The organism is Microbacterium lacusdiani, assembly GCF_054779895.1.
This window is the reverse complement of record NZ_BAAGXJ010000012.1, coordinates 1-55553: the sequence shown is the minus strand read 5'-3', so window position 1 is coordinate 55553 and position 55553 is coordinate 1. Positions and strand designations below refer to the sequence as shown.

Genomic DNA, 55553 nt, shown 5'->3' with positions numbered 1-55553 from the left:
GTGGACTCCGAGGAGGCCGCGTGGAACACCGGCCGCGAGGAGGAGGGTGGCAACCTCGCCAACAAGACCCCCTACAAGGGCGGCTACTTCCCGGTCTCGCCGGTCGACAAGCAGGCGGACATCCGCGATGACATCGTGCTGAAGCTGATCGAGGTCGGCCTCGAGGTCGAGCGCTCGCACCACGAGGTGGGCACCGCCGGCCAGGCCGAGATCAACTACAAGTTCGACACGATGGTCCACGCCGCGGACGACATCCTGAAGTTCAAGTACATCGTCAAGAACACGGCCGAGCAGTGGGGCAAGACCGCCACGTTCATGCCGAAGCCGCTCTTCGGCGACAACGGCTCGGGCATGCACACCCACCAGTCGCTCTGGTCGGACGGCAAGCCGCTGTTCTACGACGAGAAGGGCTACGCGCAGCTCTCGGACATCGCCCGCTGGTACATCGGCGGCATTTTGAAGCACGCCCCCGCCGTCCTCGCGTTCACGAACCCCACGCTGAACTCGTACCACCGCCTGGTCAAGGGCTTCGAGGCGCCGGTCAACCTGGTCTACTCGGCGGGCAACCGCTCGGCGGCCATCCGCATCCCGATCACGGGCTCGAACCCGAAGGCCAAGCGCATCGAGTTCCGTGCGCCGGACTCGTCGGGCAACCCGTACCTCGCGTTCGCGGCGCAGCTGATGGCCGGCATCGACGGCATCAAGAACCGCATCGAGCCGCACGAGCCGGTCGACAAGGACCTGTACGAGCTGCCGGCCGAGGAGGCGAAGAGCATCCCCCAGGTGCCGAACTCGCTTCTCGACTCGCTCGAGGCCCTCAGCAACGACCGCGAGTTCCTCACCGCGGGCGGCGTCTTCACCGACGAGCTGATCGACACGTGGATCGAGTACAAGTACGAGAACGAGATCCTGCCGATGCAGCAGCGTCCGCACCCGTTCGAGTTCGAGCTGTACTACAGCGTCTGATCCGAGCCGCACGAGGCCCCGTCACCTTCCGAGGTGGCGGGGCCTCCGTCGTCGCGCGAGACTGCAACGCCGCGCCGACACAGCGGGTGACCGCAGCGTTCTCAGCGCGGCGATGCGGTCTCAGCGCGGCGATGCGGTCTCAGCGCGGCGATGCGGTCTCAGCGCGGCGATGCGGTCTCGGCGCGGCGTTGCGGTATCAGCCGTAGAAGAGGCGGTCGAAGACGCGGCGCGCGCGGCGCGCGGTGCCGAGCCAGTCCTGCTCCACCTGCGTGGCGCTGTGCGGCGGGTACTCCAGGATGCGGCCGATGCCGTCGAGCAGGCGGCGGTCCGTGGGCAGGACGTCGCTGGTCTGACCCGACAGCAGCGTGTTGGCCGAGCGCAGGCGCGCCGCGAGGAGCCACGCGGCGCGCAGGCGGGAGGCGTCCTCCTCCCCCACGAGGTCGGCCTCGACGGCGGCCTGGAGGGCGTCCAGGGTCGACGTGGTGCGCAGCCCCGGCACCGCGTGGGCGTGCTGCAGCTGCAGGAGCTGGACGAGCCACTCGACGTCGCTCAGGCCGCCGGGGCCGAGCTTGAGATGCCGGGTCGGGTCGACGCGGTGCGGCAGCCGCTCGGTCTCCACGCGCGCCTTGATCCGCTTGATCTCGCGCAGGGCCTGCTGCTCGACGCGCTCGGGGTAGCGCACGTCGTCGGCGAGCTCCGTGAACGCGGCGATCAGCTTCACCGACCCCGCCACGCCCCGCGCGCGCAGCAGCGCCTGCGCCTCCCACGAGAGGGACCAGCGCCGGTAGTACTCGGCGTAGGCGTCGAGCGACCGGACGATCGGGCCCTTGCGCCCCTCGGGGCGCAGGTCGGCGTCGAGGTCGAGCGGCAGGCGGAAGTCCTCCGAGACGCGGCGCACCTCGGCGACGATCTTGAGCGCGAGGGCCTCGGCGCGGTGCGGCTCGACTCCCTCCGGGCGGTACACGTACAGCACGTCGGCGTCGGATCCGAAGCCGAGCTCGGCGCCGCCGAACCGGCCCATGCCGATGATCGCGAAGTCCAGGCTCGCCTCCTCGTCCGGCACGATCTCGCGCCGGACGGCCCGCAGCGTGGCCTGCAGCGTCACCTCGGTGATCGTGGTGAGCGCGTGGCTGAGCTGGTCGATCGTCGTCACGCCGAGCACGGCGCCCATCGCGGTGCGCAGCATCTCGCGGCGGCGGAGCGCCCGCACGGAGCGCATGGCGTCCTCGATCGTCGCGTGGCGGGTCTGGATGGCGCGCGCCTCCTCCTCGAGGGAGGCGCCCGGCCGCGGCAGCAGCTGATCGTCGCTGTCGAGCCACGCGACCGACTCGGGGATCCACTCCATGAGCTCGCCGACGTAACGCGAGGTCGACAGCAGGCGCGTCAGGCGCTCGGCGGCGCCGGACGAGTCGCGCAGCATCCGGAGGAACCACGGCGTGTCCCCCAGTCGCTCGCTGATCCGGCGGAACGCCACCAGCCCGTAGTCCGGATCCGCGCCGTCCGCGAACATCCGGAGCATCACCGGCATCAGATGCTTCTGGATGGTCGCCTTGCGGCTCAGGCCGCTCGTCACCGCGCCGATGTGGCGCAGCGCGACGGCGGGCTCACGGAAGCCGATCGCCGCGAGGCGGTCGCGGGCCTGCTCCGTGGTCAGGCTGCCCTCGTCCTCCGGAAGGCGCGCCACGGCCCCCAGCAGGGGCCGGTAGAACAGGCGCACGTGCACCTCGCGCACCTCGCGCTTGACGTCCTCCCACACCGTCTGGATGCCGTCGGCCGAGTCGGCGAGACCGGTGGCCCGCGCGAGCGCACGCAGGCCCTCCTCCGTGCGCGGCATCAGGTGCGTGCGCGTGAGCCCGGCGAGCTGCAGGCGGTGCTCCAGGAGGCGCAGCGTGCGGTAGTCGCGCGCGAACACGGCGGCCTCGGCGCGCCCGATGTAGCCGCCGGCCTCGAGCGCGTCGATCGCGGGGAGCGTGCCGCGGTGGCGCACCGACTCGTCCGTGCGGCCGTGCACGAGCTGCAACAGCTGCACGGCGAACTCGATGTCGCGGATGCCGCCCGGGCCGAGCTTGACCTGCAGCGGCACGTCGGCTGGCGGGATGTGCTCCATGACGCGCTCGCGCATCCGCTGGACGCTGTCGACGAAGTCCTCCCGGCCGGCGCTCGCCCACACCTTCGGCTGGGTGGCGGCGACGTACGCCTCACCCAGCTCGTGATCGCCCGCGAGCGGGCGCGCCTTGAGGAGCGCCTGGAACTCCCAGCTCTTGGCCCACCGGTCGTAATACGCGATGTGCGACTCCAGCGTGCGCACGAGCGCGCCCTGCTTGCCCTCGGGGCGCAGGTTCGGGTCCACCTCCCACAGCGGCGGCTCGGCCTCGATGCCGTCGATCCCCCGCATGGTCTGGATGGCCAGGCGCGTCGCGATGTCGATCGCGCGCCCCTCGGTGAGCTCGGAGCCGTCCGCGGGCTCGCCCACGAAGATGACGTCGACGTCGCTGACGTAGTTCAGCTCGCGCGCGCCCGACTTGCCCATGCCGATGATCGCGAGGCGCGTGCGCGCGACGTCCTCCCGCGGGTACCCGGCGCCGAAGCCGCCCGCGGCGGCCGAGACCTTGGTGCGGGCGATCGCGAGCGAAGCCTCCAGCGCCGCGCCCGCGGCATCCGCCAGCGCCGCCGTCACGGCGTCGACGACGCTCACGGGCTCCGGATGCATGAGGTCATACGCCGCGATGCCCGCCAGCTGCGCGCGGTACGCGACGCGCAGGCTCACCCAGGCTGCGTCGTCGCCCGACGCGGCGAAGCCGTCGTCGTCGGCCCCGACCGCGTCGAGCAGCGCGGAGCGCAGCGCCTCGCGGGAGGGCAGCTGCACCCCCGCCGACGGCAGCTCGGCCAGGCGATCGGGCCGGCGCAGGTAGAAGTCCGCGAAGCCCCGTGAGGCGCCGAGGAGCCGCCACGCGACCTCGCGTCCCCGCGGGTGCGCGAGCACGTCGCGCACGCTCTCCGCCCGCCGGCGGGCGATCCGCACCAGCCCCGCGAGTGCCTCATCCGGATCGGCCGCGCGCGCAGCGTCCGTCAGCAGAGCGTCGCGTTCGAGCCCGACGAGCCCGCCCAGCTCGGCGAGCTGCGTCTCGGCCTCGTCGAGGTGCGCGAAGCCGAGGCGCGCGAGATCCGTGAGGAACGACGTGCGGTCGCGGCTGCTCATGCGCGCCGATTCAGATGATGTCGAGGCTGTGACTCAGCTCGAACTGCGTGACCTGCGCGCGGTACTGCTCGAACTCGCGGCGCTTGTTGCTGAGCACGTAGCTGAAGACCTGCTCGCCGAGCGTCTCGGCGACCAGCTCGCTCTCCTCCATGTGCTCGATCGCGTCGTCGAGGCTGGCCGGCAGCGGCTGGTAGCCGAGCGCACGGCGCTCCCCCGGCGTGAGGGCCCACACGTTTTCCTCGGCCTCGGCGGGCAGCTCGTAGCCCTCCTCGATTCCCTTCAGGCCCGCCGCCAGCATGAGGGCGTAGGCCAGGTACGGGTTGGCGGCGGAGTCGACGCCGCGGTGCTCGATGCGCGCCGACTGGCTCTTGCCCGGCTTGTACAGCGGCACGCGCACGAGCGCCGAGCGGTTGTTGTGACCCCAGGTCACGTAGCTCGGCGCCTCGTCGCCGCCCCACAGGCGCTTGTACGAGTTGACGAACTGGTTGGTGACGGCGGCGATCTCGTTCGCGTGGCGCAGCAGGCCCGCGATGAAGCGACGTCCGGTCTGCGAGAGCTGGTACTGCGCGCCCTCCTCGTAGAAGGCGTTGACGTCGCCCTCGAACAGCGACATGTGCGTGTGCATGCCGCTGCCCGGCTGGCCGGCGAGGGGCTTGGGCATGAACGTGGCGTGCACGCCCTGCTCGATCGCCACCTCCTTGACCACGGTGCGGAAGGTCATGATGTTGTCCGCCATGGTCAGGCCGTCGGCGTAGCGCAGATCGATCTCGTTCTGGCCAGGGCCGCCCTCGTGGTGGCTGTACTCCACCGAGATGCCGAGGTCCTCGAGCATCCGCACCGAGCGGCGGCGGAAGTCGTGCGCCGTGCCGCCGGGGACGTTGTCGAAGTAGCCCGCGTGGTCGACCGGCTCCAGGCCGTCGGGGCCGGGCGTGGACGACTTGAACAGGTAGAACTCGATCTCGGGGTGCGTGTAGAACGTGAAGCCCGCGTCCGCGGCCTTGGCGAGCGTGCGCTTGAGCACGTTGCGCGGATCCGCGACCGCCGGCTGCCCATCGGGGGTGGTGAGGTCGCAGAACATGCGGGCGGTCGGATCGACCTCGCCGCGCCACGGCAGCGTCTGGAAAGTCGTGGGATCCGGGTGGGCGAGCAGGTCGGACTCGTACGTGCGGGTCAGTCCCTCGATCGCGGAGCCGTCGAAGCCGATGCCCTCGCTGAAGGCGCCCTCGACCTCGGCCGGCGCGATCGCGACCGACTTCAGCGTGCCGACCACGTCCGTGAACCACAGACGCACGAACTTGACGCCGCGCTCCTCGATCGTGCGCAGCACGAAGTCCCTCTGCTTGTCCATCGTGTCCCCTCTGGAGGCGATATAGACGGGCGTTCCCGCTCGCCCAGCCTAGTGGCCAGAAGGGACCCGGCCCCGCTCGACACGGCCCCGCCGGGGGTCAGGGCGTGCCCGCGCCCCAGCCGCGCTCGCGCTCCTCGTCCTCGGCCCAGGCCTTGGACCGCGTCTGCAGCAGCTGCGGGGCGTTGCGCGCCTCCTCCGCGGTGTCGAACGGGCCCACGCGATCGATCGCGGGCGACTCGGGCCCGTGCTCGACCTCGCCGGTGCGCATGTTGTACCAGTACTTGCTCTCGATCTCGTCGGGCGTCTCCGAGGTGCTCATGCCCCTGATCCTAGGCACGCGCCCCTCCGCGCCGCAGGGGCTTGCGCTCGAGCGCCCGTGCCGTTCCGGATCAGCGGAACATGGCGCGGACGCGGGCGGCGGCGTCGGCGCGGCGCGCGCGGCGGGCCGCGGGGCGGCGGGGCGTGCGGCGGCTCGAGCCGCCACGGCCGCGAAGGGCGTGCAGCACGCCGACGAGCGCGAGGCCGAGGAGGCCTCCCCAGAACAGGAGGGCCTGCACCCACGGCCCGACGACGACGCCCGGCGTGAGGCCCTCGCGGAGCTCGACGTCGCCGATCAGGATGCCCGACTGGTCGACGGCCAGCGACGACATCGTCGTTCCGTCGGGCGCGATGATCTGGCTCGTGCCGACCGTCGAGAGGTTGACCACCGACCGTCCGGTCTCGATCGCGCGCATCCGGGCGAACGCCAGCTGCTGCAGGTTCTCGTCGGTGCCGCGGAAGTCGGCGTTGTTGGTCTGGAAGACGTACAGCTGGGCGCCCCGGTGCGCGCCCTCGCGGATGATGTCGTCGTAGATCACGTCGAAGCAGATCGCGAGGCCGATGATCGCCTCGCCCACGTCGATCGTCGGCGCGTCCGTGCCGGGCGTGTACTCGCGCCCGATCAGCCCGATGAGATCGGGGACGAGGCCCTCGTAGAACGCGCGGTCCGGCACGTACTCGCCGAACGGCACCGGATGCCGCTTGGAGTGCGTCTGCAGCCCGCCCGCGACGTCCGCGCCGTCGGCGGTCCACAGCATGGAGGTGTTGTAGATGAGGTCGTCGCGCGCCGAGGCCGCGTTCATCAGGATCGGCGCGTCGAAGGCGCGCGCCGCGGCGGACAGCGCGAGCGCCGTGGTCTGGTCCTGCAGCGGGTCGTATTCGACGCCGCCCTCGGGCCACACGACCACGTCGACCTGCTCCCCGCGCAGCGGCTGGGACGCGTCGAGCTGCGCCTGCAGCACCGAGTACGGCTCGCGGTGGTCGAAGTACGCGGTGGGACCGTCCCCCTGCACGGCGCCGACGGTCAGCGTCCCCGCGCCCGCCGTCTGCCATTGCGGCACCACCAGCAGGACGAGCGCCACGGCCGCGGCCGGGGCGAGCGACGACGGCCGCCACGCGCGCGTGCGCACGATCTCGATCACCGCGGCGCTGAACATCACGATGAGGAACGTCAGCCCGCTCACGCCGATCCACGACGTCACCTGCGCGAGCGGGCTCTCGGACTGGCTCATGCCGATCCGGCCCCAGGCGAACCCGCCGTACGGCCAGGACCCGGTCGCGAGCTCGCGCGCGGTCCACAGCGCCGCGACGAGCGCCGGGAGCCCGACCAGCCGGGCCCACCGGCCCGTCGGGAACCAACGGTAGGCGAGCGCCATCGGGACGGCGCCGAGGCCCGTGAAGATGGTCTGCAGGCCCGCGAGCGCCACCCAGGGCAGCCAGGCCAGCGGCTGGTCGGCCAGGAACCGCGCCGTCCAGTCGATGTGCGGGAACCAGAACGCGGCGCCGAACGCGAGGCCGGCGAGCAGCGCACCGCCCGCGCGACGCCCGATCAGGGACGCGAGAGACAGCGCCACCGCCACCGGGGCGAGCGCCCAGATCCCGAGCGAGGGGAAGGACGCGTCGAGCGCGAGGCCGCCCGCGATCGCGACCAGGACGGCCGCCCAGAGCGGCAGCGCCGCGCGCCCGTCAGGTCGAGGGCGCCCCCGCTTCGACCGGCTCATACGGAGCTGTACGCCACGATGCCGCGGCGCACCGCGTCGAGCGCGCGACGGGCGGTGCGGGCGAGCTCGCCCTCCGCGACGAGGGACAGCTGGTCGAGCAGATCGATGGTCTGCTTGGCCCAGCGCACGAAGTCGCCCGCGGCCATGTCCGCCTCCACGAGCACGCTGTCGAGCAGCGCGCCGCGCGCCCACATGTGCATCGCGGCGGCCAGCCCGGCCGAGACGGGCTCGGAGCCGGGCAGCCGGTGATCCTGCTCCAGGTCGTCGAGGCGGGCCCACAGGTCCTCGGTCTCGCTGAGCGCCAGGCGGAAGGCCCCGCGCGGGAGCGACCGCGGGTCGGCGCCGCCGTCGTTGCCGCGCGGCTCGTACACCAGGCAGCAGGCGAGCGCCGCGAGTGAGGCCGCGTCGAGGTTCTTCCATATGCCGGTGCGGAGCGACTCGGCGACCAGCAGGTCGCGCTCGCCGTAGATCCGGCGCATCCGGCGGCCGGCCTCGGTGAGCGTCGCCTCGTCGCCGTCCAGGCGCACGTAGTCGAGCGCGGTGAGCACCTCGATGATGCGGTCGAACACGCGGGCGACCGTGCCCGTGCGGTTCTCGATCTGGCGCCGCGTCTTGTCGGTCTGGCGGCGCAGCTTCCAGTACCGCTCCGCCCAGCGGGCGTGCTGCTCGCGGTCCGGGCAGCGGTGGCAGGGGTGGCGCTGCATGCGCCGGCGCAGCCCGCCGATCTCGCGCTGGCGCTGCTCGCGCGTGCCGCGCGAGGCGCCCGCGTCCTTGCGGTTCAGCTTCTCGAGGTCGCTGAGGTCGCGCCGGATGGCCGAGTACTCGGTGAAGTCACCGTGCTCGCAGGTCATCGCCTTGGCGTACCCGGCGAGCGACTCCTCGGCGTCCTTCACCTGGCGGGCGAGGCCCACCACCGCCCGGTCGGCCTGGAACTGCGCGAACGACGATTCCAGGATCTGCCGCGCGCGGGCCCGACCGAACTGGTCGATCAGGTTCACGGCCATGTTGTACGTCGGCCGGAAGCTCGAGTTCAGCGGGTAGGTGCGGCGCGAGGCGAGCGCGGCTACGGCCTGCGGGTCCATGCCCTCGGTCCACTGCACGACCGCGTGCCCCTCGACGTCGATGCCGCGCCGGCCCGCGCGCCCCGTGAGCTGCGTGTACTCCCCCGACGTGATCGCGACGCGCGCCTCGCCGTTGAACTTCTCGAGCTTCTCGAGCACGACCGTGCGGGCGGGCATGTTGATGCCCAGCGCGAGCGTCTCGGTCGCGAACACGACCTTCACCAGCTTGCGCTGGAACAGCTCCTCGACGACCTCCTTGAACGCGGGAAGGAGCCCGGCGTGGTGCGCCGCGACGCCGCGCTCGAGGTTCTCGACCCACTCCCAGTAGCCGAGCGCCGCGAGATCCTCGTCCGGGAGCGCCCCGGTGCGCGACGCGACGACGGCACGGATCTCCGCGCGCTCCTCGGCGGTCGTGAGGCGCAGGCCCGACCGGCGCACCTGCTGCACCGCGCCCTCGCACCCGGCACGGCTGAAGATGAAGAAGATCGCCGGCAGCAGGTTCGATCGCTCCAGGAGGTGCACGACCTCCGGCCGGTCGATCCGCTCGAGCCGCCGCGGCGGGCCGGGTCGCTTGAAGCCGGGCTTGGGACGCCTTCCGCCCCCGCCCTTGCGCCGGCCGTCGAAGTAGGCGCTGTTGGCGGCGAAGGCCTGACCACCGCGGATCCGCATCAGCTCCTGGTTGACCTGCGCGGTCGCCACGCCGGCGCGGTCGTCGAACAGCGGCAGGAGGTCGCCGCGCACCAGCACGTGCTGCTCCAGCGGCACGGGCCGGGTCTCCGACACGATCACCTCGGTGTCGCCCCGCACCGTGTCGAGCCAGTCGCCGAACTCCTCGGCGTTCGAGACCGTGGCGCTCAGCGACACCAGGCGCACGTCGGCGGGCAGGTGGATGATGACCTCCTCCCACACCGCCCCGCGGAACCGGTCGGCAAGGTAGTGGACCTCGTCCATCACGACGTACCGCAGGCCGCGCAGCGCCGGGGAGTCCGCGTACAGCATGTTGCGCAGGACCTCGGTCGTCATCACCAGCACGCGCGCGCCGCCGTTGATGTTGGTGTCGCCCGTGAGGAGGCCGACCTCGTCCTCCCCGTAGACGTCCTGCAGCTCGCGGAACTTCTGGTTCGACAGCGCCTTGATGGGCGTCGTGTAGAACGCCTTCTGGTTCGGCGTCTGCATCGCGAGGTGGACCGCGAACTCGCCCACGATGGTCTTGCCCGCGCCGGTGGGCGCCGCGACGAGCACGCTGCGGCCGTCCTCGAGCGCGTGGCACCCGGCGATCTGGAAGTCGTCGAGCGTGAACCGCTGCGCGTCGGCGAACGCCCGGGTCTGCGGGTGGGCGCGGTCCGCGCGCGCCGCCGCGTAGCGCTCGGCCGGGCTCGGCTCGGTCATGACTCCTCCGCGAGCAGCGCCTTCTCGCGCCTGCTCTTGCGGCGGTCGAAGAGCAGCGAGACGCCCGCCGCGGCGAAGTAGAGCACGATCAGCGCGGCCGCGAGCAGCAGCATCGAGGCCACGTCGGCCGCCGGGGTCGCGAGCGCAGCGAAGGCCGTCGCGACGACGATCGCGACGCGCCAGCCCTTGAGGATCTCGCGCGCCGTCAGCACACCCGCGAGGTTCAGCGCGACCAGGAACACGGGCGACACGAACGCGATGCCGATGACCGTCACGGTCTTGAACGCGAAGTCGTAGTACGCGGCGGCCTCGTAGAACTGCGAGGCGAACTGCTGGTCGGGCACGAACGACGACATGAGCAGCAGGATGTGCGGCATGATCAGCACGCCTACATAGCAGCCCGCGAAGAACAGCGGGATCGCGGTGGCCATGAAGCCGATCGTGTACCGCACCTCGCGCCGGGTCAGGCCCGGCATCACGTACGCCCAGATCTGCCACAGCCAGATCGGCGCCGAGAACAGCAGGCCGATCGCGAACGCGATCCTCATCCGCATGTCGAACGCGCTGGACACGCCCGTGTACGTCAGGCGCGTGAAGTCGTCGCCGAGCCGCTCGGCGACCTCCTCTATGGGCCCGAGCAGGAACGCGATGATCGGGTCGGTCACGAAGAACGCGACGACCATGCCGACCACGAGCGCGGCCGCGGCGATCATCAGGCGACGGCGCAGCTCGACCAGGTGCTCCGCGAGCGACATCCGCCGGTCGCGGTACGGCTGGTCGTCCCGCGACGCCGCGGGGTCGATGGCCGTCACCGTCAGGACTTGGGCGGAGTGCCCGGGTCCTCCGCGCCCGGCAGGCGGTCGGTCGGCTCGCCGTTGACGGTGTACCCGCCGGCGGGCCGGTCGGTCGCGGCGCCCGTGGCCTGAGGAGTCTCGTCCTCGGCCTTCATCTGCTTCATCTCGCCCTTGAACACGCGGGCCGACTGGCCGATGCTCTTCGCGAGCGCGGGGAGGCGGGCGGCACCGAACAGAAGCAGGATCACGGCGAGCAGGATGAGCAGGTGCCAGCCGTTGAGGTTGCCAAGCATGGGGGATCTCCGTCGTTCGGCGGTACGGGAATGCGGGTTCAGTCTAACCGCGCCCGCCGGGGGGCGATCTCAGCCGCGCCGCGTCAGTCGGTCTCGCCGTACAGCGCGAGCGCCTCGGCCGCCCACTCGGCGGCGGCCCGTCGGGCCGAGGCGGGCTCCAGCACCTCGACGCGGCCGGCGCGGCGCGCGGCGAGCCGCTTCAGGCTGCGCGCGTCCGAGACCCGCAACCGGGCGGTCGTGACCCCGTCGGCCTCGGTCGTCTCGGCGCCCGCCAGGTAGTCGCCCACCAGCGGCGCGAGCGACGACGCGAAGCGCACCACGGCGACCTGGTCGTTCTCGCCCGGCTCGAACAGCCCCGGCACCGGCTCGTGCGCGTGCTCGATCGGGATGTCCGTGAGCGTCGGATCGCGCACGCGCTCCAGCAGGAAGTTCCGCATGGCGCGGCGCAGGTGGCACCACCCCTGCAGGTACCACTGGCCGTCGGTCACGATCACCTTGACCGGGTCCACCGTGCGCGTCGTCGGCTCGGCGTCGGGACGACGGTACGTGAAGGACAGCGCGACCTGCTCGCGCAGCGCCTGCGACACGAGCGTGCGGACCTCGTCGACGGGCTCGGGCGCGACGATCACCTCGGCGGGCGTCGACGACGCGCCCCGCGCGAGCTTCGCCAGCAGGCCGGACAGGACCTCGCCCGGCGCGACGCCGGGCAGCGAGCTGGCGAGCCGGAGACCGGCGAGCAGCGCGGCGGCCTCGCGGGCCGTCAGCCGCGGGGCGCGCTCGAGCCCGACGGTCTGGGTGATCTCGATGACGTCGTGCTCGTCGAGCAGGTCCCAGTTGATGTCGAACATCTCGTTCGGCATCTGCAGGTAGTCGCCCTCGCCCGGCATGCCGATGACCGTGAGCTTCTCGACCATCGAGCGCATCTCGTCGGGGGTCACGTCGAACTCGCGCGCCGCCTCGGCGAGCGAGACCTCGCCGCGCTCGATCAGGTACGGCACGAGCGTCAGGAACAGCCGGACCTTGTCCGGCGTGAGCAGGCGGGTCATGCGGCCTCCCCCGGCTCGGGCGTGCGGTGGGCGTCGCGCGCGGCGCGCAGCCGCTCGATCACGGCGGTCCGCAGCGACTCGGGCTCCACCACGCGCACCTCGGGGCCGTACGAGGCGAGTTCGTCGGCGAAGATGTGCGCGTCGACGTACGGCACGCGGATGCCCTGCTCGGCGGGCTCGCTCCGGCGCGTGAGCCGCAGCGCGGCCTCGGTTCCCGGCGTGATCTCGAGCAGCGCGCGGTTGCGGGCGGCCACGTCGCGAAGTCCCTGCATGGCGCGTTCTCCCGCGCCCTCGCGCAGGGCCGGATCGAAGCCCTCGCCCGTCATCGCCACGTCGCCCACGATGCGCGACAGGAGGAACATCCGCTCGCCGTCCGCGTCGACGTCGTGCGCCGACACGTGCCAGCGGCCCTCATAGTCGACGAGCGCGAGGGGCCGGACGGTGCGGCGGCGCGGCTTCTCCTCCCCCGGCTTGAGGTAGTCGAAGGAGACGACGCGGCAGGCCTCGATCGCGTCCTGCAGCGGACCGAACGACGGCTCGCGCACGGTCATCCGGGGCGCGAAGCCGATGATCGGCTCGTCGACCTCGATGCCGAGCGCGCGGATCTTGCGCAGTCCGGTGTGGGCGTCCTTGGACAGCGACCCCTCGCTCCACACCGAGCCCGCGAGGGCCAGGATCGCCAGCTCGGCCGGCGTGAACGCGATGTCGGCGGGCAGGTCGTATTCCGCCTTCGGGATGCGATAGCGCGCCTCGCGCAGGTCCTTGGGGTCAGCGTGGTCGCCGAGCGTCTCGATCGGCACGCCGATCGCGCGCAGGTCGTCCTTGTCGCGCTCGAACATCTTGTCCAGAGCGTCGGCGCGTCCCCCGGACCGCTGCCGGTACCCCGACACGGTCTCGAGGACCTGCTGCTTGGTCAGCCCGATCTCCGTGGCCATGAGGGCCACGATCAGATTGAGCTGGCGCTCTTCCGCCGGGATCTGCTGGGCCACGCACCCATCCTAGGACGGGCCGTCGGCGCCGAGCGCGTGCGCCTCGGCTACTGGGGCGGCGTCTGTCCGGCGGGCAGCGTGCCCAGGATGTCGATCGCGAACACGAGCGTCGAGTTCGCCGGGATGGCGCCCTGCTCCTGGTCGCCGTAGCCCTGGTCCGGCGGGATGACCACGAGCACCTGCGAGCCGACGGTCTGGCCCTTGAGCGCCTCGGCGAAGCCGGGCACGACCTGGTCGGCCGACAGGGCCGCGGGGGCGCCGTTCTCCCAGGTGGAGTCGAACACCTCGCGGTCCGCCCACGTCACGCCGGTGTACTGCACGAGCACGGTCTCGTCCTCGCCCAGGACCGGGCCGTCGCCCTTGATGAGCGTCTGCACGACGGTCTCGGAGGGCGGCGGCGCGTCCGGGACGATGATGCCGGGGCGGCCGTCGGGGGCGCGCACGACCGTGGGCAGGCCCAGGCCGTCGTTGTACTGCGGCGTTCCCGACGCGGCGCGCGGCAGCACCTTGCGCACGTCGACGACCGCGATGAGCGAGCCCTCGGCGGGGAGGCCGGCCTGCGCGTATGCGGCGCGGGTCTCCTCGGTGACGCCGTCCTGCGACATCGCGACGGCGATCCGGGATCCCTCGGTCGCGCACAGCAGGGCGTCCTCGAGCGCGGGGAACTGCTCGGTCCAGCCGGTGAGCGGTCCGACCGCCGAGACGTCGCCGCTGTACGCGGTGCCGATCAGCGCCTGCCCGGTCTCGCCGTCGAAGAGCGTGATGTCGAGCACACCGGGCTGCGCGAGGTCGGTGATCACGGGGCCGTCGCCGCGCTCGACGTCGGCGTAGGCGTCCTCGGCGGTCGTGAACGGCGTGTACACGTCGAGCGTGGGCGCCGACTCCAGGGCTCCGGACACCTCGATCAGCGACATGGTGTCCGGGTCGCTGTCGGCGACGCGGTCGCAGGTCGCTCCGGCGGTGCCGGCGGGCGCGCAGCCCACCAGGGCGACTCCGACGAGGGCGGCGATCGAGAGGACGGCCGAGGTTCTCCGCATGCCGTTCAGTCTATGCGTCCCGCTCGGGTGCCTCCGACGCCGCGGTGGCGCCCCCGGGCGCGTCCGCCTCGGCCGCCCGGCCCGATGCGAGCCGTGCGCCCTGCGCGGCCTTCTGCGCCTCGCGGATGCGCTTGCGGAGGTTCTTGTCGGTGATCTCGCGGTCGCCGACGGCGCCGGGCGTCCAGATCTCGACGTCCTCGTCCGAGAAGCTCTTCTTCGAGGCGCGGCGCTTGACCTCGGGCGGCACGACGCCCGGGGCGAGGCGACGCGCGGAGATCAGGAACGCCGTGTGCGCGACCATCCGGTGGTCGGGGCGCACCGCGAGGCCCTCGACGTGCCAGCCGCGCACCAGGGTCTCGTTCGCCTCGGGGTCGGTGAAGGCGCCCGTGCCGCGGATGTACTCGGCGACGCGCGAGAGCTGGGTGGCGGTCGCGACGTAGCAGATGACCACGCCGCCGGGCGTGAGCGCGTCCGCGACCGCGTCCATGACCTCCCACGGGGCGAGCATGTCGAGCACGACGCGGTCGACCGATCCCGGCTCGACCGCGGCGGGAAGCGCCTCGGCGAGGTCGCCGATCACGACCTGCCAGCTGTCGGGCGTCTCGCCGAAGAAGGTCTCGACGTTCGCCTGCGCGACCTCCGCGAACTCGGCGCGGCGCTCGAACGAGATCAGCCGCCCCTCGGAGCCGACCGCGCGCAGCAGCGACAGCGACAGGGCTCCCGAGCCGACGCCGGCCTCGACCACGACCGCGCCGGGGAAGATGTCGGCCTGCGCGACGATCGCCGCGGCGTCCTTCGGGTAGACGATGGCGGCGCCGCGGGGCATGGACATCACGAAGTCGCGCAGCAGCGGACGCAGCGCCAGGTACTCGTGCCCCGAGCTGTTCTCGAACACCGACCCGTCGGGGTGGCCGACGAGCTGCTCGTGCTTCAGCACGCCGTGGTGCGTGTGGAGCTCGCCGCCCTCGCGCAGCGTGATGGTGTGCATGCGGGCCTTGGGACCCGTCAGCTGCACGCGGTCGCCGTAGCGGAACGGACCACTCGGACGCGCCGCGCCGGTCACGCGAGCTCCCCCGCGGTGCGCACCGCGTACGCCGCATGCAGCGCCGCGAGGTCGCCGGAGGTCCGGCCCGCCAGGGTCGGCCACAGCTCCGCGGCGCCCACGCCGTCGAGCGAGACCATGTTGGGCACGCCGAGCGCCACGGCGCCCGAGGCGATCGCCGCACGGAGGCCGTTGGGCGAGTCCTCGATCGCGACCGTGTCGGCGATGTCGACGCCGAGTGCCTCGGCCGCCTGCAAGTAGGGGTCCGGGTACGGCTTGGGGCGGTGCGCGTCGTCGCCGGCGACGACCACGTCGAAGGCCGGGAAGTCGATCAGGTCGGCGATCGCGAGCGCCATGTGGCGCATCGACATCGTCACGAGGCCCGTGCGGATGCCCGCGGCGCGCAGGTCGCGCAGCAGCTCGAGCGCGCCCGGGCGGAACGGCACGCCGTTCTCCACGCACGAGGCGATCACCCGCGCGCTGAGCGTCGTGATGATCTCGTCCACGCTGAGGCGCACGCCTGCCTGCTGCAGGATCCGCGCGGACGCGTCCAGGCTCAGGCCCACCAGCTGGAGCGCGTCCTCGTGCGTCCACGTGCCGCCGTACTCCTCGACCAGCGGGGCCTCCGCGGCGATCCAGTAGGGCTCCGTGTCGACGAGCGTGCCGTCCATGTCCCACAGGACGGCGCGGAGCTCCGGGCTGCCCTCGTCGGGCGCGGCGGCGTGAGGCGAAGTCATCCGTCCAGCCTAGTCGGCGCCCGTCGCGCGGATCCTGTCAGCCGGCCGCGCGCGGATCGCCGCCGCCCTGGCGCCCGCGGGCCGGGACGCGCCTATCCTGGGACGAAGCTCCGCCGGGCGCCAGGCGCGGCGGAAGGGAGGAGCCGAGTGGACCACGAGGCCGAGACGACCGGCGTTCCCGCCACCCTGGGCCGCCGCATCATCGTCGCAGCGTTCGACGGATGGAACGACGCGGGCGAGGCGGCGACGAGCGCCGTGAACCTGCTGCTCGCGGACCGTCCCTACGACCGCGTCCTGAGTGTGGATCCCGAGCTCTACTTCGACTACCAGTACACGCGCCCGACCGTCGAGACCGACGGCGAGGGCCGCCGGCGGCTGCGCTGGCCCGAGGCCACCCTGCACCGGCCGCTCCCCCGCCCGGGTGACGCCGACGTCGGCGGGACCGAGTTCTGGGTGCTCACGGGCGTCGAGCCGGCGCGCGCCTGGCAGGCGTTCGCGGCCGAATTCGTCGACGTCGCGCTCCGCGAGGACGTCACGGGCTTCGTCACGCTCGGCTCGATGATGGCGGATGTGCCCCACACCCGCCCGATCTCGATCTTCGCGGGGAGCGACAACGAGGCGCTGCGCTCCTCGCTGGGCCTCGAGCGCAGCACCTACGAGGGGCCGGTCGGCGTGCTGAGCGTTCTCGGCGACGCCGCCGAGCGGGCGGGCATCCCGTCCGTCAGCCTGTGGGCGAGCGTGCCGCACTACGTGGCCGGGCACACCCCCTCGCCCAAGGCCACGCTGGCGCTGCTGGACCGGCTCGAGGAGCTGGCCGCCGCCGACGTGCCGCGCGGCACGCTCGCGGCCGAGGCCGCCACGTGGGAGGCGACGATCGACGCGGCCGCCGCGGACGACGACGAGATGCGCGAGTACATCCACCAGCTCGAGCAGGCGCGCGACACGGTCGAATCCCCCGAGGCGTCGGGCGACGCGATCGCGCAGGCGTTCGAGAGCTACCTGCGCCGCAGCGACGGCCGCGACGACCGCGGCCGCAACGGACGCTGAGCTGACCCGCTCCCCTCCGGCGGGGCAGGCTCGGCTGCGTTTCGACTCCTCGCTGACGCTCGTCGCTCAACGACCACCGGGTTGAACCCGTTTCGTCTCCGCTTCGCTCCGCTCAACGACCGGCAGCAACCCCCGGTCGTTGAGCGGAGGCGAGGAACGAGCCGGAGTCGAAACGTGGCCGGATCTCCCCGCCCGGCCGGGCCCCGGGCTAGAACGCCGAGATCGCTCCGGTCGACAGGAGGACCAGCAGCACGCCGCCGAGCAGGATGCGGTAGATCACGAACGGCAGGAAGCTGCCGCGCTTGAGGTACGCCATCAGGTAGGCGATCACGAGCCAGCCGACCACGCCCGCGACCACCGTGGCGACCGCGGTCTCGGCGAGGCCGTACGGGCCCGTCGCCGGCTCGGTCAGCGCGTGCAGCAGCTCGTAGAGGCCGCTGCCGAACACGGCCGGCACCGCGAGCAGGAAGGCGTACTCCGCGGCGGCGGCGCGATCGTAGCCGAGCAGACGGCCGGCGGTCACGGTCGCGCCCGAGCGTGAGACGCCCGGGATGAGCGCGAGCGCCTGCGCGACGCCCATGGTGAGGCCCGACGGATAGGTGACGTCGTCGAAGTCGCGCTCGCGCCGGGCATAGCGGTCCGCGATTCCGAGCACGATGCCGAAGACGATCAGCACGGTCGCCACGATCCACAGGTTGCGGTTGAACGTGCGGATCTGGTCCTGCAGCAGGAATCCGGCGATCCCGATCGGGAGGGTCCCGATGATGACGATCCAGCCCATCCGCGCGTCCGGGTCGCTGTGCGGCACGCGGCCGGCGAGCGACTGCGCCCATCGGGTGATGATCCGCGCGATCTTGCGCCAGAAGTACACCAGCACGGCGGCCTCGGTGCCGATCTGGGTGATCGCGGTGAACGTCGCACCCGGGTCGGTCGCCGACGGCAGGAACTCGCCGAGGATCCGGATGTGAGCGCTCGACGAGATCGGCAGGAACTCGGTCAGGCCCTGCACGAGGCCGAGGATGATCGCTTCGATGAATGGCACGGCTACCGAGCCTAGGTCACGGGTCCGCCATCGCCTGGGAGCGACGTCAGAGCGAGCGGATCAGGTCGGTCAGCACGCGCTGCCCGAACTCGAGCGCGTCGAGGGGCACGCGCTCGTCCACGCCGTGGAACATGCCCGTGAAGTCCAGGTCGTGCGGCAGCTTCAGCGGAGCGAAGCCGTAGCCGGCGATGCCGAGCGTGGACAGCGCCTTGTTGTCCGTGCCGGCGCCCAGGAGGTACGGCAGCACCGGCACACCGGGGTCGTGGCGGCCGAGCGCGGCGACCATCTGGTCGACGAGGTCGCCCTCGAACGGGATCTCCAGGCCGATGTCGCGCAGGAACATCTCGATGCGGATGTCGTCGCCCACGATCCGCTGGATCTCGGCGAGCACGGCGTCCTCGGTGCCTGGCAGCACCCGCACGTCGACGGTGGCCTCGGCGAGATCGGGGATCACGTTGTGCTTGTATCCCGACGTGAGCCCCGTCGGGTTCGTCACGGTCTGGTACGACGAGCGGATGAACGCCTCGGCCGGCCCCGTGAGGGCCGCGAGCTCGTCGGGGTCGCGACTGTCGGTCTCGGCGAGCGTGCCGATGCCGTCGAGCAGCGCCCGGGTCGTGTCGGTCAGCTCGACCGGCCAGCGCGCGGTCCCGAGCCGCGCGACGGCCTCCGCCAGGCGGGTGACGGCGTTGTCCGGGTGCACGCGGCTGCCGTGACCCGCGCGCCCGCGCGCGACCAGCCGGATCCACATCAGCGCCTTCTCCCCCACCTGGAGGAGATAGGCGCGGCGATCGCCCACGCCGATCGAGTACCCGCCCACCTCGCTGATCGCCTCCGTGGCGCCGGCGAACCACTCCGGCCGGTCGCGCACGACCCGCTGGGAACCCTCCACGCCGCCGTTCTCCTCGTCCGAGAAGAACGCGAGCACGATGTCGCGGTCGGGCTGCTCGCCCGCGCGCAGCAGCTCCGCCACGGACGTGAGGATCATGGCGTCCATGTTCTTCATGTCCACGGCGCCGCGGCCCCACAGCATGCCGTCGCGGATCACGCCCTCGAACGGGTCGACCGACCAGTCCTCGGCGACGGCGGGCACCACGTCCAGGTGACCGTGCAGCACCAGGGCGGGCCGCGTCCGGTCGCGCCCGGGGATCCGCGCGCTCACGTTCGTGCGGCGCGGCACCGGCTCGTAGTACTCGGCGCGCAGGCCGAGCGACTCGAGGTACGCGCCCACGAACTCGGCCGCCTCGCGCTCGCCCTTCGCTCGTCCGGCACCCCAGTTGGTGGTGTCGATCCGGATCAGGTCGCGCGCGATCCTGACGACCTCGGACGGCGCCGCGGGGTCCCCGTCCGTCGGCGCGGGCCCGGTGCGCTGGGTGTCGGCCATGCTCCCACCGTATCCCCACCCGGCTCCCCCGGTTCCCGCGCGGCCTGCGCCGGACGGGATGAGTTAGGATGCCCTAACCTCGATGCCTGTGTCGAGGGGCCCGCTCCCGAAGGTCTCCCCGCCCATGCCCTCCACCGACGTCCGTCCCGGCCTGTCTCTGCTGTCCGGTCATCCTGACGCCCCCGCCCTCGTCGCCGAGGGCCGCACGGTCACCTACGGCGAGCTCGACGGCCTGGTCCGCGCCTGCGGCCGCATCCTTGGGCCCACCCGCCGGCTCGTGATGATCGCCGCGCGGAACGCCGTCGATCCGATCGTGACGTATCTCGCGGCGCTGGAGGGCGGCCATCCCGTGCTCATGGTGTCGGGCGCGCAGGATGAGACGAGCCTCCGGCACCGCGCGGCGCTGGTGGAGCGCTTCGACCCCGACGTGATCGCGACCGACACCGATGGCGGCTGGCGTCTCGAGGAGGTGCGCCCGGGCACGCGGCACGCGCTGCATCCTCAGCTCGCCATGCTCGCCAGCACATCCGGCTCGACCGGATCGCCCAAGCTGGTCCGGCTGTCGGCGGAGAACCTCGCCAGCAACGCGGCCGCGATCGCCGAGTACCTCCGCCTCGAGCCCGGAGACCGCGCGGCGACGACCCTGCCGCTGCAGTACTGCTACGGGCTCTCGGTCGTCAACAGCCACCTCCTCGCCGGAGGGAGCCTGCTGCTCACCGAGCGCTCGGTGTCGGACGAGGCGTTCTGGGAGGAGGCCGCGGCCCACCACATCACGTCGTTCGCGGGGGTGCCCTACACGTTCGAGCTGCTCGAGGCCGGCGGATTCGCCGACCGCGACCTGCCGCGCCTGCGCTATCTCACGCAGGCGGGCGGCCGGCTCGACCCGGCGGCGGTCCGGCGATTCGCCGCGCTCGGGGCGCGCAGGGGCTTCGAGCTCTTCGTCATGTACGGGCAGACCGAGGCCACGGCGCGGATGGCGTACCTGCCGCCGGAGCTCGCCGAGGCCTGCGCGGGCGCGATCGGACGGCCCATCCCGGGCGGCGCGTTCCGCCTCGACCCGCTCGACGGGGGCGGCGTGCCGCCCGCGGAGGGAGAGACCGGCGAGCTGGTGTACGAGGGTCCGAACGTGATGCTGGGCTACGCCGAGTCCCCGGCCGACTTCGCTCTCGGCCGCACGGTCCACGAGCTGCGCACCGGCGATCTGGCCCGCCGGCGACCCGACGGCCTGTACGAGATCACCGGCCGCCTGAACCGGTTCGTCAAGGTCTACGGCCTGCGCATCGACCTCGACCGCCTCGAGCGCCTGCTCGCCGACGAGGGCCTCGTGGCGCGCGCGGCGGGTGCGGGAGAGCGCCTGCTCGTGTTCGCGACCTCGGACCGCGCGGCCGCCCGTGCGCGGGAGCGGGCCGCGGCCCTGACCGGCGTCCCGGCCCACGCGATCTCCGCCCACGTCGTCGCCGAGTTCCCGCGCACCGCCAACGGCAAGCCCGACAACGCCGCGCTCGTGCGGATCGCCGCGGAGCAGGACAGGGCGGCGCGCGCCGTCGCGGCGTCGGCCGGCGGAGCGGAGGCCGTGACCGCGCAGTCCGTGCGCGATCTCCTGGCGCTGCTGCTGGATCGCCCCGACGCCGGGATCGACGACTCGTTCGCCGGCCTGGGCGGCGACTCGCTCAGCTACGTCGAGGTGAGCCTCCGCCTCGAGGCGATGCTCGGCGCCCTGCCGCGCGACTGGCCCACCCGCTCGGCCCGGGGGCTCGCCGAGCTCGCGGCCCCCCGCGCCGCGCAGGACGAGACGGCCCGGCCCGCGGCACGCGCGCGGCGGTCGCGTCTCGCGCACGTCGAGACCTCGGCCGTCCTGCGCGCGCTCGCGATCGTGCTCATCGTCGGCACGCACGCCGATCTCTTCTCCCTCAAGGGCGGCGCGCACCTGCTGCTCGCGGTCGCCGGGTACAACATCGCCCGCTTCGCGCTGACGGACGCGCCGGGCGTGACGCGCGTGCGACGCCTGATCCGCGGCATGAGTCAGCTCGCCGTCCCGGCCGTGCTGTGGATCGGCGCGGTCGCCCTGATGACGGGCTTCTACCTGCCCACCACGGCGCTGCTCGTGAACAACCTGGTGCCGGGCGACGGGCGCTGGAACGAGCAGTGGCAGTTCTGGTTCCTCGAGGCGATGCTGTGGGGCATGGCCGGCCTGGCGCTGCTGCTCGGCGTGCGCGCGATCGACCGGCTGGAGCGGCGGATGCCGTTCGCGTTCCCGCTCGCCCTCCTCGGCGCGGCCCTCGCGGCGCGACTCGCGCTCACGGGCCTGCACGCCGAGCACGTCGAGCGGTACGCGGCCGCGTCGGTCGCGTGGCTCATCGTGCTCGGATGGCTGGTCGCGCGCGCCGACACCACGTCGCGACGGGTGCTCGTGTCGGCGCTGACCGCGGTCACGGTGTTCGGCTTCTTCGGCGATCCGGCGCGCGAGGCCATCGTGGCGGGCGGCATCCTGCTCCTCGTGTGGCTCCCGGCGATCCCGCTCCCGCAGGCGCTATCGCCCGCGGTCGGCACGCTCGCGGGCTCGTCCCTGTTCGTCTACCTCACCCACTGGCAGGTCTACCCGCCGTTCGAGCAGAGCGCGCCCTGGCTGGGCACGCTGCTGTCCTTCGCGGTCGGGATCGTCGCGTGGCAGGCGTACACGCGCGCGAGCTCGGCGGGGGCCGCGGCGCTGCGCCGGGTCCGCACGCTGCGCCGCACCGGCCGCCGCGTCGCCGCGCCGACGGCCGCTCAGACCGCCGTCGTCGAGCCGGCCGCGGCCGGCACCGAGGCCGCGGCCGAGACCGCGCCCTCGCCCGCGCGGGCGTAGAGGACCACGCCGCCCTCGACGGCGACCGCGACCCGGCTGCGGGGCGCGTACGCGCACACGGGGCCGGTGATCACGTCGTGCAGCGGCACCCGGTGCGTGAGCTCCTCGCCGTCCGACAGCCGCAGCGTGAGCTCCGCGGCGGCGCCGAGCGAGCGGACCGCCGTCACGGTCGCATTGGCGGCCGCGGCGTCCGCGGGCCGCACGCTCAGCTGGTCGGGCCGCAGCATGGCCCGCACGGACGCGGCTCCTCCGCTCCGGTCGTGGCGCACCGCCACGCGGCCCAGCGCGCAGTCCACGGCGCCGGGGCCGGCGACCTCCGCCGGCAGGAGCACGGCGTCGCCCAGGAACAGCGCGACGCCGGCGTCCCGCGGCGCGTCGAACACGGCCGCCGGCTCGCCCGCCTGCACGAGCTCCCCGTCGGCGAGGACGCCCACCTGCTGCCCGAAGGTGAGCGCCTCCTCCTGATCATGGGTCACGAGGACGGCGGTCACGCCGCTGCGCTCGAGCACGTCGACGACCGCCTCGCGCGTGTGCGCGCGAAGGCCCGTGTCCAGGGCGCTGAACGGCTCGTCGAGCAGGATGACGTCGGGCCGCTGCGCCAGGGCGCGCGCCAGGGCGACGCGCTGCTGCTGCCCGCCCGACAGCTGGTGCGGCATCCGGCCGGCGAAGTCGGGGGCGAGCGACACGAGGGCCAGGAGCTCGCGCACCCGGGCGATGCGGTCGGCTCCCCTGGGCAGGCCGAAGGCGATGTTGCGGGCGACCGACAGATGCGGGAACAGCGCGCCGTCCTGCGCCACGTAGCCGATGCGCCGGCGGTGCGCGGGCACCGCGCGGCCGCGGCCCGCCAGCACACGGTCGCCGAGGGCGATCTCACCGGCGTCGGGCTCCTCGAACCCGGCGACGAGGCGGAGCAGGGTGCTCTTGCCGCTGCCCGACGCGCCGACGAGGGCGAGCCGGGTGCCGTCGGGCACGGCGAGCGACACGTCGCGCAGCACGGTCGTGTCGCCGAAGGCCTTGGAGACGCGGTCCAGTCGCAGGGTCATCGCAGCTTCCGTCCGGTGGCGTGGGCGAACATGAGCGCCACGGCGGGCGCCGAGAGCAGCACGAGCATCACGGCGTACGGGGCGGCGGCGGGATAGTCGAGGGAGGACGCGGCCGACCAGAAGCTCGTCGCGACTGTCCGCGTGCCCGTCGGGGCCAGCAGCAGGGTGGCCGTGAGCTCGTTGGCGGCGCCGAGCGCCACGAGTGCTCCGCCGGCGGCGAGCGAGGGCAGCAGCAGCGGCAGCGTCACCCGCAGCCGCGCCGCGGCGGGCCGCACGCCGAGCGCGCGGGCCGCCTCCTCGAGCGACTCGGGCACCTGGGCCAGCCCCGCACGCAGCGGCACGAGGGCACGCGGCAGGAAGATCAGCGCGTAAGCCGCCATGACCGTGAACGCCGTCTGGTACAGTCCCGGCGCGACCGCCAGCGTCACCGTGACGAGCGCCAGGGCCACGATGATCGCCGGCAGGCTGCTCGCGATGGACGCGGCGCCCTCGAGGACGCGCGAGAGGCGCCCGGGGTGGCGCACCGACATCCAGGCGAAGGGAAGCGCGATCGCGAGAGCGACCGCCGCCCCGCCGAGCGACAGGCCGAGGGTCTGGATCGTGGCGCCGATCACCGGTCCGAGCGCGCCGAGATCGGAGAGGGCGAGCCAGCGCACGACGCTGGCCAGGGGCACCGCGATCGCGGCCGCCGTCAGCGCGATCACCGCGAGCAGGGCGACCGGCATCATCCGCCCGAGCGGCAGCCGTCGCGCGGGGTGGGACGCCCCGGATCCGACGCGCGCGTAGCGCCGGCGTCCGCGTGCGACCGACTCGGCCGTGAGGACGACCAGGCACAGCACGGCCAGCGCGATCCCCAGCGCCGCGGCGTTCGGGCCGGCGAACGTGGCCTGGTACGCCACCACGATGACCGTCGTGAAGGTGTCGAAGCGCAGGAACGCGAACGCGCCGTACTCGGCGAGCAGGTGCAGCGCGACGACGAGCGCGCCCCCGAGCACCGCGAGTCGCAGCTGCGGCAGCACGACGCGCGCGAACACCGCCCAGGATCCGAGCCCCAGCGCGCGGGCGGACTCCTCCAGCGCCGGGTCCAGGCCGCGCAGCGCCGCGAGCACCGGCAGGTACACGAGCGGGAAGTACGCCAGCACGGCCACGAGCACGCCGCCCCACAGGCCGCTGATCGACGGGATCGCGCTGGCCCAGCCGTAGCTCGCGACGAACGCCGGGATGGCCAGCGGCGCCGCGAGCGCGACGGCGAACAGCCGCCGCAGCGGCAGATCCGTGCGCTCGACCAGCCACGCGCCGCCGACGCCGAGCACCGCGGTCGCGGGCACGCCGATCCCGACGAGCAGCACCGTGTTGACGAGGAGGTCGCCGACCTTGGGGCGGAACAGCAGCGCGGCCAGCTGCTCGCCGCCCATCGCGAACGCGGCCTGCACGACGTACCCGATCGGGACGAGGGCACCGGCCGCCAGCACGATCGAGACGGCCACGAGAGCCGCCGAGGGCCGTCGTGTCCGCGCCCCGGCCGACCGCGGCGCCGCGACGCTCGTGGTCAGAGGAGCCCGGCTTCCGTCATGAGCTCGATGACCTTCGGGCCGTTGAGCGTGGACGGGTCGATCACGGGCGCCTCGAGCGTCTCGAGCGCAGGCAGCCCGTCGCGGGTCGGCGCGCCGGGGACGACGGGGTACTCGAAGCTGTAGCCCTCGCCCAGGATGCGCTGGCCCTCCTCGCCCGTGATGAAGGCGAGGAACTGCTGGGCCTCGTCGGCGTGCGGCGCGTTGGCGAGCACGCCGCCGCCGGACACGCTCACGAACGCGCCCGGATCCTGGTTCCGGAAGTAGTGCAGCTCGGTGTTCCCGCTGTCCTCGGCCGCCTTGTTCTGGTCGCGGAACCAGTAGTAGTGGTAGATCACGCCGAGGGGGATCTCGCCCGCGTTGACGGCCTTCATGGTGACGATGTTGTTGCGGTACTCGGTGACGTTCTCCGCCATCCCCTCGAGCCACGCGCGCGCGCCGTCCTCGCCCTGCGTCTCGAGCACGGCCGAGATGATCGCCTGGAAGTCGGCCTTGGCAGGCGCCGCGCCCCAGCGACCCTGCCACTCCGGCTCGGCGAGGTCCAGCAGCGACGCGGGCAGCTCGTCCTCGGAGATCAGGTCGGGGTTGTACACCGCGACGGTGGAGCGGGCGGCGATGCCCGTCCAGAGACCGGATGCCGGCCGGTAGGCCTCGGGCACGGCGGCGAGGATCTCCTGGTCCAGCGGCGCGAACAGTCCCGCCTCCTCGACGAGCGACATGGCGGGCGAGTTCTCGGTGAGGAACACGTCGGCGCCCGACGCCTCGCCCTCCTGCACCAGCTGGTTGGCGAGCTCCGAGTCGTCGCCGTTGCGCAGGACGACCTGGATGCCGGTCTCCTCGGTGAACGCGTCGGCCCATTCCTGCGTCAGCTCCTCGTGCTGCGCGTTGTAGACGACGAGCGCCTCGGGATCCACCGCGCCGGCGTCCTGCGCGGCGCAGCCGGGGAGGACGAGGGCGGTGATCGACGCGGGGACGACGAGCGCGCGAAGGAGGCGTGACGGCATGGCGGGCCTTCCGGTCCAGGGGTTCGGGGTGAGGTAAGCCTAACAAGTCAGCCACGCATCCGTTTTCACCCGCCCACCTGCAAGAAACCGGACAGCGCCGTCCGGCTTCGTGCGCATGCGGAAACGACGAAGGGCCCCTCTCGGGACCCTTCGTCGTTCTGTGCGCGAGGGGGGACTTGAACCCCCACGCCCTATACGGGCACTAGCACCTCAAGCTAGCGCGTCTACCTATTCCGCCACCCGCGCAACTGGGTGACCGGCCTTCCGGCCGGTGCCGATCGCTTTCGCGACCGAAGAGAAACATTACCACGCCCGGACCACCCGGGCGAATCGGCGCACCCTCGGGCGCGTCCGCGGGTCACGCCACGGACACCCCGAACAGCAGTCCGAGCGCATACGTGACGGCCGCGGCGCCGTAGCCGATCGCGAGCTGCCGGAGTGCCCGCTTCAGCGGCGGGGCTCCCGACAGCAGCCCGACCGTCGAGCCCGTGCCCAGCAGCGCCAGCCCGACCAGCACGAGCGAGACGATCACGGCGGTCGCGCCCGTGAGGCCGAACAGCCACGGCAGCACCGGGATGATCGCCCCGCTCGCGAAGAACAGGAAGCTGGACGCGGCCGCGTGCCAGGCGCCGCCCACGATCTCGTGCGCGTCGTGGCCCGCCGCGCGGACCGGCACGCGGCCGGCGTGCGCCTCGGCGATGGCCTTGCGGGCGCGGGCGACGGCCTCCTCGTGCGACATGCCGCGCGCGCGGTAGACGAGCGCCAGCTCGTTGGAGTCGATGTCGAGGTCGGGAAGCGCGTCGTCGCCGAACGTGCCCGGGTCCGTCGCGTCGAGCAGCTCGCGCTGCGATCGCACCGACACGAACTCCCCGGCGCCCATCGACAGGGCGCCGGCGAGCAGGCCGGCGATGCCGCTGAAGAGCACCACCTGCGGTGCCACTCCCGTGGCGCCGATGCCCAGCACGAGCGCAAGGTTGGACACGAGCCCGTCGTTGGCGCCGAACACCGCGGCGCGGAACGTGCCCGACAGCCGCCGCCGTCCGCGCGCGGCGAGGCCGCGCACGACCTCGTGGTGGATCTTCTCGTCGGCCGCCATCGCGGTGGTCGCGAACCGCTCGCCGTCGTACGGGGAGCGCGCCTCGGCGGCCTGGGCCAGCGCGAGCACGAAGATGTGCCCGAAGCGGCCGGCCATCCACCCGAGCAGTCGAGTGCGCAGGCCCGCGCGCGGCATCCGCGCAGGCTCCCCGCCCAGGAGCCGCAGCCAGTGCCGCTCGTGACGCCCCTCGGCCGCGGCCAGCTCCTCGAGGATCGCGCGCTCCTCCCCCGTCTTGGAGCGCGCGAGCCGCCGGTACACGGCGGCCTCCGCGCGCTCGTCGGCGAGGTAGCGCGCCCAGCGCCGGCGGTCGGCCGGGGTCGCCGCGGCGACCGCGCCGGTGTCGGGGCCGGACGGCGAGGGGGACGGGGCGGGCGCGCGCAACGGACCTCCGATGAGGGATGTGAAGGGGTTCCCCTCCACGCTAGCCAGCGACGCGCCGCGGTCCCGCCCCGGGAGCGCGATTGACAGGTTTTCGGATCCCCGAAGTGCGGCCTACCGACCGGCCGCCACGGCGCGACGGAGCCCCCGCTCCCCCGCCCGCATGACCATGCCGTGCGCGAGCGCGAACACGGGGCGCAGCACGGGCCCCGTCACCCGCATCCACCGCCGCCGCACGGCCACGTCCCAGGCGAACCGGATCTCGGATCCGCCGCCGCGCGGGCCCACCTCGACCGAGCCGCGCCCGTCCAGGTCGCCGCCGCCGGCCGCCTCCAGGCGGCGACCCGGCACGACGTCGGTGATCCGCAGCGAGAAGCGCAGCCGATAGCCGAACGGCGCGCGCACGACGACGCCGATCACGCCCCCGGGGGCGGGCGCTCCGGGCGACTCCACGCGGAAGCCTGGCCACCACCCGTCCGACTCACCCGCGATCGCCCGCTCGAGCTCGCGCCACACGCGCTGCGGCGCGGCGTCGACCCGCCACGTCGTGCGGAACGAGTACCGGGCGGCCATGCCCCGAGCGTATGCCGCGGGAATTCAGCTGCGCACGCGCTTGCGCAGCACGTCGATGCGCGCCTGCAGCTGCGCCACGGTCGCCTTGGCGACCTCGGGACCGCCGCAGCGGCGGCGCAGCTCGGCGTGGATCACGCCGTGGGGCTCGCCCGTCTGGCGCGCGTACACGCCGACCAGGCTGTTGAGCAGCTGGCGCTGCTCGCGCAGCGTGCGGTGCAGCGGCGCGGGAAGCGTCGACACGGGCTCGCCGCCGCCCTCGGTCTCGCGGGCCTCGCGCGCCTGGCGGTGCCGCGACTGCCGGGCCACGCGCTGCATCAGCAGCTCGTGCACGTGCTCGGGCTCGAGCAGGCCCGGCAGCCCGATGAACTCCTGCTCCTCGTCCGTGCCGGGCACGGCCAGCTGGCCGAACTCCTGGCCGTCGAACACCACGCGGTCGAAGTGGGCGACCGACCCCAGCGCCTCGAAGGACCCCTCCTCCGTGAGCGCGTCGGACGCCTGCTCCTCGCGCTCGGCGGCCTCCAGCAGGTCGTCGTCGAGGCCGTCCTCGTCCTTCTCGCCGCGGTCGAGCACGTGGTCGCGCTGGCGCTCCATCTCGTTCGCGAGCGACATCAGCACCGGCACGTGGGGCAGGAACACGCTGGCCGCCTCACCGCGGCGCCGTGCGCGCACGAAGCGCCCGATGGCCTGCGCGAAGAACAGCGGCGTCGACGACGACGTGGCGTACACGCCCACGGCGAGCCGCGGCACGTCCACTCCCTCCGACACCATGCGCACGGCGACCATCCACCGGTCGGTGCCCTCGGAGAACCGCTCGATGCGCTGCGACGCCTCGGCGTCGTCCGACAGCACGACCGTGGCGCGCTGCCCCGTGATCGAGTGCAGCAGCTTGGCGTACGCGCGCGCCGCGGTCTGGTCGGTCGCGAGCACGAGGCCGCCCGCGTCGGGCACGTGGTGCCGGATCTCGGTCAGGCGCTGGTCCGCGGATTTCAGCACGGCCGACATCCACTCGCCCTGCGGATCGAGCGCGGTGCGCCACGCCTGCGACGTGACGTCCTTCAGGTTGTCCTGCCCGAGATGCGCCTCGAGCTCGTCGCCCGCGCGCGTGCGCCACTTCATGTGGCCGGAGTACACGTGGAACAGGACGGGGCGGACGACGCCGTCGGCGAGCGCGCGCCCGTAGCCGTAGGCGTAGTCGGTGACCGACGTGCGCAGGCCCTGCTCGTCGGGCGCGTACTCGACGAACGGGATGGGCGCGTCGTCGCTGCGGAACGGCGTGCCGCTCAGCAGCAGGCGCCGCTTCGCGGGCCCGTACGCCTCGCGCAGCGCGTCGCCCCAGCTGAGCGCCTCGCCGCCGTGGTGCACCTCGTCGAGGATCACGAGCGTGCGGCCGCCCTCGGTGAGCGCCCGGTGCACGGACGCCTTGACCGCGACCTGCGCGTACGTGACGACCACGCCGTGGTACTGGCGCGAGAACGTGGTGTGGCTGTTGCGGAAGGCGGGGTCGAGCCGGATGTGCGCGCGCGCCGCCGCGTCGGCCCACTGGGTCTTCAGGTGCTCCGTCGGGGCCACCACGATGACGCGGTCGACCTCCCGGGTGCGCAGCAGCTCGCCCGCGAGCGTGAGGGCGAAGGTCGTCTTTCCGGCGCCCGGCGTGGCCGCCACGAGGAAGTCCCGCTTGTCCGCGGCGAAGTACGCCTCGAGCGCCTCCTGCTGCCAGGCGCGCAGCTTGCCGGCGGTACCCCACGGCGCTCTCTGCGGATAGGACGGTGACAGCATGGGAGACCAACGATAACGGGCGCCGCGGACACCCGATCCAGCGCTTGTCCAGCGACCTCCGCGCTCCCACCCGATGTCCCACTGGATGACGTAGTCTCGTCAGGCCCCGAGACCGAGTGTGGAGGATCCGATGTCGAGCGAGCCCGAGGTGCGCACGCCCTTCGTCCCGAACGAGGGACCCCATCCGTGGCGCCGGTTCGTCGCCCTGGGCGACTCGTTCACGGAGGGCATCGGCGACCCCGAGCCGGACTCCCCCGGCGGCCACCGCGGCTGGGCCGACCGCGTCGCCGAGGCGCTGTCGCGACAGGTGGACGACTTCGCGTACGCGAACCTCGCCGTCCGCGGCCGCCTCATCCGGCAGATCGTGGACGAGCAGGTGGAGCCCGCGCTGGCCCTCAAGCCCGACCTCGTCACGTTCTGCGCGGGCGGCAACGACGTCATCCGGCCCGGCGGGGACCCCGACGCGATCGCCGCCGTGTTCGAGGACGCGGTCGCGCGGCTGGGAAGCGAGGGCGCGACGGTCGTGGTGTTCACGGGCATCGACACGGACTTCACCCCCGTGTTCCGCCCGTTCCGCGGCCGCGTCGCGATCTACAACGAGAACGTGCGCGCGATCGCCGACCGCCACGACTGCATCGTTGCCGACCAGTGGGCGCTCAAGGAGATCCAGGACCGCCGGTTCTTCGACGACGACCGCCTGCACATGAACGCGCTCGGCCACCACGAGGTCGCGCGCATGGTGCTGCGCGCCCTCAACGTGCCGAACGACCTGCAGCCCATGAAGCCGGACCCCCTGCCCCCGACGACGTGGCGCGAGGCGCGCGTGAACGATCTGGTCTGGGCCCGCACGCACCTCGTGCCCTGGGTGCTGCGCCGGCTGCGGCACCAGTCGTCGGGCGACCACATCACCGCCAAGCGCCCCGAGCCGCTGCCCTTCGAGCTGCGGACCGAGGACTGACGCTCAGGCGCGCTGCCCGCGCGACACGGCCCACAGCGCGACCGCGGCCGCCGACGCCACGTTGAGCGAGTCGACGCCGCCCGCCATGGGGATGGTCACGACCGAGTCGGCCGCGGCGAGCGCCCTGCGCGACAGCCCGTCGCCCTCGGCGCCCATCAGGAGCGCCACGCGCTCGGGCGGCGCGGCCGCGAAGTCGTCCAGCGACACCGCATCCTCCGACAGGGCGAGCGCCGCGATGTGGAAGCCCGCGGCGTGCAGCTGCGCCCGTGCGCCCGCGTCGCCGTCCCACTCGGGCAGCCGCGTCCACGGCACCTGGAACACGGTCCCCATGCTGACGCGCACGCTGCGGCGGTAGAGCGGATCCGCGCACCGCGGCGTCACGAGCACCGCGTCGGCCCCGAGCCCCGCCGCCGCACGGAACGCCGCGCCCACGTTGGTGTGATCCACGATGTCCTCCAGGATCACCGCGAGCCGCGCGCCGGCCAGGACCTCCGCGACGGGCGCCGGCTCGGGCCGGTGCATGGCCGCCAGGACGCCGCGGTGCACGGCGTAGCCGGTGACCCCCTCGGCGACGTCCGCGGGCACGACGTACACGGGCACGTCGTGCCCCTCCAGCAGCGGCTCCAGCTCCCCCAGCCAGCGCTCCTGCGTCAGCACGGACCGCGGCCGGTGCCCCGCCGCCAGGGCGCGCGCCAGCACCTTCGACGACTCCGCCATGTACAGGCCGCCCTCGGGCTCGAGCACGCGCCGCAGCGCGACGTCGGTCAGGTCGCGGTAGTCCGCCAGCCGCGGGTCGGCAGGGTCGGCGACGGGGATGATCCTCATCCCCCCAGCATCCCGCACACGACCGCCGGCCCGTCGCCGTGCGCGGGCGGCGACGGGCGCCGGGCGGCGGTCCGGCCGGTCATTCGCACGCCCTAGACTCGCTCCGTGCCCCTCGTCCCCGACCTCGACGACGCCGCGCGCGCCGGCGTCGGCCGCGCGATCGACGCCCTCGCCGGCCGCCGCGTCGCGGTGCTCACGGGTGCGGGCGTGTCGACGGACTCCGGCATCCCGGACTACCGCGGCAAAGGGGCCCCGCGGCGCACCCCCATGACCGCGCAGACCTTCCTGAGCGACGAGGCGGCGCGGCGGCGCTACTGGGTCGGCTCGCACCTCGGGTGGCGCGCCTTCTCCGCGGCCGAGCCGAATGCCGGCCACGAGGCGCTCGCGGCGCTCGAGCGCGACGGGATCGTCACGGGCGTGGTCACGCAGAACGTCGACGGCCTCCATCTGCGCGCCGGAAGCCACCGCGTGGTCGAGCTGCACGGCACGATGCGCCGGGTGTTCTGCACCCACTGCGGGCAGGTGTTCGACCGGCGGGACATCGCCGAGCGCCTCGAGCGCGACAACCCGTGGATCACCGTCCCCGACAGCGTCCGGCTCGGCCCCGACGGCGATGTCCTGCCGGAGTCCGCGGAGGGCTTCGCGATCCCGGCGTGCAGCGTCTGCGACGGCGTGCTGAAGCCGGACGTGGTCTTCTTCGGCGAGTTCATCCCGGCCGGCAAGTTCCGCGAGGCCGAGCAGCTGCTGCTCGCCAGCGAGGCCCTGCTGATCGCCGGATCGTCGCTCGTGGTGAACTCCGGCATCCGGCTGGTCGAGCGCGCGCGCCGCCGCAGGCTGCCCGTCGTGATCGTGAACCGCGGCGAGACGCGGGCCGACAACCGCGCGACCGTCAAGATCGACGCGGGGACGAGCGCCGTGCTGGCGGAGCTGGCGCGCGCCCTGCCCGCCGCGCGCTGAGCCCCGCACGCGCCTGCCGCTGAGCGGGCGTCCTCGGCATCCGCCAGGGAAGGCGTCCTAGGCTCGTCCGTGTGACCCTCCTCGCGCTCGTCCGACATGGCCAGACCGACTGGAACGCCGAGCGGCGGATCCAGGGACGCACGGACATCCCCCTCAACGACACGGGCCGCGCGCAGGCCCTGCTCGCCGCCGAGGCCCTGCGCGACGGCGGATGGCAGCGCATCGCGTCGAGCACCCTGGGACGCGCGACCGAGACCGCCGAGATCATCGCCTCCGCGCTGGGCCTCGAGCCGCCCGCGACCCACCCGGGCCTCATGGAGCGCGACTACGGCGTCGCCGAGGGCACGCTGGTGGCCGACTTCCACGCACGCTACGACGGCGGCGTCCCCGTCCCGGGCGCCGAGACGCACGAGGAGCTGACCGAGCGCGCGCTCGCGGCGCTCGCCGAGGTGGTGGCGCAGGAGCCGGACGCCCCGACGATCGTGGTCGCGCACGGCGGCGTCATCCGCGGGCTGCTGGGGCACGCGTCGAACGGCGCGCTCCCGCGGCCCGGCGAGCGGATCGACAACGCGTCGGTCACGCTGTTCCGGATGACCGACGACGGGCTGGCGCTGGCCGCCGACGAGCGGGAGAGCGTCGGCGCCGAGCGCGGCTCCTAGGCGGGCCCGTGGTCCGCCTGCGGCGCACGTCGCCCGACCAGCCCGGATGGACCCGCCGCGGCGCGGGGCGCGGCTTCGTGTACCTCGACGAGCACGGCGAGCGCCTGCCGGCGGAGGAGGTCGAGCGCGTCCGGAGCCTGGCGATCCCGCCCGCGTGGCGCGACGTGTGGATCACGCCGTTCCCGAACGGCCACCTGCAGGCGGTCGGCACCGACGCCGCGGGCCGCCGGCAGTACCTCTACCACCCGCAGTGGCGCTCCCGCCGCGACGCCGCGAAGTTCGACCGCGTGCTCGACTTCGGCCGGGCGCTCGCGAAGGCGCGTCCGCGCGTCCGCGACGACCTGGCGCGCGACGGCATGCCCCTCGAGCGCGCGTGCGCGCTCGCGGTGCGCCTGCTGGATCTCGGGTGCTTCCGGATCGGCAACGACGTGTACGCCGACGCCAACGGCAGCTTCGGGCTGACGACACTGCGGCGCGACCATGTGACGCGCCGCGGCGACACCCTGGTGTTCGCCTTCACGGGCAAGTCCGGCGTGGACCACCGCATCGAGATCGCCGACGAGCCCGTCACGCGCGCGGTCGAGACGCTCCGCCGGCGCCGCGACGACAGCGAGACGCTCCTGGCCTGCCGCAACGGCGCGTGGCGGTCGCTCACCTCGGCCATGGTGAACGAGTACGTGCGCGACATCACGGGCATGGACGCGACCGCCAAGGACTTCCGGACGTGGCACGCGACCGTGCTGGCCGCGGCCGAGCTCGCATCGGGCGCCGACGAGCTCGAGCGCTCGGGCCGCGGCGGCGTGACACGGAGGCGCCGGGTCGTGTCCGACGCCATGCGGGAGGTGGCGGCGTTCCTGGGCAACACGCCCACGCTGGCGCGCACCTCGTACGTGGATCCGCGCGTCGTGTCGGCCTTCGAGGAGGGCCGCACGATCGCGGCGGCCGTGCGCCGGTCGTACGCGTCGGACGAGGCCCGGCAGGAGGCGCTCGAGCGCGCGACCCGGCGGCTCATCCGCGAATCCGGCGGCGGCTGATCGGAGCGACCACGGGCCGCTGGAACGTGCAAAACAGCACGCGCAATCGATCCGATAACGAGTGAGCAGGATGCGCAGGGATCGCGGCAGAATACTGCTACTGTCTCGCACTATGGCCTCCCTCGATCACGTCGACCTCGAGCTGCTCGCCGCTCTCAGCGAGGACCCCCGCGCCACCGTCGTGGCGCTCGCCGAGCGGCTGCGGCTCTCCCGCAACACGGTGCAGGCGCGGATGTCGCGCCTCGACAAGGCCGGCGTGTTCCGCTCCTTCGAACGCTCCATCTCGACGGCCGCCCTCGGCTTCCCGCTCGAGGCGTTCCTCGCCATCGGCGTGCGCCAGGTGGAGCTGCCGCGCATCACGAGCGAGCTCGCCTCGGTCCCCGAGGTGGTGCAGGTCCACGGGCTCTCGGGTCAGACCGACCTGCTCGCGCTGGTCGCGTGCCGCGACGCCCGCCACCTGTTCGACGTGGACGCCCGCATCCTCGGCATCGAGGGCGTCGAGCGCACGGAGACGTCGCTGGTGATGAGCGAGGCGGTGCCCTACCGGGTGAGCGGCCTCATGCAGCTCGCGCGCCGCGAGCCGTAGGCCCGCTCAGGCGAGGAAGTCGCGGATCGCGGCGGCGGCCTCGCCGGGCTTCTCGTAGTGGATGAGGTGCCCGACGCCCTGGATCTCGACGAGCCGGGCGTCCGGGAAGCGGGTGGCGAGCACGCGCTCGGCCTCGATGGGCGTGATGTCGTCCCGATCCGCGGCGATCAGCAGCGTCGGCACCGCGATCCGCTCGGCGAACTCGCTGACGTCGTGGGAGACGCTCGTCACGAACGCATCGCGCAGCACGTCCCTGTCCGCGAAGAGCGAGAAGTACCGGTCGTGCTGGTCGTGGATGAACGCCCGCAGCGCGCGGTCGCGCGTCTTCGCCATCGCGATCGACATGACGCGCACGATCAGGCGGTTGCGCAGCAGCCAGGTGCCGATCGGGCGGGGCAGCCGGGAGCCGGCCCAGTAGTACAGGATCGCCAGGCGGGTCAGGATGCCGCGCGGCCCCTCGAGCGCCGGCGCGCCGATCGGGTTGATCAGCACCAGGCGAGGCGTCGCGAGGCCGCGCGCGACGGCCGCGGCGGCGACGATCGAGCCGAACGAGTGCCCCAGGACGATCGCGCCGGGCGCCACCGCGGCGGCGAACGCGCCGAGCCAGTCCGCGTACGCCTCGAGGTCGTGGCGGCGGCCCGGGATCGGCGGCGTCTCGCCGAAGCCGGGCAGGTCCGGCATCACGACCCGGACGCCCTCGCGGATCGCGTCCTCGAGGGCGGCCACCACGGGCTCCAGGCCGTGGTGCTCGCCCCGGAAGCCGTGCACCGCCAGGATCGTCGTCGCGGCGTCGTCCGGGCCGTACACCCAGTAGGCGGTGCGGCCGCCGAGCACGTCGGCCTCGCGACGGACGACCGGGATCGCGGCGAGCTGGGTGGCGTAGGGCGAGGCGACGGGCACGGATCGAGTCTACGGACGCCGGCCTGCGCGCTTCCCGGGGTGCCTCCGCGGGAATGTCCGCGCCGCGTCCTACGGTGTGGCGTATGACGAGGTCGTGGCCGGATCCGCCCCCGCTGTTCGAGCTGGACTGGCTCGACCACCCCGGAGAGACCCCCACCTGGACCCCGCGCGGCGAGGCCGCCGCCGAGCAGGCCCCGGCGCCCCAGACGGCGAGCACGGCGACGGTCACCGAGACGACCGTCGCGGAGACCACGGTGATGGAGGCGACGGCCGCCGACGGCGCGGTCGCGGTGGTGCGCGAGACCTCCGTCGTCAGCGAGACCGTCGTGGTCGACCAGGGACCGCGGCGCTGGACCCGACGGATCGGCGTGTTCGACCTCGAGACGACCGGCATCGACGTGACCGAGGACCGGATCGTGACCGCCTACGTCGGCCTGCTCGACGAGCGCGGCGCGGTCATCCACGACGAGCACTGGCTCGCGGACCCGGGCATCGAGATCCCCGAGGGCGCCACGGCCGTGCACGGCATCACGACCGAGCACGCCCGCGCCGAGGGCCGCCCCGCGGCGGAGGTCGTCGCCGAGGTGACGCACGCGCTGCGCACCCTGCTGTCCGCGGGCATCCCCGTGGTCGCCTACAACGCGGCCTACGACTTCTCGCTGCTCAAGTACGAGGGCGAGCGGCACGGCATCGCGACGATCGACTCCCCCGCGCCCGTGATCGACCCGCTCGTGATCGACAAGACGTGCGACCGATACCGCAAGGGCAAGCGCACGCTCGACGTCGTCGCGGCGCACTACTCGGTGCCGCTGGAGTCCGCGCACGAGGCCTCGGCCGACGCGATCGCGGCCGGCCGCGTGGCCCTCGCCATCGCCGAGCGCTTCGCCGACACGCTGCCCGAGGACGTGCTGGAGCTCCACACCCGCCAGATCGGCTGGGCGCGCGAGCAGGCCGAGAGCCTCACCGAGTACTTCATCCGGATCGGCCGGCTCGAGCCCACCGAGGTCCTCGACGGCAGCTGGCCCGTCCGCGCGTAGCCTGCCGCCGGCGCTGTCGCCCCGGTTCCGAAAACCGGACCGATGAGGCGGGTGGGGCGGATGAGACCCCACCGGCGCCACAGGCACCGCCCATCCGGTCTCCGCAACGCGCACCCCGGCCGCTCACAGGCCGGATGTGACGCACGTCGCCCGGGGAGGCACCTGAGCCTGCCTCCCGGCGGCCGAGCCTGTCTCCGGCGCCCCGGTTCCGAAAACCGGACCGATGCGACCGCTGGGGCGGATGGGACCCCACCCGCACCGCAGGCACCGCCCGTCCGGTCTGCGGAGCGCGATTCGGCACCCGGGAACGACGAAGGCCCCGCCGGAGCGGGGCCTTCGAGCGCGGAACGCGGCTTACTTGGAGCCGAAGTTCTTGAAGCGCTGGTTGAACTTCTCGACGCGGCCGGCCGAGTCCATGATGCGCTGCTTGCCCGTGTAGAACGGGTGCGACGCCGACGAGATCTCGACATCGATGACCGGGTACTCGACGCCGTCGAGCTCGATGGTCTTGTCGCTGGTCACGGTCGAACGGGTGAGGAAGGTCTCGCCCGAACCGAGGTCGCGGAACACGACCGCCTTGTACTCGGGGTGGATGTCAGTCTTCATGGGGGTCCTTGCCAAGAGAGTTTGAAAAGTCTTCCGGTGCTTGGGCACCAGCGACCCACTCTACCAGAAGAGCCGGCCGAGCGGGGACCGGATCAGGCGCCGCGCGCCGCGTAGCGGCCGCCGTCCTGCGTCAGGGCGATCGGCAGCCCGAACGTCTCGCTCAGGTTCTCGGAGGTCAGCGTCTCGCCGATCGGCCCGGCCGCGACGGCCTTGCCGTCGCGCAGGAGCAGGACGTGCGTGAAGCCGGCCGGGATCTCCTCGACGTGGTGCGTCACCATCACGAGGGCGGGCGTCACGGGCGACTGCGCGTACGCGCTCAGCAGTCCGATGAGGACCTCGCGCGAGCCGAGGTCCATGCTCGCGGTCGGCTCGTCGAGCAGCAGCAGCTCGGGGTCGGTCATGATCGCGCGGGCGACCTGCACGCGCTTCTGCTCCCCCTCGCTGAGGGTGCCGAACGTGCGGTCGGCGAGGTGATCGAGGTGCCACTCGCGCAGCACGCGCAGCGCGCGGCGCTCGTCGATGTTCTCGTACTCCTCGTTCCAGCGGCCGAGAACCGAGTACGCGGCGGTCAGCACCGCGTTGATCACGGTCTCGTCGGCCGGGATGCGGCGCGCCAGAGCCTGCGAGGCGAAGCCGATGCGGGGACGCAGCTCGAACACGTCGGTGCGGCCCAGGCGCTCGTCGAGGATCTCGACCGTGCCCGACGTGGGGTGCACCATCGTGTCGGCCATCTGGAGCAGCGTGGTCTTGCCTGCGCCGTTCGGGCCCAGGATCACCCACCGCTCGTCGTCGTTCACGGTCCACGTCAGTCCGTCCACGATGTTCCGCCCTTCTCGGCGGACCACGACGTCTTCGAAGGAGAGCACAGCGGGCATGCGGCCAGCCTACCCACTCGCCCGCGGGCTCCCCGCCGGACGCGCGGGGCCGTGCGGCCGATCCGCATGCCCGCGGCCCGGTACGCTCGGACATCGTGACCGCGCGCTTCCTGGTCGTGCTCGACGCCGACTCCACCCTCATCCGCAACGAGGTGATCGAGCTGATCGCCGACGAGGCCGGCCGCGGCGCGGAGGTCGCCGCCGCGACAGAGGCGGCGATGCGGGGCGAGGTGGACTTCGCCCAGAGCCTGCGCTCGCGCGTCCGGGAGCTCGCCGGCGTCCCCGTCGCGTCGTTCGCGCACGTGCGCGGGCGGGTGGAGCCCACCCCCGGCGTGACCGCGCTGATCGACGCCGCGCACGCGCGCGGCGGCCTGGTGGGCGTGGTGTCGGGCGGCTTCCACGAGATCCTCGACGACGTCGCCCCCGCGCTCGGCGTGGACTTCTGGCGCGCCAATCGCCTCGTGGCGGCCGACGGCGCGCTCACGGGAGAGGTCGACGGCCCGATCGTCGACGCCGCGGCCAAGGCCGAGTGGATGCTCCGCTGGGCCGAGGAGCACGGCGTCCCCCGCTCGCGGACCGTCGCGATCGGCGACGGCGCGAACGACCTCCTGATGCTCAGCGCCGCGGGCCTCGGCCTCGCGTTCAACGCCAAGCCCGCCGTGCGCCTGTCGGCACCGCTCATCATCGGCCCGGTGGACCTGGCGCAGGTCGTGCCGCTGCTCCCCTGACCCGCGACATCACATCCGCGCGTCGACACCACACGCGGATGCGTGTCCGGTCACGGCGCCGATGCGACCTCGCGCGGAAAGGTGTGATACCCGGATGTCGGCGGCCCGGCCTAGCGTGCGGAGCATGGCAGAGATCATCCTGATCCCCGGGCTCTGGCTCGACGCGTCCTCGTGGGACGACGTCGTGCCCGGGCTGGAGGGCGCCGGTCACCGCGTGCACGCGCTGACCCTGCCGGGCGTCGGCGCCCCGGCATCCGAATCCGCGGACCTCGGCATCGACGACTGGGTCGACGCCGTGGTCGAGCGCATCGACTCGCTCGACGGCCCGGTCGTGGTCGTGGGCCACTCGGGCGGCGGCAACGTCGCCTGGGGCGCCGCGGACCGGCGCCCGGACCGGGTCGCCCGCGTGGTGCTCGTCGACACGATGCCCCCGCCCGACGACGCCGGCATCTCGGAGTTCCCCGTGGTCGACGGCGTCGTGCCGTTCCCCGGCTGGGACTTCTTCGACGATGAGGACGTCGACGACCTCGACGCAGCGACCCGCGAGCGCACGGTGCCGCTCACCCGCAGCGTGCCCGCCAAGGTGCCGACCGACGGCATCCGGCTCGCCGACGACCGCCGCTTCGACGTCCCCGTCACGGTGCTCTCCGGCAAGCTGGACGAGCAGACCCTGCGAGCGATGATGTCGGACTGGCCCGCGTGGGGCGAGACGCTCGATCTCATCCGCAGCTTCGAGGTGGTCACGCTCGGCACCGGCCACTGGCCGCAGTTCTCCAAGCCGGGCGCCCTCGCGGAGGCGATCGCCGCCGCTGTCCGCGAGTAGGCCGTCGCGGGGCGCGGCCGCGCCGGTGCTTGGATGGTGGCATGACCCTCGCTCTGGTGCTGGACCTCCTCGGCACCTTCTTCTTCGCGATGTCCGGCTGTCTGCTGGCCGCGCGGAGCCGCTTCGACATCATCGGCTCGCTGTTCCTGGGCTCGCTCGCGGGGCTCGGCGGCGGCGTCATCCGGGATCTCGTCCTCGGGAACGTGCCCAACGCGTTCGCCAACCCCTGGTACCTCGCCCCGCCCCTGCTCGCGGCCCTCGTGGTCTACTTCCTGCACGCGTGGGTCGAGCGCCTGCATCGCCCGCTGCTGATCCTCGATGCGGGCGGGCTCGCGCTGTTCTGCGTCACCGGCACCGTGACGGCGCTGCACGCGGGGATGAACCCGGTCGCCTCGGCGCTGCTCGGCGTGACAACCGCCGTGGGAGGCGGGCTGCTGCGCGACGTCGTGGCGAACCGCGTACCGCAGCTGTTCAACCGCGACGACCTGTACGCCGTGCCCGCCATGATCGGCTCGGTCCTGGCGACCGTCCTGTGGCTCACCGGGCTGTACGGCATCATGACCGCCGTCGCGGTGGCGCTGGTGGTGTTCGCCTTCCGTGTCGTGTCGCTGCACTTCGGCTGGCACATCCCCCACGCGGCGCCCGTCGCGCCGCCTTCCCGAGAGGACCCTCATGGCCGTTGACGTGCGCGTCGAGACCGTGATCGCCCGGCCCGTGGCGGAGGTCGCCGCGTACGCGGCGGACCCGTCGCACGCGCCGGAGTGGTACGCGAACATCCGCAGCGTCGAATGGCGCACTTCGCGCGCATCGCCGCCCCCGTCATGGAGGCGGCGATGCGGCGCGCGACCCGGGCCGACCTGGCCCGGCTGAAGGGCATCCTCGAGGGTCAGTGACCCATGCCGAGGCCGCCGTCGACCGGGATCACGGCGCCGGAGATGTAGGCGGAGTCGTCCGACGCGAGCCACGTCACGGCGGCGGCGACCTCGGCGGCGCTGCCGTACCGGCCCGCGGGGATGGCCTTGCGGTACTCGGCCTGCGTCTCCTCGGGCAGCTCCGCGGTCATGTCCGTCTCGATGAAGCCCGGCGCCACGACGTTCGCGGTGATGCCGCGCGCGCCGAGTTCGCGCGTCAGCGAGCGGGCGAAGCCGACGAGGGCGCTCTTGGACGACGCGTAGTTGACCTGGCCGGCCGAGCCGTAGAGCCCGACGACGCTGGAGATCAGGATGACGCGGCCGAAGCGCGCCTTGAGCATGCCCTTCGAGGCGCGCTTGACCACGCGGAACGCGCCGCCGAGGTTCGTCGCGATGACGCTGTCGAAGTCGTCCTCGCTCATCCGCATCAGCAGCGTGTCCTTGGTGATGCCGGCGTTGGCCACCACGATCTCGACCGGACCGAGCTGCTGCTCGACCTCGGTGAACGCGGCGTCGATCGCCGCGGCGTCGGTGACGTCGGCGCGCACGGTGAGCGTCCCCTCGGGGCCCTCGCCGCTGCGGGCCGTGACCGCGACGCGGTACCCCTCCTGGACGAAGCGCTCGGCGATCGCGCGGCCGATGCCGCGGTTGCCGCCTGTGACGAGGACGACGCGTTCACTGCTCACGGTGGGTGACTCTCTCTGCTCGGGGTCCCCGACGGATCGGGTCCGGTCGGGCGGTCCGGCGCTGATCCGGGGCCGCACGCCAGCCTATTGTGCGGCGGGTGGCGATGCCGAGGCGACCCGCTCGGGGGCCGCCCGATCGGGCGCGGAAGCGTAGGCTGGAATGATCGTGAAGACCCCCAGGAAAAACGCCTCCGCCGCCCAGTCGGCGACGTCGCTGCCGCTCGCTCCGGCCGACGACGCGGGCGACCGCGTGCGCAACTACCTGATCACGATGGGCATCCGCATCGTGTGCCTGTGCCTCGCGGCGTTCGTCACGCCGCACAGCTGGTACACGTTCGTCTTCGCCGCCGGCGCGATCTTCCTGCCGTACTTCGCGGTGGTCGGCGCGAACGCCGCCAGCGGCCGCCACGTCGCCGACGCCGTGCGCCTCGACGCCCCGGCGATCGACGCCGCGCGGCCCGCGGAGCCGGACGCCGACGCCCCGGCGGCGCCCACCGTCATCACGATCGCCGAGTCCCCCGCGCCGGGCCCCGAGCCCGCTCCACCCGTCGGCGACGAGGCCCGCGACGGCGGAGCCGACGACACCGGGCCGGCGGACCCGGACCGCGCATGATCGGCCTGGATCCCCAGATCCCCACGTGCTCGCGCGCCGGCTGCCCCGAGCCCGCCACGTGGACGATCCGCTGGCGCAATCCGCGGATCCACACCGGGGACCGCCGCAAGACCTGGCTCGCGTGCGACGCGCACGTCGGCTACCTGCGCGACTTCCTGGCCGCGCGCGACTTCCCCCTCGAGGTGGCCGCGGGCGTGGTCCCGGACGGCGCGTCCGCGGAGGACCGCGCATGAGCAGGCCCGAGGTCATGCGGTCGACCGCCGCACGCTGGAGCGTGTACGCCCTGGTCGCGATCGCGTTCGCGGTCGCGTGCGGGTTCCTCTCGCACTGGCAGTTCGAGCGCAACGAGGCCCGCGCCGCGATGCTCGAGCTGGTCGACGCCAACTACGACGCCGAGCCCGTCCCCGTGGAGCAGGTCCTGGACCGCGGATACGCGCCGTCCGACGAGTGGCACCCGGTCACGCTGACGGGCCGGTACCTGACCGAGGATCAGCTCCTCGTCCGCAACCGCGCACAGGGCGGCACGAGCGCGTTCGAGGTGCTGGTGCCGTTCCAGCTGGCCGACGGCCGGATCGTGGCGATCGACCGCGGCTGGGTGCCGCCGGGCGAGGACGCCGTGCCGGATGCCGTCCCGGCGCCGCCCGCGGGCGAAGTCACCGTCGTCGCGCGCGTCCGTCCGGGCGAGCCGCTCCCGTCCTCGGGCCGCAGCGCGCCGGAGGGCCAGCTGCCGACGATCCACCTGCCGGCGGTCGCCGAGCTGACCGGCCCCGAGACGGAGACCGCCTTCTACGGACTGATGGTGTCGGAGGATCCGGCGCCCGCCGATCGCCCGGCCGAGCTCAAGCCGCCGACCGAGGATCCCGGCCCGCACCTGTCGTACGCGATCCAGTGGATCCTGTTCGCGATCATGGGCTTCGGGTTCATCGCGTACATGATCCGCACCGAGATCCGCGCCCGCCGCGAGGACGCCGAGGGCGACGACGAGGACGAGCTGCCGCGCGCGACCCCGGCCCGCCGCGCGCGGACGCGCCGCCGCGACCGCGACGCGGACGAGGAGGACGCCCTCCTCGACGCCGGCCGCTGAGCGGCCGCGCCGCTACGCGAGCGTGATCAGGTCGAGGTAGGACTTGTTCCAGATATCCTCGACGCCATCCGGCAGCAGCAGGACGCGCTCGGGGTTGAGCGCCTCGACGGCGCCCTCGTCGTGCGAGACCAGCACGACCGCGCCCTCGTAATGCGCCAGCGCGCCGAGGATCTCCTCGCGCGAGGCGGGGTCGAGGTTGTTGGTCGGCTCGTCCAGCAGCAGCACGTTCGCGCTCGACACGACCAGCGTGGCGAGCGACAGGCGGGTCTTCTCGCCGCCCGACAGGACGCCCGCGGGCTTGTGGACGTCGTCGCCCGTGAACAGGAAGGATCCGAGCACCTTGCGCGCCTCGGTCTCGTTGAGGTTGGGCGCGGCCGAGACCATGTTCTCGAGCACCGACCGGTTCACGTCGAGGTTCTCGTGCTCCTGCGCGTAGTAGCCGATCTTGAGGCCGTGGCCGGGCTCGATCTGTCCCGTGTCGCTCTTGTCGACGCCGGCGAGGATGCGCAGCAGGGTCGTCTTTCCCGCGCCGTTGAGGCCGAGCACGACGACCTTGGAGCCGCGGTCGATCGCGAGATCCACGCCCGCGAAGATCTCCAGGGCGCCGTACGACTTCGACAGCGACTTCGCCATGAGGGGCGTCTTCCCGCACGGGGCGGGCTTCGGGAACCGGAGCTTGGCGACGCGATCCTCCTGTCGGACCTCCTCGAGACCCGACAGCAGCTTCTCGGCACGCGCGACCATCTGGTGCGCGGCGGCGGCCTTGGAGGCCTTGGCGCCGAAGCGCGCGGCCTGCTGCTGCAGCGCCGAGGCCTTCTTCTCCGCGTTGACGCGCTCCTTCTTGCGGCGCTCCTCGTCCGCGACGCGCTGGCGCTGGTAGTGCTTCCAGCCCATGTTGTAGATGTCGATGACCTGGCGGTTGGCGTCGAGGTAGAAGACGCGGTTGACGGTCTCCTCCACGAGCTCCACGTCGTGGCTGATGACGATCAGCCCGCCCTTGTAGGACTTCAGGAACTCGCGCAGCCACACGACGCTGTCGGCGTCGAGGTGGTTGGTCGGCTCGTCCAGGATCATCGAGTCGGCGTCCGAGAACAGGATGCGCGCGAGCTCGATGCGGCGCCGCTGACCGCCCGAGAGGGTCTTGAGCGGCTGGTCCAGGATGCGGTCGGGCAGCGACAGGTTGTGCGCGATCGAGGCGGCCTCGGCCTCCGCCGCGTAGCCGCCCAGGGACTCGAAGCGCTCCGTGAAGTGCGCGTAGCGCTTCATGGCCTTCGCGGCGACCTTCTCGTCGTCCGAGGCCATCGCCACCGACGCCTCCTGCATGCCGAGCGCGAGCGATCCGAGCCCGCGGGCATCGAGGATGCGCGTGCGCGCGAGCTGCTCCGGGTCGCCGCTGCGCGGGTCCTGCGGCAGGTAGCCGAGCTCGCCCGAGCGGTCCACCCGGCCGTTGGCGGGGATCAGGTCGCCCGCGAGCACCTTCGTCAGCGTCGTCTTGCCGGCGCCGTTGCGGCCCACGAGGCCGACCTTGTCGCCCGGCCCGACGCGGAACGAGACGTCCGACATGAGCATGCGTGCGCCGACGCGGATCTCGAGGTCGTGCACGGCGAGCACAGCGGACGTCCAATCGCAGGTGGGGATGTCTCCGGGAACGGAGCGAGGGCCCGGCTGGGCCAGCCTCCCAGTATAGGTTCGCGCCCCTGGGCGTCCGCCCGCGGGCGGCGTCAGACCTGCGGGGCGTCGAAGTAGAGGTGGTGGTGCCGCCGGCACCCGGGGTTGAACGCGCCGCCGCAGTGCGCGCACGCGCACGTCGCGACGTACTCGCGGATCGACGACGTTCGTCCGCAGCGGCCGCACAGCAGCGCCTGGGTCTCGCGCTCCCCCGCGCCCCACGGGCGGGCGGCGTGATCGGCCGTCTCCTCGTGGCACGCGTGGCACGGGTACCAGCGGCCGCAGCACGGGAACAGGATGGCCAGCACGTCGAGCTCGGTCGAATAGTGCGCGCAGCGGGTCTGCTCGTCGACCGGCAGGCCGTGGACGACGTGCGCGCCGACGCGGACGGACGCCCGCGGCACCGTCATGCGATCCCCCGCGCGGACAGCGCGTCGGCGACGTCGTCCGCGTGCCGGAGCGACATCACCAGCAGCGGGACGACCGCGCGGAATCCGAGGCGCACACCACGGGCGCGCTGGGCCTCCCGGATGCGCCGCAGGAAGTCCGCGATGACCGGCACCAGCGCGATCGTCAGCGACAGCGTGAACGCGACGCGCCACGGGTCCACGCCGAACCGGCGCAGCGGCGCCAGGACGGTCTGCAGCGCCTCGAGCAGGTCCGACGTGCGGGTCGTGATCGTGAGGAGCGCCGCCAGCAGCACGACCGCGGCGATCCGCACGGTGGTGATGTACGCCTCCAGCGGCCCGGAGAACACGAGCTGCATGACCGCGACGAAGGCCACGATCCAGCGGATCGCCCACACCTGCCGCAGCCACTCCAGCGGCCCGAAGCCCGCGAGCGCGAACAGCCCGAACACCGCGGCGAGCGTCACGGTGGCGGTGACGGCCGTGTGCGGCCACACCGACGCGGCGACCGCGAGCACGGCGCCGAGCGCGAGCTTCGCCCCCGCGGGCATCCGGTGCAGAGGGCTGCTCCCCGGCCGGTACAGGGAGATCACGCGAACTCCAGGCGGTACCGGTCGACGATCGCGGCCGGATCGCCGACCTCCGCGAGGCGGCCGTCCGCGAACCGCACGACCACGTCGCACCGAGCCGCCAGGTCGAGGTCGTGCGTCACGACGACCACCTGCGCGTCGATCCCGCCCTCCTCGGGCGGAGACACCAGCAGATCGGCCATCCGGCGCGCGTTGCCGAGGTCCAGCAGCGTGGTCGGCTCGTCCGCCACCACGAGCCGGGGCCCGCGGATGAGCACGGACACCAGGGCGAGCAGCTGCTTCTGGCCGCCCGACAGGCTGTACGCGGCGCGGTCGGCAAGCTCGGCGAGGCCGTGCCGCTCCAGCTGCGCCTGGACGCGCTCCGCGACCTCGGCCTTCCCCAGCCCCGCGCCCCGCAGCGACAGCGCCACGTCCTCGGCGACCGTGGGCATCAGGATCTGCGCATCCGGATTCGTGAAGACGAACCCCACGCGCTCCCGCAGCGCGCGCACGTCGCGCGCGGCATCGATCCCGTGCACCGTCACGGTGCCGCGGCTGGGCGCGACGAGGCCGTCCAGCAGCCGCGCGAACGTGGACTTGCCCGAGCCGTTCGCGCCGATCACGCCGATGCGTCGCTGGTCCAGGCGCACCGACACGTCCTCGAGGATGCGGTGCCCGTCGAGCTCGACGGCCACATCCTCGAGGACGATCGCATCGGATGCGTCAGGCATGCTGTGCGGCGGGCTTCGCCGCGGCTCCCGACTCGAACGCGCGCGGGTACGCGCGGTGCAGCGCCAGGGCGAGCACGGTCGCGAGCACCACCTTGACGAGGTCGCCCGGGATGAAGATGAGGCTGCCGACGGCCGCCTCGTGCAGCGGCATGCCGAGGATCGCGGCCTGCACCGGGATGCCGAGGGCGTACACCACGCCGATGCCGCCGACGAGCGCGCCGAGCGCCGTGCGCCACCACGAGATGCGCGCGGCGGACGACTTCGCGATCAGGCCCGCGACGACGGCGCCGGGCAGCCAGCCGATCAGGTATCCGGCCGAGGGGCCGGCGAAGACGCCGAGACCGCCGCGTCCGCCCGAGAGCACGGGCAGCCCGACGGCGACGAGCACGAGCACGATCCCGACGGCGATCGCGGCGCGCTTCGGGCCGAGCACGACGCCCGCGAGCATCACGCCGAGCGTCTGCAGCGTGATCGGCACGGGGCCGACGGGGATGGCGCCGGCGATGCCCAGCACGACGATGATCGCTGCGAAGACCGCGGCCCGGGCGAGATCGCGCCCTTCGAAACCCTTGACTGCCATGGGGACTCCTTCTCTGCGGCACGCGGCCGCCGGGGGTGGGGACGAGCGGCCGGGGGGCGCCGCTTCCTGAACAGTGTTCACCTGAACGCCGTTCAGTATAGTGAGGATCATGGATGCCCGTGACGCCCGCCCCGACCGGCACGGCTCCGACCGCAACAGCCGCGACGGCATCGTCGACGTGGCGCTGCAGCTGCTGGAGCAGACGGGCCTGCCGGACCTGTCCATGCGGCGGCTGGCCGGCGCGCTCGGCGTGCAGCCCAGCGCGCTGTACTGGCACTTCGAGAACAAGCAGTCGCTGCTGGCCGCGGTGGCCGACCGGATCGTGGGGTCGGCGGCGCCGGTCCCCCGCGGCGGAGACCGCGATGCCGAGGCATCGGCGGTCGCCGGCGCCCTGCGCGACGCCCTCCTGGCGCACCGCGACGGGGCCGAGGTGGTGCTCAGCACGCAGGCCCTGGGCCTCGGGTCCGACGCGGCGCTCGACCGCCTGGCACAGGCGCTGAGCGAGACCGACGCGGCCGGCGAGGACGCCCGCAGTGCCGCGACGGTGCTGCTGCAGTTCATCCTCGGGCACGCGTCGCTCGTGCAGCAGCGCATCCAGGCGGCGCGGTTCGGCGCCTATCCCGCCGGCGAGGCGGAGGTCGCCGAGTCCACCGCGGCCGACTTCGCGCGCGGCATCCGCATGCTCCTCGCGGGGCTCGGGGCGCCACTCCCCCGCTGACGTCCTTCCCCGACCCCGGGCCCGAACGCCGAGGCCGCCGCCGCACCCGGATCCCGGATGACGGCGACGGCCCTCACGACGGAGCGACTACTCCGCGAGGCCCTCCTCGATGGCGGCGATGAAGTCGTCCATGCCCCACGTGAGCGACAGCGCGGTGGGCGGCGCGACCGAGGCGATCGCGGACTGGCCGATCACCTTCACGACCTCGCCCTCGGGCACCTGCGGCAGCAGCTGCCCCTGCTCCGACGCCAGGAACTCGTCGACCTCGGCCTCGGTGTCGCCGTAGATCAGCAGGACGTCGGCCTCGAGCTTGTCGAGCTGCTCGTAGCTGAGCGTGTAGTAGAACGTCGCCTCGCCCGTGTCGAGCTCGGTCACCGATTCGGCGCTCACGAAGCCCAGATCCTCGGCGAACTGCACTCGCGGGTCCGCGGGCAGGTACACGTAGAACGTCCCCGCGACGTTCCAGACCTCGGCGATCGAGAGGCCCTCGAACTCGGGGTGCGCGGCCGCCTGCTCGGCGATCGACGCGTCGATGTCGGCCAGCACCTGCTCGGCCTCGTCGGCCTGGCCGAGAGCCTCGCCGACGATGCTGATCACGTCGCGCCACGGCGTCGACCACGCGACCTCGGGGTACGCGACGACGTCCACGCCGGCGTCCGTGAGCTGCGTGTACTCCTCCTCCGTGATCCCGGAGTACGGGGCGAGGACGACGTCGGGCGCGGCTGCGAGCATCTCCTCGATGGGGAGCTGCCCCTCGGCGCCCGAGGTCAGCAGCGCGGGCGTCACGGCGCCGAGCGCGTCGAGCTCCTCGGCGATCCACGGCAGGACGCCGTTCTCGTCGCCGCCGTACATCTCGGCCGGGATCGCCACGGGCACCTCGCCCAGGGCGAGCACCGCGTCGGCGGCGCCCCAGCCCCACGTCGCGATGCGCTCGGGGGCCTGCTCGATCACGGTCTCGCCGAACGCGTGCTCGATCGTGACGGGGAACGCGCCGTCGCCGCCGGCGGCGGGCGACTCGGAGGGGGCGGCCGCGTCGCCGGCGCAGCCGGTGAGCGCGAGCGCCAGGCCGGCCGCGGACGCGACGGCGGCCAGCGCCTTCGTGCGGGTGAGCTTCATGGTTTCCTTTCGGGACGGGACAGGCCGGGGTCGGGGTCGGTGGGGACGGTCAGGCCCGGTCGGGCGCGGAGTGCGCGCCGCCGGGCACCGGGATGACGAGCGGGGTCGCCGTCAGCGGGTCGGGGATCACGAGCGCCTCCAGCCCGAACGCGTCGGCGACCGTCTCGGCGGTCAGGACGTCGGCGGGCGCGCCGTGGGCGACGATCCGGCCGTCCTTCATGACGACGAGGTCGTCGGCGTAGCGCGCCGCGAGCCCGAGCTCGTGCAGCACGACCACGATGGTCGTGCCGCGGTCGCGGTTGAGACGCACCAGCAGGTCGAGCACCTCGATCTGGTGCGCCAGGTCGAGGAACGTCGTCGGCTCGTCCAGCAGCAGGATGCGCGGGTCCTGGGCGAGGGCCATCGCGATCCAGACCCGCTGGCGCTGACCGCCGGACAGCTCGCCGATCGACCGGTCCGCGAGCTCCGCGATGCCGGTCGCGGCCATCGCCTCGTCCACCGCGGCCGCGTCCTGCGCGGTCCAGCGGCCCATGAGTCCGCGGTGCGGGTGGCGCCCGCGTCCCACGAGCTCGGCGACCGTCAGCCCCTCGGGCGCGATCGGCTGCTGCGGGAGGATGCCGAGCTCGCGCGCGAGGCGGCGGCGCGGCACGGTGCGCACGTCCACGTCGTCCAGCAGGACGGCGCCCTCCAGCGGCGCCTGGAGCCGGGCGAGGTGCGCGAGCAGAGTGGACTTGCCCGACGCGTTCGCGCCGATGATGACCGTGATGCGCCCGGGCGCGATCCGCAGGTCCAGGTCCTCGATCACCCGGCGGCCGGGGTACCCGGCGGTCAGGCCCCGCGCCGAGAGCCGCGGCGCGTCGGGGCCGGCTGCGATACGGGGTTCGGTCATGCGCGTCGTCCCTTCGACGAGGCCAGCAGCCAGAGGAGGTAGGGCGCGCCGACCGCGCCGGTGACGACGCCCACCGGGACCGAGTGCCCGGGGAACGCGTACTGCCCGACCAGGTCGGCGATCAGCAGGACGGCGCCGCCCGTGAGCGCGGCCGCCGGCAGCGCGAGCGCCCCGCGTCCGACGAGCGAGCGCGCGATCGGGGCGGCGCCGAGGGCCACGAAGCTCACGGGGCCGATGAAGGCCGCGGTCGACGCCGCGAGCAGCACGGCCACCACGACCGTGGCCGTGCGGACGACCACCGGATGCGCTCCGAGGCCGCGCACGAGCGGATCGCCGAGCTCGGTCAGCTGCAGCGGCCGCGCCAGCAGCGCCGCCGCCGCGGCGCCGAGCGCCAGCACGGCGCCGATCACGACCACCGGCTCCCACGTCGTCGCGCCGAGGCTCCCGGTGATCCACTTCAGGACGGTGCCCGCCTGGTCCTCCTGCGCGCGCTTGAGCAGGTAGCCGACGATCGACGCGCTCAGGAACGCGAATCCCACGCCCGCGAGCACCATGCGGTACCCGCCGTCCGCGAGCGTGCGCGCCGCGAGCAGCAGCACGACGGCGACCGCGGCGGCGCCCGCGAACGCGCTGGCCGCGATGGCGGCGCCGGTCCATCCGGCCACGAGCGTGGCGTAGACGGCCCCGACGCTCGCGCCGCCGCTGATCCCGAGGAGGTCGGGGCTCGCGAGCGGGTTGCGCAGCAGCGTCTGGAACAGGGCGCCCGCCAGGCCGAGCGCGGCGCCGGCGAGCAGCGCGAGGGCGGCGCGCGGCATCCGCACCTGCCACACGATGTACCGCTCGATCTGCGTGCCGCCGCCGAACAGGGCCCGCAGCATGTCGCCGAGCGGCATCACGAAGTCGCCGAGCACGAGCGCCAGGCACAGGGCCGCGAAGGCCAGCGCGGCCAGGGCCGCCGTGACGGTCGTCGCGCGGCGCGCGGTCGTGCGGTGCACCGCCAGGAAGCCCGGAGCGCGCCCGGTCTGCGCGGGGGCGCTCACACCGTCGCCTGCTTCCGCTGCAGCACCAGCGCGAGCAGCGCCGGCACGCCGATGAACGCGACGACGAGGCCGGCCTCGATCTCGGACAGGAGGCGCCCCGCGACATCGGCGAGGATGACGAGCGCGGCGCCGAGCGGCGCGCTCGCGGCGATGATCCAGCGGTAGTCGCTGCCGACGACGCCGCGCACGACGTGCGGCACGACCAGTCCGACGAACATGAGCGGCCCGGCGACCGCGGTCGCCGATCCGCACAGCAGCACGGTCGCGACGAGCGCGATGGCGCGCGTCGAGCGGACGGAGTGACCGAGCCCGCGCGCGGTGTCGTCGCCGAGCGCCAGGAGGTTGAGCCCGCTCGCGACGACGGCCGCCATCGCGACGCCGAGCGCGATGGTCGGCAGCACCAGCGCGAGCGTGTCGAGCCCGCGTCCGGTGAGCGACCCCACCGACCAGAAGCGGAACGTGTTCAGCGCCGTGCTCGACGTGGAGAGGATGAACAGCATCACCGACGTGAGGCCCGCGGTCACGGCGGCGCCGGTCAGGGCGAGCTTGGCGGGACTCGCGCCGTCGGCGCCGGCCGAGCCGATCGCCCACGCCAGCGCGGCCGCGAGCGCCGCTCCGGCGAACGCGAACCAGACGTAGCCGGCCGGGTTCACGACCCCCAGCAGCGTGATGGCGAGCAGCACCGCGACGGACGCGCCGGCGTTCACGCCCAGCAGACCGGGGTCGACCAGCGGGTTGCGGGTGATGCCCTGCATGAGCGCGCCGGCCATGGCCAGCGCGAGCCCCGCGGCGAGGCCGATGAGGGTTCGCGGGAGTCGCTGTGTCACGACCACGACGTGGTCGTTGTCTCCGGGGTCGTAGGCCAGGAGGGCGTCGGCCACCGTCACGGGCGCGATCGCGCGCGTGCCGAAGGCGAGGCCCGCCAGCACGGCGAGGATCAGCAGCACCGCGGCGGCGGCGAGCAGGAGCAGCCCCCGGCGGGAGCGGGCGATCATCCGGTGCGCTCGGCGATGCCGCGACGCCAGTACCCCATGAAGGCGACCCGGCGCCGGTCGACGCCGTGGCCCGACACGAGCAGCCGCCGCAGCTGCTTGATCGTGGCGGCCTCGCCCGCGATCCACGCGTAGAACTCGCCGTCGCACGCCGCGTCCTCCTCGGGGCTGTCCCAGAGGATCTCGCGGTCGACGTCGACGTCGGCGAGCACCTGCGGGCGCGGCGCCGCCGCGCGCTCCAGGATGTCGCGGCTCTCGGCCGCCCATGCCGTGACGGCCTCGATGAGGCCCTCGCCGTGCTCGCGGTCCGGGCGTCCGCCATCCTGCTCGCGCACGATCCACCGCAGGTCGGCGTTCGCCGGCGGCCGGATGACGGCGGTGTCGGCGAGGCTCGGCACCTCGAGGAACACGTCCGCCGCGCGATCCGCGGGCAGGCTCTCCAGGATGCTGCCGACCGCCGGAACGGCCGTCTCGTCGCCCACGATGAGCAGGCGGGACGAGTTCGCGGGCTTGAAGTCGATGCCCACGCGCGAGAGGGGGCTGCGCTGGTCGGGGCCGACGACGACCAGCTGGTCGCCGACCCGCGCGGCCTCGGCCCACGAGCCGGCGGGACCCGCGTCGTGGTGCACCACGAAGTCGACGGTGAGGCGCCGGGCGTCCGCGTCGATCCGGCGCACGGTGTACGTGCGGAACGGATTGCGCTCGTGCTCAGCGAGCCCGCGCCAGCGGTCGTACCAGTCGCGGTGCGCCTGAGGGTCGTCCTCGTGCTGCCCGACGTCGCACATCGAGCCGTCCGCGAACGGGAACAGCACCTTGATGCGCTGGTCCAGACCCGCGGTTCCGAAGTGCGCGAGGTCGTCGCCGCCGAACTCGATCCGCGCGAAGTGCGGGCTGAGGCGTTCCACGCGCGTCACCGTCGCCCGGTGCGGGCGATAGGCGGGCCGGACGTCGGTCGAGGCGAGAGTGGTCACGGTCGCCCAGCGTACTTCACTTAGGTAAGCCTTAGCTACTTGGCCTCGTGCGCGTGCCCCATCCGCAGGCCCGGGACCAGGGCCAGGACGGCCAGCAGGGACGCGATCGCGAACACGACCGGGAAGCCGGCGCCGGTCCCGTGCAGGGCCGTGAACGCCAGTCCCATCACCGCGATGGTCGCGGACGCGCCGACCGAGTCGCTGATCTGCAGGGCGGACGAGTTGAACCCCTGGTCGGCGTTCGTCGAGTACGCGAGGGTCAGCACCGTCAGGCGCGGGTACATCAGCCCCATGCCGAACCCCGCGCACGACCAGAGCAGGATGGGCACGACCGGCGGGAGCGACAGGACGACCGTGAGCGCGCAGGCGGCGGTCGCGATCAGCAGCAGCGCCACGCCGATCACGGCGATCCGGGTGTTCCCGATCCGGTCGCCGTGGCGGCCCGACACGTGCGAGCTGAGCGCCCACGCGATCGCCGCGGCGGTCAGCCCGAGGCCCGCCCACGCCGGCGAGAAGCCGAACCGGTCGATCAGCAGGTACGGCACGTAGACCTCGGCGCCGAACAGCGACCCGGCGATCAGGCCGCGCATCAGGATGACGCTCGGCAGCCCGCGTCCGATCCGCAGCGTGCGGCGCGGCAGCAGCGGCAGGATGGCCACGCCGATCACGGCCAGAGCGGCCGCGGCGGTCGCCCATCCCGCGGCGGGCGCGACGGATTCCGCGAGCTCCCCTGTGAGCCCCAGGGCGAGCGCCGCGGCAGCGACGACGACCGCGAACAGCAGCCGTCGCCCCACGCCGGGATCGTGCTCTCCCTCGCCGCCGTGGAGCCCGCGCAGGCGCGGCGCGATCATCGCGATCGCGACGACCGTGAGCGCCGCGAGGCCGGCGAACACCCAGCGCCAGTGCAGGTGCTCGGTGACGAGACCGGCGAGGAACGGGCCGACCAGCGACGGCACCACCCACGCGGCCGAGAACGCCGCCATGACCCGCCCGTGGAGCGCGGGCGCGTACACGCGCGCGACCACCACGTACAGCGCCACGACCTGCGCCCCCGAGCCGAGCCCGGTGATGAGCCGCCCGAGCACCAGCAGCTCCATGGTCGGCGCGACGGCGTCGATCGCGAGGCCCGCGGTGAACAGCGCGACCGCCGTGTACAGCGGGAGGACGGGGCCCGACCGGTCCAACCAGGCCCCGGCGGCGACCATGCCGATCACGCCCGTCGCGAGCGTTCCGGAGAACGCGAGCGCGTAGAGCGCGTCGCCGTCGAGCGAGGCGCTCACGACGGGCATCACGGTCGTGAGGGCGAGCGAGGTCAGGGCGGCCAGGAAGATCAGGGACGTCGCGCCCACCGTGACCCACGCGACGGAGGGCTCCCACAGCGAGCGGGCGCGGACGTCCTCGGGATGCGCGGCGACGGGGATGGGCCCGGTGAGCGTGCGGGGGTCGCCGCTCATGCGCGCAGCCGGCCGATGCGCTCGACGGCGTCGGCGAGGATCTCGGGGCTCGTGCCGAAGTTGATCCGCGCGTGGCCCCGTCCCTCGTCGCCGAACGTCGTGCCGGGATTGAGCGCCACGCGGGCCTCGCGCAGGATGCGGGCGGAAGGCTCGTCGCCCCAGCCCAGGCCTGCGAAGTCGACCCACGCGAGGAAGCCCGCGTCGCCGGGCGCGTACCGCGCCTCCGGCACGTGGTCCGCCAGCAGGTCGACCAGCAGCGCGCGGTTCAGATCGAGGCGCGCGAGGAGCGCGTCGAGCCACGGCTCGCCGCTCTCGTACGCCGCGCGGCCCGCGATCGCGCCGAAGATCGACGTGCGCCATTCGACCTCGTCGGGCAGCGCCCGCACGATGCGGGCGGGCTCGGCCGACGCCGTCACGATCTGCGCGCACTTCAGGCCCGCGAGGTTGAAGGCCTTGCTCGCGCTGGCGAGCGCGAAGCCGACCTCCGCCGCCGCGGGCGCGGCGTCGAGGAACGGCGTGAAGGTCGCGCCGGGCCGCGTCAGCGGCCAGTGGATCTCGTCGCTGACGATCCACGCGCCGCGGCGCTCGGCGATGCGCGCCAGCTCGGCGAGGGTCTCGCGCGAGTGGACGGTGCCGGTGGGATTGTGCGGGTTGCACAGCAGCATCGCCTTGGCGCCCGCGGCGAACGCGGCGTCGATCGCCTCGAGGTCGAGCTCCCAGCCCTCCCCCGCGCGCACGAGCGGCACCCGCACCGCCTCGGTGCGCGACTCCTCGTGCACGGCGAAGAACGGCGGGTAGACGGGCGGGGTCACGACCACGGCGTCGCCCGGCTCGGTGACCGCCCGGAGCAGCTCCGCCGCCCCCATCATGACGTCGCACGTGGTGCGGACCCGGCCGGGGTCGACGTCCCACCCGAGGCGGCGCGCGGCGAATCCGGCGAACGCCTCGGCGATCCCGTTGCCGTGCGCGGAGTATCCGGTGTCGCCGCGCTCCACCGCGGCGTGCAGCGCCTCGGCGACGGCGGGCGCGAGGGGGAAGTCCATCTCGGCGACGAACAGCGGCAGGACGTCCTCGGGGTACAGTGCCCATTTGGCGCTCGTCCGGGTGCGCAGCTGCTCGATCGGAAGGGCGTCCAAGGGGGTGGTGCTCACCCGATCGAGCCTAACCCCGCAGACGCGGAACGGGCCCGGAGCCGAAGCCCCGGACCCGTTCATCGGGCCTCGCCACCGACCGTCGTGCGAGCGAAGCGAGCGTGCCGCGAAGCGGCCGAACCGCAGCGCGAAGCGCTGCCGAACGGAGCGTCAGCGACGTTCCTCGCTCGCAAGGGTGCCGCTTGCGGCCCCGCAGCGTGCGATCTCTTCTGAACTAGATGTACTGCCCAGCCAGGTTGTTTGAGATCCGGCTGATGGGCGGGAGCTTCCCGATCGCGGTGTGGGGCCT

The 55553-nt window shown here is 73.5% G+C and carries 53 protein-coding genes, 1 tRNA gene and 1 pseudogene (1 of these 55 running past the window's edge); 17 read left to right on the top strand and 38 right to left on the bottom strand.

Features of this window, described 5'->3' with window-relative positions; translation table 11 throughout:
• A protein-coding gene (glnA, locus tag ACYVGN_RS08910; RefSeq protein ID WP_134744928.1) for a type I glutamate--ammonia ligase crosses the window boundary here: on the top strand, positions 1-966 show its 3' portion. The gene continues 459 nt to the left of window position 1, outside the view; the window shows 966 of its 1425 coding nt (coding positions 460-1425); the start codon falls outside the window, past its left edge; the stop codon is at positions 964-966.
• Positions 967-1162: 196 nt separating this feature from the next.
• On the opposite strand, the gene ACYVGN_RS08905 is transcribed toward glnA (ACYVGN_RS08910), so the two are convergent.
• The 12 genes from ACYVGN_RS08905 to ACYVGN_RS08850 all read right to left on the bottom strand — a co-directional run bounded on the left by ACYVGN_RS08905 (position 1163) and on the right by ACYVGN_RS08850 (position 15940).
• A complete protein-coding gene (locus ACYVGN_RS08905; protein WP_460790206.1) occupies positions 1163-4165 on the bottom strand; it encodes a bifunctional [glutamine synthetase] adenylyltransferase/[glutamine synthetase]-adenylyl-L-tyrosine phosphorylase in 3003 nt (1000 codons plus the stop codon).
• 10 nt (positions 4166-4175) lie between these two features.
• Complete coding sequence (gene glnA / locus ACYVGN_RS08900; protein ID WP_460790204.1) at positions 4176-5513, bottom strand: type I glutamate--ammonia ligase; 1338 nt, start codon at positions 5511-5513, stop codon at positions 4176-4178.
• Positions 5514-5610: 97 nt separating this feature from the next.
• Positions 5611-5832 (bottom strand): hypothetical protein, encoded by a 222-nt coding sequence (locus ACYVGN_RS08895; RefSeq protein ID WP_055989295.1) that lies wholly within the window; start codon positions 5830-5832, stop codon positions 5611-5613.
• 70 nt (positions 5833-5902) lie between these two features.
• Complete coding sequence (lnt, locus tag ACYVGN_RS08890) at positions 5903-7552, bottom strand: apolipoprotein N-acyltransferase (RefSeq protein WP_460790202.1); 1650 nt, start codon at positions 7550-7552, stop codon at positions 5903-5905.
• Positions 7549-10002 (bottom strand): DEAD/DEAH box helicase, encoded by a 2454-nt coding sequence (locus ACYVGN_RS08885; protein ID WP_460790200.1) that lies wholly within the window; start codon positions 10000-10002, stop codon positions 7549-7551. Before ACYVGN_RS08885 ends, lnt begins: the two co-directional genes overlap by 4 nt.
• Positions 9999-10820: a twin-arginine translocase subunit TatC gene (gene tatC, locus ACYVGN_RS08880; RefSeq protein WP_374198146.1), complete on the bottom strand. Its 822-nt coding sequence runs from the start codon at positions 10818-10820 to the stop codon at positions 9999-10001. Before tatC ends, ACYVGN_RS08885 begins: the two co-directional genes overlap by 4 nt.
• Complete coding sequence (gene tatA, locus ACYVGN_RS08875) at positions 10817-11089, bottom strand: twin-arginine translocase TatA/TatE family subunit (RefSeq protein WP_082542995.1); 273 nt, start codon at positions 11087-11089, stop codon at positions 10817-10819. The genes tatC and tatA overlap by 4 nt, the downstream gene beginning before the upstream one ends.
• Before the next feature lie 83 nt (positions 11090-11172).
• A complete protein-coding gene (locus tag ACYVGN_RS08870; protein ID WP_055989306.1) occupies positions 11173-12135 on the bottom strand; it encodes a helix-turn-helix transcriptional regulator in 963 nt (320 codons plus the stop codon).
• The gene (locus ACYVGN_RS08865; protein WP_460790198.1) at positions 12132-13124 is read right to left on the bottom strand and encodes a helix-turn-helix transcriptional regulator; all 993 of its coding nucleotides are present in this window, start codon (positions 13122-13124) and stop codon (positions 12132-12134) included. Before ACYVGN_RS08865 ends, ACYVGN_RS08870 begins: the two co-directional genes overlap by 4 nt.
• Positions 13125-13171: 47 nt before the next feature.
• On the bottom strand, positions 13172-14161 hold the full coding sequence (locus tag ACYVGN_RS08860) for an FKBP-type peptidyl-prolyl cis-trans isomerase (RefSeq protein WP_460790196.1): 990 nt from the start codon (positions 14159-14161) through the stop codon (positions 13172-13174).
• A gap of 10 nt (positions 14162-14171) precedes the next feature.
• Complete coding sequence (locus ACYVGN_RS08855) at positions 14172-15224, bottom strand: tRNA (adenine-N1)-methyltransferase (protein ID WP_460790194.1); 1053 nt, start codon at positions 15222-15224, stop codon at positions 14172-14174.
• Entirely contained in the window at positions 15221-15940 is a 720-nt protein-coding gene (locus ACYVGN_RS08850; protein WP_460790192.1) for an HAD family hydrolase, read from the bottom strand. Before ACYVGN_RS08850 ends, ACYVGN_RS08855 begins: the two co-directional genes overlap by 4 nt.
• 147 nt (positions 15941-16087) lie before the next feature.
• On the opposite strand from ACYVGN_RS08850, the gene ACYVGN_RS08845 reads away from it, so the two are divergent.
• Complete coding sequence (locus ACYVGN_RS08845) at positions 16088-16987, top strand: PAC2 family protein (protein ID WP_460790190.1); 900 nt, start codon at positions 16088-16090, stop codon at positions 16985-16987.
• 208 nt (positions 16988-17195) lie between these two features.
• Here the strand turns inward: ACYVGN_RS08845 and ACYVGN_RS08840 are convergent, their stop codons facing one another.
• Complete coding sequence (locus ACYVGN_RS08840; protein WP_460790189.1) at positions 17196-18029, bottom strand: undecaprenyl-diphosphate phosphatase; 834 nt, start codon at positions 18027-18029, stop codon at positions 17196-17198.
• A gap of 46 nt (positions 18030-18075) precedes the next feature.
• Positions 18076-19410, bottom strand: a complete 1335-nt coding sequence (locus ACYVGN_RS08835) for a M20/M25/M40 family metallo-hydrolase (protein ID WP_460790187.1) — start codon at positions 19408-19410, stop codon at positions 18076-18078.
• 124 nt (positions 19411-19534) lie between these two features.
• Here ACYVGN_RS08835 and ACYVGN_RS08830 point away from each other — a divergent pair, with 124 nt between their 5' ends.
• Positions 19535-22255, top strand: coding sequence for an AMP-binding protein (locus tag ACYVGN_RS08830; RefSeq protein WP_460790186.1), 2721 nt, complete (start codon positions 19535-19537; stop codon positions 22253-22255).
• Here the strand turns inward: ACYVGN_RS08830 and ACYVGN_RS08825 are convergent.
• From ACYVGN_RS08825 to ACYVGN_RS08795, 7 genes are all read right to left on the bottom strand, one after another.
• The gene (locus ACYVGN_RS08825) at positions 22177-23298 is read right to left on the bottom strand and encodes an ABC transporter ATP-binding protein (protein ID WP_460790184.1); all 1122 of its coding nucleotides are present in this window, start codon (positions 23296-23298) and stop codon (positions 22177-22179) included. The two genes, ACYVGN_RS08830 and ACYVGN_RS08825, sit on opposite strands and share 79 nt — an antisense overlap.
• Positions 23295-24785: an ABC transporter permease gene (locus ACYVGN_RS08820; protein WP_460790182.1), complete on the bottom strand. Its 1491-nt coding sequence runs from the start codon at positions 24783-24785 to the stop codon at positions 23295-23297. The genes ACYVGN_RS08825 and ACYVGN_RS08820 overlap by 4 nt, the downstream gene beginning before the upstream one ends.
• Positions 24786-24847: 62 nt before the next feature.
• Positions 24848-25873 (bottom strand): iron ABC transporter substrate-binding protein, encoded by a 1026-nt coding sequence (locus ACYVGN_RS08815; protein WP_460790180.1) that lies wholly within the window; start codon positions 25871-25873, stop codon positions 24848-24850.
• Between the two features lie 161 nt (positions 25874-26034).
• Positions 26035-26119: transfer RNA gene (locus ACYVGN_RS08810), tRNA-Leu, on the bottom strand.
• Between the two features lie 112 nt (positions 26120-26231).
• Entirely contained in the window at positions 26232-27350 is a 1119-nt protein-coding gene (locus ACYVGN_RS08805; RefSeq protein ID WP_460790179.1) for a VIT1/CCC1 transporter family protein, read from the bottom strand.
• 111 nt (positions 27351-27461) lie between these two features.
• A complete protein-coding gene (locus ACYVGN_RS08800; RefSeq protein ID WP_460790177.1) occupies positions 27462-27920 on the bottom strand; it encodes an SRPBCC family protein in 459 nt (152 codons plus the stop codon).
• 24 nt (positions 27921-27944) lie between these two features.
• Positions 27945-29696, bottom strand: coding sequence for a DEAD/DEAH box helicase (locus tag ACYVGN_RS08795; protein ID WP_460790175.1), 1752 nt, complete (start codon positions 29694-29696; stop codon positions 27945-27947).
• 130 nt (positions 29697-29826) lie between these two features.
• On the opposite strand from ACYVGN_RS08795, the gene ACYVGN_RS08790 reads away from it, so the two are divergent.
• Positions 29827-30654 (top strand): SGNH/GDSL hydrolase family protein, encoded by an 828-nt coding sequence (locus ACYVGN_RS08790; protein WP_134744950.1) that lies wholly within the window; start codon positions 29827-29829, stop codon positions 30652-30654.
• 3 nt (positions 30655-30657) lie between these two features.
• Here the strand turns inward: ACYVGN_RS08790 and ACYVGN_RS08785 are convergent, their stop codons facing one another.
• Positions 30658-31479, bottom strand: a complete 822-nt coding sequence (locus ACYVGN_RS08785; protein WP_055989338.1) for a TrmH family RNA methyltransferase — start codon at positions 31477-31479, stop codon at positions 30658-30660.
• Between the two features lie 105 nt (positions 31480-31584).
• Here ACYVGN_RS08785 and ACYVGN_RS08780 point away from each other — a divergent pair, with 105 nt between their 5' ends.
• The 4 genes from ACYVGN_RS08780 (at position 31585) to ACYVGN_RS08765 (ending at position 34715) form a co-directional block, all read left to right on the top strand.
• A complete protein-coding gene (locus ACYVGN_RS08780) occupies positions 31585-32436 on the top strand; it encodes a Sir2 family NAD-dependent protein deacetylase (RefSeq protein WP_134744951.1) in 852 nt (283 codons plus the stop codon).
• 71 nt (positions 32437-32507) lie between these two features.
• Positions 32508-33095 carry a histidine phosphatase family protein gene (locus ACYVGN_RS08775; protein WP_460790172.1) on the top strand — a complete coding sequence of 196 codons (588 nt, stop codon included), beginning with the start codon at positions 32508-32510 and terminating at the stop codon, positions 33093-33095.
• 8 nt (positions 33096-33103) lie between these two features.
• Positions 33104-34129: a DNA topoisomerase IB gene (locus tag ACYVGN_RS08770; protein ID WP_460790170.1), complete on the top strand. Its 1026-nt coding sequence runs from the start codon at positions 33104-33106 to the stop codon at positions 34127-34129.
• 112 nt (positions 34130-34241) lie between these two features.
• A complete protein-coding gene (locus ACYVGN_RS08765) occupies positions 34242-34715 on the top strand; it encodes an Lrp/AsnC family transcriptional regulator (RefSeq protein WP_055989345.1) in 474 nt (157 codons plus the stop codon).
• 6 nt (positions 34716-34721) lie between these two features.
• Here ACYVGN_RS08765 and ACYVGN_RS08760 read toward each other — a convergent pair whose 3' ends face one another.
• Positions 34722-35615, bottom strand: a complete 894-nt coding sequence (locus ACYVGN_RS08760; protein WP_460790168.1) for an alpha/beta fold hydrolase — start codon at positions 35613-35615, stop codon at positions 34722-34724.
• 257 nt (positions 35616-35872) lie between these two features.
• On the opposite strand from ACYVGN_RS08760, the gene ACYVGN_RS08755 reads away from it, so the two are divergent.
• Positions 35873-36652, top strand: a complete 780-nt coding sequence (locus tag ACYVGN_RS08755; protein ID WP_460790214.1) for an exonuclease domain-containing protein — start codon at positions 35873-35875, stop codon at positions 36650-36652.
• A gap of 354 nt (positions 36653-37006) precedes the next feature.
• Here the strand turns inward: ACYVGN_RS08755 and ACYVGN_RS08750 are convergent, their stop codons facing one another.
• Positions 37007-37258 (bottom strand): type B 50S ribosomal protein L31, encoded by a 252-nt coding sequence (locus ACYVGN_RS08750; RefSeq protein ID WP_135113515.1) that lies wholly within the window; start codon positions 37256-37258, stop codon positions 37007-37009.
• A 92-nt stretch (positions 37259-37350) separates the two neighbouring features.
• Positions 37351-38133, bottom strand: a complete 783-nt coding sequence (locus ACYVGN_RS08745; RefSeq protein WP_460790166.1) for an ABC transporter ATP-binding protein — start codon at positions 38131-38133, stop codon at positions 37351-37353.
• 92 nt (positions 38134-38225) lie between these two features.
• On the opposite strand from ACYVGN_RS08745, the gene serB reads away from it, so the two are divergent.
• The 4 genes and pseudogenes from serB to ACYVGN_RS08725 all read left to right on the top strand — a co-directional run.
• Entirely contained in the window at positions 38226-38861 is a 636-nt protein-coding gene (serB, locus tag ACYVGN_RS08740; RefSeq protein WP_460790212.1) for a phosphoserine phosphatase SerB, read from the top strand.
• Positions 38862-38985: 124 nt separating this feature from the next.
• Positions 38986-39684 carry an alpha/beta fold hydrolase gene (locus ACYVGN_RS08735; protein WP_460790164.1) on the top strand — a complete coding sequence of 233 codons (699 nt, stop codon included), beginning with the start codon at positions 38986-38988 and terminating at the stop codon, positions 39682-39684.
• Positions 39685-39725: 41 nt separating this feature from the next.
• Positions 39726-40367: a trimeric intracellular cation channel family protein gene (locus ACYVGN_RS08730; protein WP_460790162.1), complete on the top strand. Its 642-nt coding sequence runs from the start codon at positions 39726-39728 to the stop codon at positions 40365-40367.
• A pseudogene (locus tag ACYVGN_RS08725) lies at positions 40357-40461 on the top strand (SRPBCC family protein); the annotation flags it as partial. The gene ACYVGN_RS08730 and the pseudogene ACYVGN_RS08725, both read left to right, overlap by 11 nt.
• 109 nt (positions 40462-40570) lie before the next feature.
• Here ACYVGN_RS08725 and ACYVGN_RS08720 read toward each other — a convergent pair.
• Entirely contained in the window at positions 40571-41281 is a 711-nt protein-coding gene (locus tag ACYVGN_RS08720; protein WP_055989363.1) for a beta-ketoacyl-ACP reductase, read from the bottom strand.
• Between the two features lie 160 nt (positions 41282-41441).
• Here ACYVGN_RS08720 and ACYVGN_RS08715 point away from each other — a divergent pair, with 160 nt between their 5' ends.
• The 3 genes from ACYVGN_RS08715 to ACYVGN_RS08705 are packed head-to-tail and all read left to right on the top strand — an operon-like array spanning position 41442 to position 42978.
• Positions 41442-41894: a DUF3099 domain-containing protein gene (locus ACYVGN_RS08715; protein WP_460790161.1), complete on the top strand. Its 453-nt coding sequence runs from the start codon at positions 41442-41444 to the stop codon at positions 41892-41894.
• Positions 41891-42127: a hypothetical protein gene (locus ACYVGN_RS08710; RefSeq protein WP_055989366.1), complete on the top strand. Its 237-nt coding sequence runs from the start codon at positions 41891-41893 to the stop codon at positions 42125-42127. Before ACYVGN_RS08715 ends, ACYVGN_RS08710 begins: the two co-directional genes overlap by 4 nt.
• Complete coding sequence (locus ACYVGN_RS08705; protein ID WP_460790159.1) at positions 42124-42978, top strand: SURF1 family cytochrome oxidase biogenesis protein; 855 nt, start codon at positions 42124-42126, stop codon at positions 42976-42978. The genes ACYVGN_RS08710 and ACYVGN_RS08705 overlap by 4 nt, the downstream gene beginning before the upstream one ends.
• Before the next feature lie 12 nt (positions 42979-42990).
• Here the strand turns inward: ACYVGN_RS08705 and ACYVGN_RS08700 are convergent, their stop codons facing one another.
• From ACYVGN_RS08700 to ACYVGN_RS08680, 5 genes are all read right to left on the bottom strand, one after another.
• On the bottom strand, positions 42991-44589 hold the full coding sequence (locus tag ACYVGN_RS08700) for an ABC-F family ATP-binding cassette domain-containing protein (RefSeq protein WP_055989370.1): 1599 nt from the start codon (positions 44587-44589) through the stop codon (positions 42991-42993).
• Between the two features lie 110 nt (positions 44590-44699).
• A complete protein-coding gene (locus tag ACYVGN_RS08695; RefSeq protein WP_460790156.1) occupies positions 44700-45056 on the bottom strand; it encodes a CHY zinc finger protein in 357 nt (118 codons plus the stop codon).
• Positions 45053-45646 carry an energy-coupling factor transporter transmembrane component T family protein gene (locus ACYVGN_RS08690; protein WP_134744960.1) on the bottom strand — a complete coding sequence of 198 codons (594 nt, stop codon included), beginning with the start codon at positions 45644-45646 and terminating at the stop codon, positions 45053-45055. The genes ACYVGN_RS08695 and ACYVGN_RS08690 overlap by 4 nt, the downstream gene beginning before the upstream one ends.
• A complete protein-coding gene (locus ACYVGN_RS08685; RefSeq protein ID WP_134744961.1) occupies positions 45643-46353 on the bottom strand; it encodes an energy-coupling factor ABC transporter ATP-binding protein in 711 nt (236 codons plus the stop codon). The genes ACYVGN_RS08690 and ACYVGN_RS08685 overlap by 4 nt, the downstream gene beginning before the upstream one ends.
• On the bottom strand, positions 46346-46933 hold the full coding sequence (locus ACYVGN_RS08680) for a biotin transporter BioY (protein ID WP_055989383.1): 588 nt from the start codon (positions 46931-46933) through the stop codon (positions 46346-46348). Before ACYVGN_RS08680 ends, ACYVGN_RS08685 begins: the two co-directional genes overlap by 8 nt.
• 109 nt (positions 46934-47042) lie before the next feature.
• Between ACYVGN_RS08680 and ACYVGN_RS08675 the strand changes: the two genes are divergently transcribed.
• Positions 47043-47651, top strand: a complete 609-nt coding sequence (locus tag ACYVGN_RS08675) for a TetR family transcriptional regulator (protein ID WP_134744962.1) — start codon at positions 47043-47045, stop codon at positions 47649-47651.
• An 87-nt stretch (positions 47652-47738) separates the two neighbouring features.
• Here the strand turns inward: ACYVGN_RS08675 and ACYVGN_RS08670 are convergent, their stop codons facing one another.
• The 7 genes from ACYVGN_RS08670 to ACYVGN_RS08640 are packed head-to-tail and all read right to left on the bottom strand — an operon-like array spanning position 47739 to position 55264.
• Positions 47739-48767, bottom strand: a complete 1029-nt coding sequence (locus tag ACYVGN_RS08670; RefSeq protein WP_460790153.1) for an ABC transporter substrate-binding protein — start codon at positions 48765-48767, stop codon at positions 47739-47741.
• 49 nt (positions 48768-48816) lie between these two features.
• Positions 48817-49656, bottom strand: a complete 840-nt coding sequence (locus tag ACYVGN_RS08665) for an ABC transporter ATP-binding protein (RefSeq protein WP_460790151.1) — start codon at positions 49654-49656, stop codon at positions 48817-48819.
• Positions 49653-50696 carry a FecCD family ABC transporter permease gene (locus ACYVGN_RS08660; protein ID WP_460790149.1) on the bottom strand — a complete coding sequence of 348 codons (1044 nt, stop codon included), beginning with the start codon at positions 50694-50696 and terminating at the stop codon, positions 49653-49655. Before ACYVGN_RS08660 ends, ACYVGN_RS08665 begins: the two co-directional genes overlap by 4 nt.
• Complete coding sequence (locus ACYVGN_RS08655; protein WP_460790147.1) at positions 50693-51691, bottom strand: FecCD family ABC transporter permease; 999 nt, start codon at positions 51689-51691, stop codon at positions 50693-50695. Before ACYVGN_RS08655 ends, ACYVGN_RS08660 begins: the two co-directional genes overlap by 4 nt.
• Positions 51688-52659, bottom strand: a complete 972-nt coding sequence (locus ACYVGN_RS08650) for a siderophore-interacting protein (RefSeq protein ID WP_460790145.1) — start codon at positions 52657-52659, stop codon at positions 51688-51690. The genes ACYVGN_RS08655 and ACYVGN_RS08650 overlap by 4 nt, the downstream gene beginning before the upstream one ends.
• A gap of 35 nt (positions 52660-52694) precedes the next feature.
• Positions 52695-54113, bottom strand: coding sequence for an MFS transporter (locus ACYVGN_RS08645; protein ID WP_460790143.1), 1419 nt, complete (start codon positions 54111-54113; stop codon positions 52695-52697).
• Complete coding sequence (locus ACYVGN_RS08640; RefSeq protein WP_055989395.1) at positions 54110-55264, bottom strand: MalY/PatB family protein; 1155 nt, start codon at positions 55262-55264, stop codon at positions 54110-54112. The genes ACYVGN_RS08645 and ACYVGN_RS08640 overlap by 4 nt, the downstream gene beginning before the upstream one ends.
• Positions 55265-55553 lie beyond the last annotated feature (289 nt).

Bases quoted from the DNA above. Each gene is read 5' to 3' on its own strand.
- ACYVGN_RS08695 (WP_460790156.1), bottom strand. From the start codon at position 45,056: ATGACGGTGCCGCGGGCGTCCGTCCGCGTCGGCGCGCACGTCGTCCAC.
- ACYVGN_RS08675 (WP_134744962.1), top strand. From the start codon at position 47,043: ATGGATGCCCGTGACGCCCGCCCCGACCGGCACGGCTCCGACCGCAAC.
- ACYVGN_RS08705 (WP_460790159.1), top strand. From the start codon at position 42,124: ATGAGCAGGCCCGAGGTCATGCGGTCGACCGCCGCACGCTGGAGCGTG.
- ACYVGN_RS08645 (WP_460790143.1), bottom strand. From the start codon at position 54,113: ATGAGCGGCGACCCCCGCACGCTCACCGGGCCCATCCCCGTCGCCGCG.
- ACYVGN_RS08735 (WP_460790164.1), top strand. From the start codon at position 38,986: ATGGCAGAGATCATCCTGATCCCCGGGCTCTGGCTCGACGCGTCCTCG.
- ACYVGN_RS08860 (WP_460790196.1), bottom strand. From the start codon at position 14,161: ATGCGGAGAACCTCGGCCGTCCTCTCGATCGCCGCCCTCGTCGGAGTC.
- ACYVGN_RS08750 (WP_135113515.1), bottom strand. From the start codon at position 37,258: ATGAAGACTGACATCCACCCCGAGTACAAGGCGGTCGTGTTCCGCGAC.
- ACYVGN_RS08790 (WP_134744950.1), top strand. From the start codon at position 29,827: ATGTCGAGCGAGCCCGAGGTGCGCACGCCCTTCGTCCCGAACGAGGGA.
- ACYVGN_RS08785 (WP_055989338.1), bottom strand. From the start codon at position 31,479: ATGAGGATCATCCCCGTCGCCGACCCTGCCGACCCGCGGCTGGCGGAC.
- ACYVGN_RS08835 (WP_460790187.1), bottom strand. From the start codon at position 19,410: ATGGCCGACACCCAGCGCACCGGGCCCGCGCCGACGGACGGGGACCCC.
- ACYVGN_RS08765 (WP_055989345.1), top strand. From the start codon at position 34,242: ATGGCCTCCCTCGATCACGTCGACCTCGAGCTGCTCGCCGCTCTCAGC.
- ACYVGN_RS08655 (WP_460790147.1), bottom strand. From the start codon at position 51,691: ATGATCGCCCGCTCCCGCCGGGGGCTGCTCCTGCTCGCCGCCGCCGCG.
- lnt (WP_460790202.1), bottom strand. From the start codon at position 7,552: ATGAGCCGGTCGAAGCGGGGGCGCCCTCGACCTGACGGGCGCGCGGCG.
- glnA (WP_460790204.1), bottom strand. From the start codon at position 5,513: ATGGACAAGCAGAGGGACTTCGTGCTGCGCACGATCGAGGAGCGCGGC.
- ACYVGN_RS08670 (WP_460790153.1), bottom strand. From the start codon at position 48,767: ATGAAGCTCACCCGCACGAAGGCGCTGGCCGCCGTCGCGTCCGCGGCC.
- ACYVGN_RS08850 (WP_460790192.1), bottom strand. From the start codon at position 15,940: ATGACTTCGCCTCACGCCGCCGCGCCCGACGAGGGCAGCCCGGAGCTC.
- ACYVGN_RS08680 (WP_055989383.1), bottom strand. From the start codon at position 46,933: ATGGCAGTCAAGGGTTTCGAAGGGCGCGATCTCGCCCGGGCCGCGGTC.
- ACYVGN_RS08730 (WP_460790162.1), top strand. From the start codon at position 39,726: ATGACCCTCGCTCTGGTGCTGGACCTCCTCGGCACCTTCTTCTTCGCG.
- ACYVGN_RS08885 (WP_460790200.1), bottom strand. From the start codon at position 10,002: ATGACCGAGCCGAGCCCGGCCGAGCGCTACGCGGCGGCGCGCGCGGAC.
- ACYVGN_RS08795 (WP_460790175.1), bottom strand. From the start codon at position 29,696: ATGCTGTCACCGTCCTATCCGCAGAGAGCGCCGTGGGGTACCGCCGGC.
- ACYVGN_RS08710 (WP_055989366.1), top strand. From the start codon at position 41,891: ATGATCGGCCTGGATCCCCAGATCCCCACGTGCTCGCGCGCCGGCTGC.
- tatA (WP_082542995.1), bottom strand. From the start codon at position 11,089: ATGCTTGGCAACCTCAACGGCTGGCACCTGCTCATCCTGCTCGCCGTG.
- ACYVGN_RS08905 (WP_460790206.1), bottom strand. From the start codon at position 4,165: ATGAGCAGCCGCGACCGCACGTCGTTCCTCACGGATCTCGCGCGCCTC.
- ACYVGN_RS08755 (WP_460790214.1), top strand. From the start codon at position 35,873: ATGGAGGCGACGGCCGCCGACGGCGCGGTCGCGGTGGTGCGCGAGACC.
- ACYVGN_RS08895 (WP_055989295.1), bottom strand. From the start codon at position 5,832: ATGAGCACCTCGGAGACGCCCGACGAGATCGAGAGCAAGTACTGGTAC.
- ACYVGN_RS08800 (WP_460790177.1), bottom strand. From the start codon at position 27,920: ATGGCCGCCCGGTACTCGTTCCGCACGACGTGGCGGGTCGACGCCGCG.
- ACYVGN_RS08715 (WP_460790161.1), top strand. From the start codon at position 41,442: ATGATCGTGAAGACCCCCAGGAAAAACGCCTCCGCCGCCCAGTCGGCG.
- ACYVGN_RS08665 (WP_460790151.1), bottom strand. From the start codon at position 49,656: ATGACCGAACCCCGTATCGCAGCCGGCCCCGACGCGCCGCGGCTCTCG.
- ACYVGN_RS08825 (WP_460790184.1), bottom strand. From the start codon at position 23,298: ATGACCCTGCGACTGGACCGCGTCTCCAAGGCCTTCGGCGACACGACC.
- ACYVGN_RS08745 (WP_460790166.1), bottom strand. From the start codon at position 38,133: ATGCCCGCTGTGCTCTCCTTCGAAGACGTCGTGGTCCGCCGAGAAGGG.
- ACYVGN_RS08815 (WP_460790180.1), bottom strand. From the start codon at position 25,873: ATGCCGTCACGCCTCCTTCGCGCGCTCGTCGTCCCCGCGTCGATCACC.
- ACYVGN_RS08830 (WP_460790186.1), top strand. From the start codon at position 19,535: ATGCCCTCCACCGACGTCCGTCCCGGCCTGTCTCTGCTGTCCGGTCAT.
- ACYVGN_RS08870 (WP_055989306.1), bottom strand. From the start codon at position 12,135: ATGACCCGCCTGCTCACGCCGGACAAGGTCCGGCTGTTCCTGACGCTC.
- ACYVGN_RS08685 (WP_134744961.1), bottom strand. From the start codon at position 46,353: ATGCCTGACGCATCCGATGCGATCGTCCTCGAGGATGTGGCCGTCGAG.